The sequence below is a fragment of the Oceanibaculum pacificum genome, from assembly GCF_001618175.1.
In the GTDB taxonomy this organism is placed as follows: Bacteria; Pseudomonadota; Alphaproteobacteria; order Oceanibaculales; family Oceanibaculaceae; genus Oceanibaculum; species Oceanibaculum pacificum.
Genome location: NZ_LPXN01000098.1, coordinates 1 through 47,155, shown reverse-complemented (window position 1 = coordinate 47,155; position 47,155 = coordinate 1). Strand labels below are relative to the sequence as shown.

Below are 47,155 nucleotides of genomic sequence, written 5' to 3'. Positions count from 1 at the left end.
ATCGGGCTGCGGCAAGTCGACCACCGGCCGACTGATCCTGCGGCTGATCGAGCCGACCTCGGGCGGCATCGAGTTCGACGGCGTCGACATCACGACCCTGAAGGGCAATGAGATGCGCGCGATGCGCCGGGAGATGCAGATCATCTTCCAGGATCCCTACGCCTCGCTGAATCCGCGCATGACGGTGGGCGACATCATCGCCGAACCGCTGGAGGTGCACAGGATCGTCAGCGGCAAGGCCAAGCGCGAGCGGGTGGAGGAGCTGCTGAAGGTGGTGGGGCTGTCGCCCTGGCATCTGGTTCGCTACCCGCACGAATTCTCCGGCGGCCAGCGCCAGCGTATCGGCGTCGCCCGCGCATTGGCCGTGAATCCGAAGTTGATCGTCTGCGACGAGCCGGTCTCGGCGCTGGACGTATCGATCCAGGCGCAGGTGGTGAATTTGCTGCAGGATTTGCAGACCCAGTTCGGCCTCGCTTATCTGTTCATCGCGCATGATCTGGCGGTGGTGAAGCATATCGCCGACCGCGTGGCCGTCATGTATCTCGGCAAGATCGTCGAGCTGGCGGACAAGAAGACGCTCTACGACAATCCGCGCCATCCCTACACCCAGGCGCTGCTCTCGGCCATCCCGGTGCCGGACCCGGCGGTGAAGCGCGAGCGCATTATCCTGCAGGGCGACGTGCCCAGCCCGATCAACCCGCCCTCGGGTTGCCGTTTCCATACGCGCTGCCCCTATGCGCGCGAACGGTGCAAGATGGAGGATCCGATGTTCGAGGATACCGGCGACGGGCATCATGTGGCCTGCCATTTCTGGAAGGAAATCGAGGTGCCCGAGGCGGTCTCCGCGATTAAGTCCGGCAAAGCGTCGGAACATTACCTGCCGCGCCTGGAAGCCTACCGCCGGGCGACCGCGCAGAAGGCAGCCTCAGATAAGGCCGCCAACAACGCATAAATCCCCTCCCCCCTTGCGGGGGAGGGACAGGGAGGGGGGAATGGCGCCGGCGGTGCTGTGTGGCTTCACCCCCACCCCAACCCTCCCCCGTCAAGGGGGAGGGGGTACAGGGAAAGGATGGGACAATGGCTGAATTCGATCTGGTGATCCGCGGCGGCACGGTGGTCACCGCCGGCGATACCAGCCGCTGCGATGTCGGCGTGAAGGATGGCGTGATCGTGGCGCTGGGCCGCAATCTGGCCAAGGGCGCCAAGGAGATCGACGCCAGCGGCAAGCTGGTGCTGCCCGGCGGCATCGACAGCCATGTCCATGTCGATCAGCTCTCCTCCAGCGGGGCCTACACCGCCGACACGTTCCTCTCCGGCACCCGCTCGGCGATGTGCGGCGGGACCACCGGCATCATCCCCTTCGCCGCTCAGTTCAAGGGCCAGAGCCTGCGCCAGACGGTCGAGGAGTACCACGCCAAGGCCGAGGGCCAGGCGATGACCGACTATGCCTTCCACCTGATCATCTCCGATCCCACGGAAAGCGTGATCGGGCAGGAGCTGCCGGCCCTCATCAAGGACGGCTATACCTCCTTCAAAATCTACCTGACCTATGACGCGCTGAAGCTGAACGACCGGCAGTTCCTGGAAGTGCTGGCCGCCGCCCGGCGCGAGGGCGCGATGGTCATGGTGCATGCCGAAAATCACGACATGATCGCCTGGCTGTCGGAAAAGCTGATCCAGTACGGCCATACCGCGCCGAAATTCCACCGCGTGGCGCATGCCAACATCGCCGAGGGCGAGGCGACCAACCGCGCCATCGCCCTGTCGGAGCTGGTGGACCAGCCGATCCTGATGGTCCATGTCTCGGCCAAGGAAGCCATCGAGCGCATCCGCGAGGCCAAGGCGCGTGGCGTGAAGATCTTTGCCGAAACCTGCCCGCAATATCTGTTCCTGACCGAGGACGACCTCGACAAGGACGGGTTCGAGGGCGCGAAATGCATGTGCTCCCCGCCGCCACGCGACAAGGAGAATCAGGAATATGTCTGGCAGGGGCTGGCCGACGGCACCTTCGACGTATTCTCCTCCGATCATGCGCCCTATCGCTATGACAGCCCGACCGGCAAGCGGGTCGGCGGTGCCGATACCAGCTTCAAGAAAGTGGCGAACGGCGTGCCCGGCCTGGAAATCCGCATGCCGATGCTGTTCAGCGCCGGCGTGCTGACCGGCCGCATCGATATCAACAAGTTCGTAGCACTCTGCTGCACCAACCCGGCCAAGATGTATGGCCTCTATCCGCGCAAGGGCACCATCGCGGTGGGCGCCGATGCCGACATCGCGATCTGGGACGCGGAGAAGAAGGTCACCATCTCCATCGACATGCTGCATGACGACATGGACTACACGCCTTATGAGGGGCATGAGGTGACCGGCTGGCCCGTCGTCAGCCTGGTGCGCGGCGAGGTGGTGTGGAACGATGGTGAAATCCTCGCCAAGCCGGGCCAGGGCAAGTTCCTGCGCTGCGACGTGCCGGTGACCGCGCGGCCGCGCGGCACCAACGTGCACGGTTTCAACCCGACATCGGGCGATTACATCAAGTTCTGAGCCGGAGGCCGATCATGAAGATTCTGGTCATCAACCCGAACACCACCCAGTCGATGACCGACACGATCGGCCATGCCGCCGCCCGTGCGGCCGCCCCCGGCACCACGACGGTGACCGTGCAGCCGGACAAGGGGCCGGTCTCCATCGAAAGCCAGTATGACAGCGCCTTTTGCGTGCCGGGCATGCTGGAGATCATCAAGGCGGCGGAGGAGGAGGGCGGCTATGCCGGCTATGTCGTCGCTTGCTTTCGCGATCCGGGGCTGGAGGCGGCGCGCGAGATCGCGACCGGCCCGGTGATCGGCATCTGCGAGGCGGCGATGCATGCCGCCAGCATGCTGGGCAAGGGCTTCTCCGTCGTCAGCACGCTGAAGCGCTCGGCCAAGGTGCAGTACGATCTTGCCCGCAAATACGGCTTCATCGATCAGCTGATGAGCGTGCGCGCCGCCGGCGTGCCGGTGCTGGAGCTGGAGGACGCGCATTCCGGCGCTGCCGACAAGGTGAAGGCGGAAACGCTGAAGGCCATTGAGGAAGATGGCGCGGAATGCGTGCTGCTCGGCTGCGCCGGCATGGTCGACCTCGCCCAGCGGCTGACGCAGGAAACCGGCATTCCGGTGATGGATGGCGTCACCGTCGCGGTCAAGATGGTCGAGGCGCTGGCCGGTCTTGGCCTCGGCACCTCGAAGATCGTCTCCTACGCCCCGCCGCGCGAGAAGCCCTATACCGGCGCCTTCGCCGCGAATGCCCCCGGCCCGGTGCACAAGCGGGCGGCGGAGTAGGCCCGACTGGCTCTTCTCCAGCGTCATTGCCGGGCTTGACCCGGCAATCCAGGGCGGCGCTTCGCCACCGATGTCTCGGTTGCTGGATGCCCGGGTCAAGCCCGGGCATGACAAGGATAGGGCTCTCCCTTACTTTGGCCGGTCGAGAGAGAACACCTCGTTCACCACGGCGTATTCCATGTAGCCGAGGCGGGAGATCGGGCGGAAGCGGGTGACGTCGACGAAGCCATCCTCGGTGATGACCGTGTCGTCGATATGGATGCCGATCACCCGGCCGAAGATCACGTAATTGCCGCGACCGGCCTCCCAGCTCGGCATTTCCACGGTCTGCAGATATTTGCATTCCAGATGCACCGGCGATCCCTTCACGCGCGGCGGCTTCACGAAGCTGGAGGGCAGCGTCTCCAGGCCGGAGGTCTCGAACTCGTTCACGCCGGCCTCGACCGGTGCGGAGGACTGGTTCATCTGCAGCCGCAGATCGTAGGTCGCCAGATTCACCACGAATTCGCCGGTCTTCTCGGCATTGCGGTGGCTGTCCTTCAACTCGGGCGATTTCGGGCGCAGACCGGCGGCGAACATCACGCAAGGCGGGTCGGAGGCGACGGCGTTGAAGAAGCTGTAGGGCGCCAGGTTCGGGCGGCCCTGCTCGTCGAGCGTGGAAATCCAGCCGATCGGTCGGGGCACCACCAGCGACTTGAACGGGTCGCGCGGCAGGCCGTGATTTTTCTTGTCGGGTTCGTAGAACATCGATGCTCCTGAGCGGGCTTGGTACGGGTATGGCGGGCAGATTAGCCCGCGGCTGGCCGATTTGTCATGGAGATAGACAGCCAGGGATGGCCCGCCTAAACTCCGCCACAGTGATGGTTCCCGGTAACGGGATGAAAAGGGAACGCGGTGCGGCCCGCGCCAGAAATGGCAAGGGTCCATGCCGCGACTGCCCCCGCAACTGTAGGCGGCGAGCGCCGGTCCTTACATGCCACTGGGAAACCGGGAAGGCAGGGCCGGGGCAACGACCCGCAAGTCAGGAGACCTGCCGTCACGAGTACGTCCCGCGACCGTCGATCGGGTGGATCGAAGGTAAGGCTGTCCGATGCGGTGACGCCAATCCAGAAACGGGTTGTCGCCGGCTGAGGGGGGATGTCATGCGTAAGCGGGGATATCAGGTCCAGGACTCTGTCATGGATGCCGTCGGTCAAAACCAATCCGACGCGTCCCACATCGATGGAGTCCTCAATGAAAATCAAAAAGCTGCTGGTCGCCGGCGGGATCGCCTGCGCGGCCGGCTATAGCGTCGAGGCTGCGGCCCAGAGCGGCGCGCAAGCCGGCCAGACCGCGCAACTGCCCGGCGTGGTCGTTACCGCCACCCGCGTCGAAACCCAGATAGAGCGCGTCCCTGCCCAGGTCACCGTGATCGACCGGGCGGAGATGGAGCTGCGTGGCCACCAGACCGTCGGCGATGCGCTGCGCAGCGTGCCGGGCATCAGCGTCGTGCCGTCCGGCGGCGTCGGCCAGCAAACCTCGGTCTTCGTGCGTGGCTCGAACAGCGACCATGTGCTGGTGCTGGTCGACGGCATCCCGGTGAATGATCCCTCGGGGCCGGGGGCGGCCTATAATTTCGGCGACGATCTGCTGGGCGACCTGGAGCGCATCGAGGTGCTGCGCGGCCCGGCCTCCAGCCTGTATGGCAGCAACGCCATCGGCGGCGTCATCAATCTGATCACCCGCAACAGCGGCAGCAAGCCGGCCGAGTTCTTCGGCCAGGCGGTCGCCGGCACGCAGAGCACCTTCCAGGGGCAGGTCGGCATGCGCGGCAGGATCGATGGCTTCGATTACATGTTCAGCGCCGAGGGCTTCACCACGGATGGGGAGAACAACACCCCGTCGCGCCTGGCCACCAGCATCGGCGAGGATGACGGCGCCACCATGACCACGCTGACCGGCAAGGTGGGCTACGACATCGGCAATATCGGCCGTGTCGACGGGTTGGTGCGCTATCGCAAGAATGAGTTCGACCTCGACAGCGTGCCGATGGACGACCCGAACTATACCGGCGAGAACGAGCATTTCCTCTACAAGGTCGGTGGGGAAATCTACGGTCTGGACGGCGCGCTGACCTCGCGCATCGATATCGGCCAGAGCCGGCACGAGCGCCGTTTCACCAACCGGCCGGATGCCAACAGCGTCGATTTCACCGACGATAGCTACGAATCGGTGCGCAGCTTCGTCGATTTTCAGAATACCTATCGCGCCGGGGCCATTGGCGGCCTCAGCGACACGGTGTTCGTGTTCGGCACGTCTGGCGCGCATGACACGGTGGAGACCAGCACCAGCACGGTGTCCGCCTTCGGTCCCTTCACCCAGTCGCTGGACGATTCCACCACCGATTACGCGCTTTACACCAACATGCAGACGCGCGTGGGCGAGCGCCTCGACCTGACAGCCGGCCTGCGCTACGAGATACCCGGCGATTATGACGAGACGCTGACCTATCGGCTGGGCGCATCCTACGCCGTTCCGGAAATCCTGACCCGCTTCACCGGTTCGTTCGGCGCCGCCTTCAAGGCCCCGACGCTGTTCGACCGGTTCGGCATCGATAATTACGGCTATCGCGGCAATCCCGATTTGCGGCCGGAGGAATCCTTCGGCTGGGAGCTGGGCTTCGAGACCAGCGTGCCGGTCGCCGGCCGCGCCAAGGCGGTCACCTTCGGCATGACCTATTTCGACAATGACATTGAGGATCTGATCACGAACGACTTCGTGAACCAGACCATGATGAATGTCGGCGAGGCCTCGATCCAGGGTGTGGAGAGCTTCATTGCCGTGCGTCCGGCCGATTGGATCGGCGGCCGCCTCAGCCACACCTGGATGCAGGCCCGCAACGAGGCGACCGGCCAGATGCTGGCCCGACGCCCGCGTCACCAGGGCGCGCTGTCGGTCGATTTCTATCCGACCTCGGCGCTGTCCTTCGGGCCGGAGGTAGTCTATGTCGGCCCGCGCAATGACGTGACCTACGACGATTCCGGCAATTTCCTCGGCACCAACGAGGTCGGCTCCTACACGCTGGTGAATTTGTCGGCGAACTACGATATCCGCGAGGATGTCACCCTGTTCGGCAAGGTGCATAATCTGTTCGACCGCACCTACGAACCGGTCAACGGCTTCGCCGCCCGCGGCCTCACCGCCCTGGTCGGCGTGCGTACGCGGTTCTAGGCGTCGGGCGCAATCTCCCTGTTCCGTCGATTCCGATTTCCGTTTGCCCCGGCGGGGCAAAACCGCTAGGTAAGCGGGCGGATTTCGGAATCTTCGGAGGATCTTACGGTGACGGCGCATCCCGCCGGCGAGGCCGGTCAGCGCGCCCTGCTGCCCAATGGCCTGCGCGACGTGCTTCCCCCGGAAGCAGCGCAGGAATCGCTGGCCATCAAGACCCTGCTGGGCTGCTTCGGCGGTTATGGCTACCAGCCGGTGAAACCGCCGCTGGTGGAATTCGAGGCAAGCCTCCTGGAGGGGGCCAGCCCGAAGATGAGCACCCGCATCTTCCGCATCATGGACCCGGTGTCGCAGCGGATGATGGGCGTGCGCGCCGACATGACCATGCAGGTCGCCCGCGTCGCCACCACGCGCCTGGCCAAGGCGCCGCGCCCCTTGCGCCTCAGCTATGCCGGCGAGGTGCTGCGCGTGCTGGGCTCCCAGCTTTCGCCGGAACGGCAATTCGCCCAGGTCGGCGCGGAGCTGATCGGCAGCGCGTCCGCCGCCGCCGATGCCGAAGTGGCCGTGCTGGCGGCCGAGGCGCTGGGCGCGGTCGGCGTAAAGAATCTGTCCCTCGATCTGATGGTGCCGCCGCTGGTGCCGGCCGTGCTGGCTGCCGCGACGCTCGACCCGGCCCTTTTCGGCCCGCTGCGCGCGGCCCTGGATCGCAAGGACGCGGCCGAGGTGACCGCCCTGGATGGTCGTGTGGGCGAGACGCTGGCAAGGCTGCTGGAGGCCAGTGGCCCGGTTGCGCGGGCGTTCGAGCGGCTGTCCGCCATCGATCTGCCGCCGGCCGCGTTGCAGGTGCTGGACCGGCTGCGCCAGGTGGTCGAACTGATCAAGGCGGCGGTGCCGGGGCTGACCATCACCGTCGATCCGGTCGAGAATCGCGGTTTCGAATACCATACCGGCATCAGCTTCAGCCTGTTCGCCCGCGGCATCCGGGGCGAGCTGGGGCGTGGCGGCCGGTACCTGGCCGGTGCGGCGCAGGAGCCGGCGACCGGCTTTACCCTCTATATGGATACGGTGCTGCGCGCCCTGCCCGAGGCGGAGGCGGCCCGCACCCTGTTCCTGCCCTACGGCACCGCCCGCGACGCCGCCGACAGGCTGCGCGCCGAGGGGTGGACCACGCTTGCCGGGCTGGAGCCCGTGGCCGACAGCGCGGCCGAGGCGAAGCGCCTGCACTGCACCCATCGCCTGTCCGGCGACCAGATCGTCGCTCTCTAGAATCCTGTCCTGAAACAGCACGAAGCCAGGAAGAACCATGTCCAATGTAGCGGTCATCGGCGCCCAGTGGGGCGATGAAGGCAAAGGCAAGATCGTCGATTGGCTGTCGGAGCGCGCGGATGTCGTCGTGCGCTTCCAGGGCGGCCATAATGCCGGCCACACCATCGTCTGCGGCGCCCAGACCTATAAGCTGAGCCTGCTGCCCTCTGGCCTGGTGCGCGGCAAGCTGTCGATCATCGGCAATGGCGTGGTGGTCGACCCCTGGGCGCTGCTGCGCGAGATCGAGACGGTGCGCGAGCAGGGGCTGAATATCACGCCGGATAAGCTGATGGTCGCCGACAATGCGGCGCTGATCTTGCCGCTGCATCAGCGCATCGACCAGGCCCGCGAAGAAGCCAAGGGGGCCCGCAAGATCGGCACCACCGGTCGCGGCATCGGCCCGGCCTATGAGGACAAGGTCGGCCGGCGCGCGATCCGAGTATGCGACCTGCTGGAGCCGGAGGTGCTGGCCGAGAAGGTCCAGGATCTGGTCGAGTATCACAACGCCTTCCTGCGCGGCCTGGGCATGGAGGAGCTTGATGCGGCCGAGCTGCTGGCCGCCCTGCGGGAGATAGCACCCAAGCTGCTGCCCTATGCCGGCAATGTCTGGAAGCATTTGGAAGAGGCCCGCAAGCAGGGCAAGCGCGTGCTGTTCGAGGGCGCGCAGGGCACCATGCTCGATATCGACCACGGCACTTACCCCTACGTCACCTCGTCCAATACGGTGGCGGGGCAGGCGGCCAGCGGGTCCGGTGTCGGTCCAGGGTCGGTCGGCTATGTGCTGGGCATCACCAAGGCCTATACCACGCGCGTCGGTTCCGGCCCGTTCCCGACCGAACAGCTGAACGATATCGGCGAGCGGCTGGGCCAGCGCGGTCGCGAGTTCGGTGTGGTCACCGGACGCAAGCGCCGCTGCGGCTGGTTCGACGCCGTCATGGTGCGTCAGGCCGTGAAGGTCGGCGGCATCACCGGCATCGCGCTGACCAAGCTGGACGTGCTGGACGGGTTCGACGAGATCAAGGTCTGCGTCGGTTACCGCCATGACGGCAAGGAGTACGACCACTTTCCCGCCGGCAAGGCGGCGCAGGCGGCGGTGGAGCCGATCTATGAGAGTTTCGTGGGCTGGCAGGACAGCACCCAGGGCGCGCGCAGCTACAAGGATCTGCCGGCCACGGCGATCAAATATATCCGCCGGATCGAGGAGCTGATCGAGGCCCCGGTAGCGCTGCTGTCGACCAGCCCGGATCGCGACGATACGATCTTGATGCGCGATCCCTTCGCGGATTGAAAGCGGTAAGTCGGTAACGGTTTCGGAACATAAGCCAAGCCGAAGTTTGACCACCTGCCGCCGTTGCGTGGTGCTATGATGCCCCGACTCAACCAAAGGCGCTAAAAGGGCGGCCAGATGGCGGAAGCAGGTTCGACGCAGAAGCTGACGCTGAAGGGGCGGTACGAGGTTTTGCTCGACCAGCCGCTGCCGGCGTTCGACTCGCCGCGCGCAAAAGCGTTCCTGGCGGTCGATCCGCGCGGCGAAAAGGTCGTGCCGATCATGGGCTATGTGCTGGATCGCACGCTGCCGCCCCGCTGCGACACGATGGATGCCTTGCGCGGGGTGAATGTCGTCGGCCTCTTGCGCATGATCGATTGGGCCGTCAGCGGCGGGCGGGACGACCGCTACCGCCAGATGTGCGTGATCTATGAGCAGCCGCCGGCGGGGCGCGTGGTCGCCAGCGAGAAGATGCAATTTCCGGCGCTGAGCGAGGAGATGATCGAGCGCGGAGTGCTGCCGCGCATGGTGCCGATCCTGAAGGAGCTGCATTCACGCAACCTGACGCACCGGGCGATCCGACCGTCCAATTTCTTCCATGCCGGCGACGGCAAGACCCTGGTGCTGGGCGAAAGCATCACCGCCCCACCGGGCAGCGACCAGCCGGATTATATCGAACCGCTGGAAAGCGCGATGGCCGATCCCATTGCGCGCGGCGATGGCGGCACCGGCGACGATCTGTTCGCGCTGGGCGCAACGCTACTGACCTTCCTGCTCGGCCGCCGGCCGGAGGCCGACAAATCGCCGGACGAGTTGATGCATCTGCGTCTGGAGCAGGGCTCATTCCTCACCCTGGCCGGGCGGCATACTCTGTCGCTGCCGATGGTGGAATTGCTGCGCGGCCTGATGGTCGACGACCCGCGGGAGCGCTGGACCGTCGGCGATGTCGAGCAATGGGTGAATGGCCGGCGCATGACGCCGAACCGCGCCAAGCTGCCGATGAAGGCGGCGCGCGCCATCACGGTCGGCGGGATGGAGCGGCTGACGGTGCGCTCGCTGGCTTATGCGATTTCCCAGGATTGGGAGAACAGCGCCCAGCTCGTCCGCAGCCAGACGCTGGATAACTGGCTGCGCCGCAGCCTGGCGGACGAGGATGTAGCCAAGGCGCTAACCTCCAATCTCGGCCCCATCGGGCAAGAGCCGGCGGACGCCAAGACCGTGGCCCGCACCAGCATCATCCTGGACCCGCGCGCGCCGATCAGCTATCGCGGCTATGCGGTGAATATCGACGGTATCGGCTATGCCGTCGCGGCCGCTGCCAACCGTCAGGACACGCGCCAGAAGCTGAGCGAGATGATCGCCAACAAGCTGCCCAGTTCCTGGTTCAACACGGCCGGCGCGGTGCGGGGCGATCTCTCCCGGCAGCAGGGCGCCATCGAGCGCATGTCGACCTATATGGCGCAGGCCGCGCCGGGCTTCGGATATGAACGGGTGCTGTATGAGTTGAACCCGTTCATGCATTGCCTCAGCCCGCTGATCGAGACTCGCATGATCATCGAGCCCGACGAGTTGCTGCCGGCCATCGAAGCGGCGGTGCAGGACAAGATACCGGCCAGCGAGCCGATGGACCGGCAGATCGCCGCCTTTATCGCCGCGCGATTCCGGCAGATCACCGATAAATGGCTGCGGCCTTTGGGTAACGATAGCGACAATTTCGCCCGCATCGTCGGCCAGGTGCGCCTGCTGGCCTTCCTGCAGGGCATCGCCAATAACGGCCCGCTGCCCAATCTGTGCCGCTGGCTGGAAATTCACCTGCGGCCCACCTTCAGCCAGTTCCACAATCTGAAGAAGCGCAAGAAGATGCTGGAGGAGCTGGGCAAGGCGGCCCAGAGCGGCATCATCGCCCGCATGATGTCGCTGGTGGAGGACACCCAGGCGCTGGCCAAGGACGAGCAGGGCTATCGCGCCGCCATCGCCGGGCACAACCGGGCGGAGCTGCAGGTGCAGCATCTGCGCAACGAAGTCACCCATATGGATTACATCGCCGCGCAGTTGGGCGAGCAGGTTTCCGCCATCGCGTCGGGCGTGATCGGCGGGCTGACCGCTTTCGGGGTGATCTTCTTCCATGTTTTCTGAGACAATGCCCCCGCGAAGGGGATTGAAACGATGAGCAATAAGGGGCAATCGGCGACGAAAGGGGCTGCGTCTCGCAAGGGCGGACAGCAGGAGCGCCGTCGCAGCGGCTGGAAATTGCTGCTGATCCTCGTGGTGCTGGGCCTCGGCCTTGCCGTGCTGCCGACCATGCTGGTCGTCGCGGTCGGCATGCTGCCCACGCTGGTCGCCTATATCGTCGATGGTCGGCGCGAGAAATACGCTGCTTTCTCCGTCGGCTGCATGAATTTCTGCGGCGTGCTGCCCTTCATGCTGCAGCTCTGGCTGCGCGACCATACTTTCGCCCATGCCTGGAAGATCGTCGGCGACCCTATCGTCTGGATGATCATGTACGGGGCTGCCGCCTGCGGCTGGCTGATCTACTACGCCGCCCCCCATGTCGTCGCGGTCTATCTGCGGTTCCAGCTTGAGCGCCGCATCCAGAAGCTGCGCGGCTACCAGAAGGAGCTGGTGGACGAATGGGGCGACAGCATCACCCGGGGCGTCACGCCGGTCGTCGATACCGGCGGGGACGGCACCGTTGCCCCAACGCCCGAGGAAGAGAAGGCGGCGGGGGGCTGATACGCCGGCCGCCGGGATAAGAAAAACCCTCCCCGGCGGGACCGGGGAGGGCAAGTCGAACAGGGACGCTAAGGAGAGGGTAAAGCTCAGGTGGCCAGGCGCTGCTCGATGGCGGCGTTCTTCATCGCCTTCTGCAGCTTCTCGAAGGCGCGCACCTCAATTTGGCGCACGCGCTCGCGGCTGATGCCGTATTCCTGGCTCAGATCCTCCAGGGTCATCGGGTCCTCGCGCAGGCGGCGCTGCATCAGGATGTGACGCTCGCGATCGTTCAGCGCCTTCATCGACTGGTTCAGCAGCTTGCGGCGGCCCGTCAGCTCCTCGCGCTCGGCGAGCAGCGTTTCCTGGGTTTCGCTGTCATCGACCAGCCAATCCTGCCACTCGCCCTCGCCATCCACGCGCAGCGGCGCGTTCAGCGAATGGTCGGGCGCCGACAGGCGGCGGTTCATGTTGATGACGTCCTGCTCCGGCACTTCAAGGTCGGTCGCGATCTTGGTGACGTTCTCCGGGCTCAGATCGCCTTCGTCGATGGCGTTCAGTTTGCCCTTCAGCTTGCGCAGGTTGAAAAACAGCTTCTTCTGCGCGGCTGTCGTCCCCATCTTCACGAGAGACCAGGAATGCAGGATATATTCCTGTATCGCGGCGCGAATCCACCACATGGCGTACGTCGCCAGGCGGAAGCCGCGCTCCGGGTCGAAGCGCTTGACGGCGTGCATCAGGCCGAGATTGCCTTCCGAGATCAGCTCGCTGACCGGCAGGCCATAGCCGCGATAGCCCATGGCGATCTTGGCGACGAGGCGCAGATGGCTGGTCACCAGCTTGTGGGCCGATTGAACGTCCTGATGCTCCTGCCACGAACGGGCGAGCATGTACTCGTCCTCGACGGTCAGCATCGGGAACTTGCGGATCTCCTGCAGGTACCGGGACAGATTGCCCTCTGGGCTGATAACCGGTATCGGAGGACTCGCAGCGGTCATTTGAAACTCCCTGTAAGCCTTATGGCCTGCCTTAGATAAGGATGGCCGTTTCGCTATTACAGATACTGCACCCTGGCCATGGCATAAATATGACCGACGGAAACAGTTAATTTCCCTTTGGTTCGTTAACCCCCATTACCCTCAAAAGTTCCGCCATGTCGCCAGGCAAATCGCTGTAAAATATCAGTCTTTTCCCTGTATTCGGGTGCTCGAACCCCAGTTCCCTGGCATGGAGAGCTTGCCGGGGAAAGGCGCCCAGGGTCCGTTTCACGATGTCGTTACTTTGCCGTGATGCCCCGCGGCTGCGGCCATAGACAGAATCTCCCACCAGCGGATGGCCTTTCGCCGTCAGATGCACGCGAATCTGGTGCGTGCGGCCGGTCTGGAGCCGGCACTCGATCAGGCTGGCGGTATCGCCGCAGCGCTCTAGCACGCGGTAGCGGGTCAGCGCCGTTTTCCCGCCCGAGGCGACGACGGCCATCTTCTTCCGGTCGCGGTTGGAACGGCCGATATTGCCCTCTATCGCGCCCGCCGGCGGCAGCGGCACGCCCCAGACCACGGCCAGATAGGCGCGGTCGATGGAATGATCGGCGAATTGCGCGGTCAGCCCGGCATGCGCCCGGTCGTTCTTGGCCACCACCAGCAGCCCGCTGGTATCCTTGTCGATGCGATGAACGATGCCGGGGCGTCTTACCCCGCCAATGCCGCTGAGACTGTCGCCGCAATGCGCCAGCAGCGCGTTCACTAGCGTGCTGTCCGGGTTGCCGGGGGCGGGATGGACGACCATGCCGGCCGGCTTGTCCAGCACGATCAGGTCGGCATCCTCATAAACGACCGTCAGCGGAATATTCTGCGCATCCGGCTGGGCTTCCTCCGGCGGCGGCAGGGTGACACGGAAAATCTGGCCGGCGCGCACCTTGGCCGCCGGATCGTCGACCGGCCCGTCGGCATCGCCGACCATGCCCTGCTCGATCAGCGCCTTTATCCGGCTGCGCGACATCCGGCCCAGCCGGCCGGCCAGGAACCGGTCCAGCCGGTGGCCGATCTCGGCCTCGGTCTCGACCGCGACCTCTATGCTGTCGTCATGCGATTTCGATTGCGTCATCTGGGCTGAATGCCTATCCCGGTCGGCGGTGCAAGGCAATGGGCTAGCAGCAGGGGGGAGAAACGCCGATGCGCGCGGTCAAGATCAGCATCGTCATCATGAGCGTCCTGATCGTCGTCGGGCTGGCGGTCATCGCGGTGGAGATGGCCGGCCGCATGTCGGGCAGGAAAGCCGATCCGGCCGTGGCCGCGACGGCCATTGCCGCCGTGCCGCTGTCCAGCTTCGAGGACACCAAGGTGGCCCTGCCGCCGCGCACCACGCTGCGCCAGATCATCCCGGCCGGCGACCGGGCGATCCTGCATCTCGACGGGCCGCTGGGCCAGGATGTGCTGATGGTGCTCGACATGGCGACCGGCCGTGTGCTTGGCTCCTTCACTCTTGAACCCACCCGTTAAGCGATTGATCCGATGAATTTCAGCAGCGACAACGTCACCGGCGCCTCGCCGCAGATCCTGGACGCCCTGATGCGCGCCGCCGAGGGCTCGGTCAGCTCCTACGGCGCCGACCCGATCACCGCGCGGGTGCAGGAAAAGCTGGGCGAAATCTTCGAACGCCCGGTCACCGCCTTCCCGGTCGCCACCGGCACGGCGGCCAACGCCCTGGCGCTGTCGACCCTGACGCCGGCCTGGGGCGCGGTCTATTGCCATCCCAACGCGCATATCGAGGAAGATGAGTGCGGCGCGCCGGAATTCTTCACCGGCGGGGCCAAGCTGGTGCATGTCGACGGGCCGCACGGCAAATTCACCGCCGAGGCGCTGGACGCCAGGCTGGCCGCCGCCGGAATCGGCAATGTGCATCATGTGCAGGCCGCCGCTGTCAGCCTCACCAACGTCACCGAGGCCGGCACCATCTACACCCCGGCCGAAATCGCCGCCATCGCCGAGGTGTGCCGGAAATACAAGCTGAAGCTGCATATGGACGGTGCGCGCTTCGCCAATGCGCTGGTGGCGTTGAACTGCTCGGCCGCCGATCTGACCTGGAAGGCCGGCGTCGACGTGCTGAGCTTCGGCGCCACCAAGAATGGCGCAATGGCCGCCGAGGCCGTTGTGTTCTTCGATGAGGCGGCGGCCGACAGCTTCGCCTTCCGCCGCAAGCGGGCCGGCCATCTATTCTCCAAGATGCGCTTCCTGTCGGCCCAGCTCGACGCCTATCTCACCGACGATCTGTGGCGCAAGAATGCCCGCCACGCCAATGCGATGGCCAGGATCATGGCCGATGGCCTCGCCCGGCTGCCGGGCATTACGCTGGATCATCCGGTGCAGGCCAACGAAATCTTCGCCACCCTGCCAGCGGCGACGATCGATGGGCTGCTGGCCGACGGCTTCGCCTTCTATCGCTGGGGATCGGCGGAGACGCCCAGCATCCGCCTGGTAACCTCCTTCGCCACAAGCGAGGCGGATGCCCGCCGCTTCGTCGAACGCGCCCGCGATCTGGGCGCGAAAACGGCCGCCGAATAAATCGCGGCTCCACTCCCTGCCGAAATCGCTTGAACCCCCGCCCGGCTTTCGCTATCAAGTGCGCCTTGCCTCGCGGTCCCCATCGTCTAGAGGCCTAGGACACCGCCCTCTCACGGCGGCAACCGGGGTTCGAATCCCCGTGGGGACGCCATTTTCCGACCATCCCATTGCCGTCTGCCATGTTTTCCGGCAGTGCTGTCGCGTGCCCGACTGAGGCGGGAGGCGGCCGGTCCAGGGGACCGGCCGCGGCGTCTTTACCAGCGATAGGTCAGGTTGGCGCTGACCCAGCGGCCCGGTCCGTAATAGCAGGAGCCGAAGGCGCAAGTGGTGGTGTATTCCTCGTCCAGCAGGTTGGTGGCGCGCAGCTCCACCGTCATATTGTCGTTGACGGCGTAGCCGACCAACGCATCCACCAGCAGATAGTCGGGATTCTCCGAGGTGTTCAGCGTGTCGTTGTAGACGCTGCCGACATAGCGCACGCCGCCGCCGAAGCGCAGGCCGCGCAATTCCGGCTGCTGCACGCTGTAGACCGCCCAGAGCGAGGCGGTATGCTCCGGCACCAGCACCGGGCTCAAGCCGACATTGCCGTCGTTGCTCTGCGTCACCTCGGCGTCCATGAAGGCGTAGGCGGCGGTCAGGTCCAGCCCCTTGAACAGGCCGGCCTTTGCCTCCAGCTCCAGGCCGCGCACCTCGATCTCGCCAGTTTGCAGCGTATTGTTGATGTCGGACGGATCGCGGGTCTGCACGTTGGTTTTGGTCAGATGAAAGACCGAGGCGGTGAACAGCGCATTGTAGTTCAGCGGCTGGTATTTCACGCCAACCTCGTATTGCGTCGAATCCTCCGGCTCGAAGGGCTTGCCATACAGATCGGTGCCCTGGCGCGGCACGAAGCCCTGGATGAAGCTGGCATAGGGCGCCACGCCATTGTCGAACAGATAGGTCAGGCCGATGCGACCGGTGAAGGCGCTGTCCTGAAAGGACTGGGTGGTGTTGTTCAGCAGATCGTCGGTGTCGAGATCGACCCAGCTATAGCGGCCGCCCAGCGTCAGCAGCCATTTGTCCAGCTTGATCTGGTCCTGCATGTAGACGCCGGTCTGGGTCAGCGTCTGCTCGTTCGACAGATAGGGCGTGGCGGGCAGGGCGGCGCCGGTATAGACCGGATTAATCAGGTCCAGCGGCGCGGCGAGGCCGGAATAATAGCTGAACTCATCCACGCTGCGGCTGTAGTCGAAGCCGAACAGCATGGTGTGCTTCATGCCCTTGAAGTCGAAGCGCGCCTCCAGCTGATTGTCGATGGCGGCCTGGGCCAGCTCGTCCGGTGCGCCGAACGTGGTGCGGTTGAGCGTGCGGTTGTCGGGGGCGAGGACGCCGGGCGACACTGTCTGATAATCCACCTCCACCTCAAAATAGCGGGCGGTCTGGCGGAAGGTGAAGGTGTCGTCGAACCGGTGCGCCAGGGCATAGCCGACCGAGAATTGTTCCTGATGGAACTGGTCGAAACCGGGTTCGCCCGCCACCACGCCGGTTCGGCCGACGGTCTCGTTGGCGAAGGTGTTGAACAGCGGCGAGCGCGAATCCTTCATGTAGTCGGCCAGGAAGGTGATCTCGGTCTTGTCGCCCTTCCAGGTCAGCGCCGGGGCGATGAACAGGCGGTTATTATCCTGCGAGGTGCCGTCGTTATAGTCGAACTCGGTGTTCGACTCGCGGGCCACGCCGGTCAGCCGGAACAGCAGGCTGCCATCCTCATTCGCCTTGCCGCCCAAGTCGAAGGCGCCCTGGAAATGGTCCCAGCTGCCTGCCTCGACCCTGATCTCCTGGCGCATGTCGGCGTTCGGGCGCTTGGTGGTGCGGTCCACGACGCCGCCGGCCTCGGCCTGGCCGTACAGCGCGCCGCTGGGGCCGCGCATGACGTCGATGCGCTCGATGGCGTAGGGCTCCGTCGTATAGGCGGCAAAGGCGTTGCCGTCCATGCGCAGCCCGTCGCGGAAGGAGCCGGTGGTCGAGGAATAGAAACCGCGGATGGTGATGGAATCGTAGCCGCGCGGGTCGACGCCGTAATTATCCACGGTCACGCCGGGGCTGTAGCGAACGGCTTCCGCCATCGTCTTGGCGCCGCGATCCTCTATCTCCTGGCGGCCGATGGTGGAAATCGACTGCGGCGTCTCGATGGCCGGCGTATCGGTCTTGGTCGCCGCGACGGAATAATAGGAGACGTAGCCTTCCGTCGCCTCGTAGGAGGTAATGCTGCGCAGCGCCTCGACCTGTACCGGCGTCAGTTCCAGCGTCTCGCCGTCCTTCTTTTCCTCGGTCGGCTTGGCGTCCTGCGCCAGGCCGAGCCCCGGCGATCCCATGCACACGATGATGGCGGTGCCCCCCAGCAGCGCCGCTCGCAGCGCTCCCCTCAGGCCGGATCGTGCGGTCCGCATCGTCATTTTACCCCTCCTTTTGTTGAAACGCCTGATCGAAAGCCGCCCCTCAGCTTTCGCCAATTAGATGATAGTAAGAATCAATCGCATTTAATAATGATATTAGCCGTTTGATGCAATAAGGGATTGGACGACAAGCCTTTAGAATCGCCCCGCTTCCTGCGCTACAATCGAACCCGTTGGAAGCGGGCTGACCAAGGCGTTGGCGATGGCGCATACGAATAAGGTGGTAAGGTCGATCAATCAGCCGGGCGAGACTATCTGCGTCGATATCTTCGCGCGGCCGGACGGCACCTACGGGTTTGAGGAATTTCGTCGCGACCCTGAGGATAATCGGGGCTGGTTCAGCATCGGGGCGCATGGCGGCGGGAGTTACCGGACGGCCGACGCGGCGCTGGCAGCGGCGCGGGCACGCATCGCCTGGCTTGATGCGGCATTGCCGCGCGATTGAGCTTATGTGTAGGAAATCTTAATCGTTTTTGCGCTAGTATCAGATGCCCTGAGCATGAAAGGCGATGGATTCGACGGATGCGCCAGAGCGTATTGACGCAAACGATCCGACGGCTGGTGGCGCTGCGGCGGCGCGATGCCATGGTCATCGATGCCTTGAAGGCGGAGTTGGCGGCGCAGCGGGCGCTGATCCGGGAGCAGGAGGCCAGCCTCGCCCATAGCCGGAAAATCTTTGACCGGTCGTCGGCGGCCGCGCGCATCGGCGTCTGGGAATGCAATCTCGACGGCGAGCGGCTGACCTGGACCGACATGGTCTACGATATTTTCGACCTGCCGCGCGGCTCGGCGCTGGACCGTGGTGAGACGGTGGCGCTCTACACGCCTGAATCCGCCGCCGAGTTGGAGCGCCGTCGCACCAAGGCGATCGAGGATGGAACCGGTTTTTCGCTGGATGCCGAGATCGTCACGCGCAAGGGCAATCGCCGCTGGATTCGGATCACCGCGACGGTAGAGCGCGAGAATGGCGTGGCGGTGCGCATCTTCGGCATGAAGCAGGATATCACCGAGGAGAAAATCCTGTCCGACCGGACGCGCTATCTGGCGGAATACGACGTGCTGACCGGCCTGGCCAACCGCAGCAGCTTCCAGCCGGCGCTGACGGGCATGATCGGCGGCGAGGGGGCGTTGCTGCTGGTCGATCTGGACGGCTTCAAGAGCATCAACGATACCTACGGCCACGCGGCTGGCGATTACTGCCTGCAGCAGGCGGCCCTGCGCCTGAAGGGAATCGGGGAGGTAGCCGAAATGGTGGCGCGCATCGGCGGCGACGAGTTCGCCATCCTTGTCGGCCCCGGCAGCGGCCATGCGGCGCTGGCGGCGCTGGCGCAGCAGATCATCGAGCGCATCGGCCGGCCGATCGACTATGCCGGCGATCTGCTGGAGATTGGCGCTTCCATCGGCATAGCGCCGTTCGACGGGGCGCTGGAATCCGAATTGCTGATGAAGGCCGACAGCGCGCTCTATGCTGCCAAGGCGGCGGGGCGCAACACTTTCCGGCTGTTCAATGTCGGCATGGATATCTGGGCCAAGGGCCGCCGCCGCGCCGTCGCTTGAGGCTCTTAGCCGAATAGATCCAGCGGATTGTTGCGCCGCAGCTTGCGGGCGGCGAACAGGACCGCGACGGACCCCATGATTATCATCGCCAGGAATACCAAGCCGACAATGTCGAGCGAAAGCGTAAAGCGAAGCTTCGTCGCGTCGCCGACCAGGCTGTAGATCAGCGAGGTGATGCCGAGGGACGGGATGAAGGCGCCGACGCCGATCAGCAGGGCGATTTGCAGCACCAGCGCGATAAAGAACAGGTCGCGATAGCCCATGGCCCGCAGCACGGCATATTCGGAGATGTTCATATCGATGATGCTATAGAGCGCCTGCATCACGAAAACGATGCCGATGAACACCCCGACCGCCAGCCCAAAGCCCAGAATGATGCCGATCGGCGTCTGGAAGATGAAATAATCTCGTTCCCCGGCAACGAACTCCGCATGGGTAAACACCTTGGCCCGGTCCCCCAGCGCCGCCGCGACGGCATCGCGCACGCTCTTCAGGTCCGCCCCCGGCTCAATGGTCAGCAGGCCGAGCGACAGCCGGTCGAGCGGCACCTGGAACAGCCGGTAGTAATTCAGGTCGCTGAAGATGAAGCTGCCATCGATGGTGAAGTCCGGGCCGAGCCCGTACAGGCCGATCACCCGCATCTCCGGCGCCAGCGTGGCGGCGGGGCTTTGCAGGTAGAGGCGCTGTTCCTCTCCGTTTTCCAGGCTTTCGATGATCGGTATGAATTTGCGCCGCGACCGGCTGTCGAGCAAGGCGGTGTCAGGGAGCTTCAGCAGCGGCAGCGCCTGTGTCATTTCCGGCAGGTCCAGCACCGGCCGGTTCGGCTCGAAAGCGATAAACCGAGCCGACATGGCGGTGCCGTCGTCGGGATTGCGGGCCTGGGAAATAATCGCATAGAAGGGCCTGGCATCGGCGACGCCCGGCACGGCGTGCGCTTTGTCCAGCAGGGTGCGCGCGAACCAGGGCGGCGAATAGGCCATGGTCTCGAATTGCGGGCCGGTGATGAACAAATCCGCCTGCAGCGCACGGGGCAGGTTGAGGGCGCTGCCGACCAGGGCGTTCATGAAACCAGCCTGCGCGAACACCAGCACGATAGCGACGCAGATGCCGGAAAAGGTGCCGAACAACCGCAGCCCGATATGCCGCAATTGGCGGATGGCCAACCGGGTGGAGAACGCCGTGGCGATCCGCATCAGGAATCGTTGAGCTCTATGCGCACCGTCATTTCCGCCCCGACCAGCGGGGGTAGCGCCTTTGGCGGCTCCACCCGTATCTCGGCTTCGACGATGCGGGCGTCGCGGCCGGCCAATACGTCGGTGGTCGGCCTTTCACTGCGATAGACCCGGTTGGCGATGCGCACGATCTTCCCCGCCACCGGTTCCGGCAGGACATCGGACGTGATGGTGACCGGATGGCCGACCTGGATTAGGGGCGCGTCCGTCGCATCGATCTCGGCCACGACCATCAACTGATCGATATCGGCCATGCTGAGCACGCCGTCCGCGTCGATAGCCGCGCCAAGCCGTGTCGTTAGGGTCAATATCGTCCCGTCGATGGGCGCGCGGATGATGTCCTGGTCGCGTTCCGCCTTGGCGCGCGCCAGCTCCGCTAGGGCCACCTCGACGGCGGCAACCGCAATCTGCGCGTCGATGGCGCGTACCTCGGTCAAGGATCGCAGGCTGGCTTCAGCCTGGCGCAGATTTTCACGCGCGCGCTGCATCTCCAGGGACCGCAACTCGTTGGTGTCGTCCGAAATGATGTCCCGGGCGACAAGGGAGCGGCCGCGCTCCATCTGGCGTTCCGCGCGCTTCAGCTCTGCCGCGCGCATTGCGACCAGCGCCTTCTGCGCCTCGATATCGGCTTCCTTCGCACCCCAGCGCACCTGCTGTAGTTCCAGCTCGGCCAAAGCAAGGCTCTTTTCCGCGACGATCACGGATGCTGCGCGCGTGTGATAGGTATCGATGATGGCAAGGATATCGCCATTCTGGACCCGCTGGCCTTCCTTGACCCGCAGTTCTGCGATGGTGCCGCCATGGGATGGCCCGCTAATCACATGAAGCCTCTCCAGCGGCTCGATCCGCCCGCGGGCGACAACAACGGTGGGCGCGGCTGGTTGAGCCGCCTTCGCGGCGGGCAGGGGAGAGCCGTCATTCCGACCTGTGAGGAAGAAGATCGAAAGGCCGACCAGAAGGATGACGGCGCCGACCGCGCAGAGGTGCTTGCGTCGTCTGATCATCTCAATGAACCACCTGCAACACGCCGTCTTCGATATGCAGCCGCCGGTCGGCAACGTGGAAAATCCGTTCGTCATGGGTCGAGATCAGCACCGTGCAGCCGAGCTGGCTGGCGACGTTGCGTACTACCTCCATCACCCTGCGACCGGATTCGGCATCCAGCGCGGCGGTCGGCTCGTCGGCGACGATCATGTCCGGCATGCGGACAAGGGCGCGCGCCACGGCGACGCGCTGCTGCTGTCCTCCGGACAGGTTCTCCGGGTAATCCGCGCCGCGGCCGCCCAGGCCGACGGCTTCCAGCATCGCCTCGGCCCGCATGCGGTTCATCTCGGTATCGGTTTCCGGCAGCAGATGCAGGCCAGATTCGACATTCTCGATGACCGGCAAAGACTTCAGCAGATTATGACGCTGGAACACAAAACCGATGCGCTGGCGAATATCCAGCAGCCCCGCTTCGGACATGCCGCCCAGGTCCTGGCCTTGAAAACGCACGCTGCCTTCGCGGAAAGGGCGTAGCGCGCCTATGATCGTCAACAAGGTGGTTTTGCCCGATCCGGAAGGGCCGGTGATAATGATCACCTCACCCTCGGAAACCGAGAACGACACTCCCTTTAAAACCGCCCGCGTTAGCATGCCTGCGCCATACGAATAGAAGAGGCGGTCCACCCGTAACGATTCTGTTGCGTTACTCACGCGCTTGACTACCCAAGTACCGAACTATCTGAGATTCAAATCATTTTCCATATACTATGCGTGTCAATCAATGTGAAATGGCGTTGCGTTGATCGTATCTGCTATGCGTTTCGCAACAGACGGTAGAAAGCCTGGATTTCCGCAGCCAATGCCGCCGGCTGCTCCAGGGCCGCGAAATGGCCGCCCTTCGGCAGAACATTCCACTGCCTTATGTCCGTATAGGTTTTACGGGCGAGGGATTGGGGCGGCCGCAGGATTTCGCGGGGGAACTGGCAATAGCCGGTAGGCACATCCACGGTCTTGCCTTCCGGTACCGGCCAGGGGCCGTGCATCCGGGCGTAATAGGGCCAGAAGGAAGAGCCGATGGCCCTGGTGAACCAATAAAGCGCGATATCGGCCAGCATGCGGTCGCGCGACACGGCATTCTCGATGACGCCGTCGCAATCGGTCCAGGCGTGGAATTTCTCGGCGATCCAGGCGGCGAGGCCAGCCGGCGAATCGGTCAGCGCGAAGGCCAGGGTCTGCGGCCGCGTGCCCTGGATCCATTGATAGCCGGTTTCCTCCTTCAGCCACTTGGTCAGCTCGGCGAAATAGCGGGCTTCTTCCGGCGTCGGGTCGGCTATGGCGTTGGGGTCGCGGCGCAGCGGCATCAGGTTCAAATGGATGCCGATCAGCCGCTGCGGATAGGCATAGGCCAGCCGCGAGGCGACGAAGGAGCCCCAATCGCCGCCCTGCGCGGCAAAGCGCCGATAGCCCAGCACGTCGGTCATCAGGCTGGCCAGGATATCGGCCATCGCCTCGGCCCCCAGCCGACGCTGGCCGGGCGCGAAGGACAGGCCGAAGCCGGGCAGGGACGGCGCGATGACGGTAAGGGCGTCCGCCGGATCGCCACCGAAGCGGGCAGGATCGGTCAGCCGCGGCAGGATATCGAGAAACTCGAAAACCGACCCTGGCCAGCCATGCAGCAATAGCAGCGGCATCGGGGCCGGCCCGCCCGCCGCGCCCTTGCCCTCGACCCGCAGATAATGCACCGGGATGCCGTCGATCTCGACCCGGTATTGCGGGAAGGCATTCAGCGCCGCCTCTTCCGCCCGCCAGTCGAAGCTGTCGCGCCAATAGGCGATCAAATCGCGCATATAGGCCAGATCCGCGCCATGGGCCCAGGAAGCGCCGGCCAGATGCGCCGGCTGATCGGGAAGGCGCGTCAAGGCCAGACGCTGCCGCAGATCGTCGATCGCCGCCTGGTCCACATGCAAGGTGAAGGGGCTGGGCGTGCCGGTCATGCTGCTTCCTCCGCCGTTCTTTTGACCCGCAGTGTAGCGTCGTGGCGGACGGAGGGGTAGGGAGCGGCCGGTTACGGCGCCAGCGTCAGGGCTGGGGCGTCAGGACGGGTTTGCAGCAGCGCCAGCATGGCCTGATCGGACAGCGGTTCGGTAATCTGGTCGCACCAGACGCGGAACAGCTTCATGTCATAACGGCCGAAGGAGGTGATCATCGCCCCGTCGGCGGCGTCGCGGCCGCGCACCATCAGCACCCGGCCGATGCGCGGCGTGTTGTAGCGCGCATCGAAGGTATACCAGCGCCCCTCCAGGAAGGCCTCGAACCAGGCACAGAAATCGCCCGGCCCGGAGGGCGGCACGCCGATATCGCCGAGATAGCCGCTGGCATAGCGCGCCGGGATGTTCATCGCCCGGCACAGCGCGACCGAAAGCTGGGCGAAATCCCGGCACACGCCGGTGCGTTCGCGCATCGCATCGACGGCTGTCTTGGTCGGCCGACCGTAATGGTAGCCGAAGGTCAGGTGATTATGCACCCAGTTGCAGATCGCCTGCACCCGCGCCCAGCCCGGAGGAGTGTCGCCGAACAGCGCCCAGGCTTGGGCCACCAATTCGTCGGTCTCGCAATAGCGGCTGGCGGTCAGGAAGGCGAGGGTTTCGGTCGGCAATTCGGCAATGGGATGCTGGCCGGCATCCCAGTTGAAGACATCCGGCTGGCCGTCATTCTCCACAATGCAGTCCGACCAAAGCTTGAGCCGCCCGACCGGCGCCACGGCCCGCGTGAGGCGGTTGCCGAAACCGTCGGTGAACATTTCCAGCGCGATGGCCGGATCGGCGTGCAGCCGGGCCTCGCCGATCACACGGCCGGGATAGCTGGAATGCGGTAGCAACGCCAGCACCAGCGGCACTTCGACCGGGCATTCGACAATGATCTCAAATCCGACGCGGATAAACATGGCCGCCTTTCTTGCCATGGCATAGAGTGTGCCTGGCACACAGAATCACAATAAACGGTATCGTTCCCGGCGCGGGCATTTCGGCGCTGCGACCGGGGATAGCGCGCGGGCCGACCGACCTCTCCTTGTCGCCCCTGCCGGACCGTTCTGGAGAGCCGTTTGTCCATAGTCATTGTTCGATGAGAACACTGCGTATCAGCCACCGGACCCGATACAGCTACGATCGCTGCGTCAGCTTCGGCCTTCATCGCCTGATGATCCGGCCCCGCGACGCCCACGACATGCGCATACTGGATTCAAGCCTTACCATCACGCCGTCCGCCGATGTTCGCTGGGCGTTCGACACATTCGGAAACTCTGTCGCCCTGCTTTCGTTCCACGAGGCGGCGGATGAGCTGGTGATCGCTAGCGAACTTGTGCTGCGCCGCTACGGCTTCGACGAACCGATGACCAGGATCGAGCGCCATGCCGGCGCCTATCCCTTTCAATACGAAGCAGAGGATAGCATCGACTTGGCGCCGCTCCTACCGCTGCAATGCCCGCAGGACCGGGCGACGGTAGAGCAGTGGGTTTCCCAGGCCCTACCGGACTTGCCGGACGGCAGCCTGCGCCTGCTGGATATGTTGAGCAGTGTTATTCATCGCAGCTTCGTCTATCGCCGGCGCGAGGAGATCGGCGTGCAGTCCCCGGCTCAGACGATCCTGACGGCCAGCGGCACCTGCCGGGACTTCGCCTTGCTGTTCATGGAGGCGGCGCGCGTTCTGGGTTTTGCCGCCCGCTTCGTCACCGGCTATCTCTACGATCCGCTGCACGACCTGAAGGATGACGGCACGCCGGACCCAAGCGCGCAGGAACATTTAAGCGGCACCGGCGCAACCCATGCCTGGGCCGATATCTTCCTGCCGGGGCTGGGCTGGATCGAATTCGACCCGACCAACCGCATCGTCGCCGGCCGCAACCTGGTGCGCGTGGCGGCCACCCGCACCCCCGCGCAGGCCCTGCCGGTCAGTGGCAGCTACAGCCATGACGGAGCCCAGTGCCTGGGGATGGACGTGCAGGTTTCCGTCACCCGCTCGACCTATCACCAGGACTGAGCCTGCTTAGTCCGAAGGCCGATCTTGCTTTAATAATCAGTTGCATCTATCCGATGGTGTCCGATGGTGGTGCCGTCAGGCTGGTCGCGCCACAGATGTCCCCTATGTTGGATTTCCATGACCGATCCCGTCGCCCCGCCCGCTGGTCGCAGACTGCGCCCCCTGATATTGCTCTGTCTGATCGCGCTGGCCGGCGGGTTGGCCTGGTATTTCCTCGTGCGCGCGCCCGCCGCGCCGCCGGCGCGCGTCGCCAGCCCCTGGACCGGGCCGGTGCCGGTGCGCGTGGTCGATGCGCGCCTGGAAAACCTGTCGGTCGAGGTGAAGGCCATCGGCACGGTGACGCCGCTGAACAATGTGGTGGTGCGCAGCCGGGTTGACGGCCAGCTTCAGAGCGTGCTGTTCCAGGAAGGCGAGCGGGTGAAGGCTGGCGAGCTTCTGGCCGAGATCGACCCCGCACCCTATCGCGTCCGCCTGGCCCAGGCGGAAGGCCAGAAGCAGCAGAATCTGGCGCAGTTGAAAAATGCGGAGAATGATCTGGCGGTCTATCGCCGGCTGTTCGAGCAGGATTCCATCGCCCGCCAGCAGCTCGACACACAGGCGGCGCTGGTCAACCAGCTGCGCGGCACGCTGATGTCGGACCAGGCGCAGGTTGACGACGCCAAGCTGCAGCTCGACTATACCCGCATCGTCGCCCCCATTGCCGGCCGGCTTGGCCTGCGCCGGGTGGATGCCGGCAATCTGGTCACCACCGGCGATGCCGAGGGCATTGTCTCGATCACCCAGACGCAGCCCATCGGCGTGCAGTTCACCGTGCCGGAAGTGCAGCTTCCCGCCATCCGCGAGGCTCACGCCGCCGGCCGTCTGCTGCCGGTTGAGGCCTGGGACCGCAACGAGCAGCAGATGCTGGCCGAGGGCGTGCTGACCACACTGGACAATCAGATCGACCTGGCCACCGGCACGCTGCGGCTGAAGGCGCAGTTCGATAATCGCGACGACGCGCTGTTCCCCAACCAGTTCGTGAATGTGCGGCTGCGGGTGCGCACGCTGGAAGATGCCGTGACCATTCCGGTCGATGCGGTGCAATACGGTTCGCAAGGCACCTATGTCTATATGATCGCCGAGGGCAAGGCGGTGCTCCGCCCGATCCGGCTGGGTCCTTCGACGGGCGAGCGCGCGGCGGTGCTGGAGGGGCTTAAGGCTGAGGATCAGGTGGTGCTGGAAGGGCTGGACCGGCTGCGCGAAGGCCGCGCGGTCACCGTCGTCACCACGCCGCCGCCTTCCAGCCCGGTGCTGCAGCCCGGCGGCGGCTGACGACCATGAACCTGTCGCGCCTCTTCATCCTGCGACCGGTCGCCACCTCGCTGCTGATGCTGGCGCTGTTGCTGTCCGGCATCCTGACCTGGCGGATGCTGCCGGTGGCGGCGCTGCCGCAGGTCGATTACCCGATCATCCAGGTATTCACCTTCCATCCCGGGGCCAGCCCGGACGTGACCGCGCGCACCATCACGGCGCCACTGGAGCGCCGGCTGGGCCAGATACCCGGCCTGAAGCAGATGTCCTCCAGCAGTTCCGGCGGGGCCTCGGTCATCACCCTGCAATTCGCGCTGACGGTCGATCTGGGCGTCGCCGAGCAGGAGGTGCAGTCGGCGCTGGCCACCGCCAACAGCCTGCTGCCGGCCGATCTGCCGGTGCCGCCGATCTATCGCAAGGTCAATCCGGCCGATGCGCCGATCCTCACGCTGGCGATCACCTCGCCAACGCTGGCTTTGCCGGCGGTGTACGATCTGGTGGATACCCGCATGGCGCAGAAGCTGGCGCAAGTCTCCGGCGTCGGGCTGGTCAGCCTGGCCGGCGGGCAGCGCCCGGCGATCCGCGTACAGGCCAATCCCGGCGCGCTGGCCGCCGCCGGCCTGACCATGGAGGATGTGCGGACCGTCATCGCCAACGCCAATGCAAACCAGGCCAAGGGCAGTTTCGACGGGCCGTACCGCACGACCATGCTGGACGCCAATGACCAGATCCGCACGGCCGAGGGCTATCGCCGCCTGATCCTGACCTGGAGCGAAGGCGGGGCGCTGCGGCTGGGCGATGTCGCCAAGGTGGTCGACGGGGCGGAGGATCGGTTCCTCGCCGCCTGGTCGGACAAGGTGCCGGCGGTCCTGCTGAACATCCAGCGCCAGCCGGGCGCCAATGTGATCGAGGTTGCCGACCGGGTGCGCGCATTGCTGCCACAGCTTTCGGCCAGCCTGCCGGCCTCGGTCGAGGTGGCGGTGCTGACCGACCGCACGCAGAGCATCCGCGCTTCCGTGCGCGACGTGCAGAAGGAGCTTATCTTCGCCGTGCTGCTGGTGGTGGCGGTGACCTACGCCTTCCTGCGCAATGCGCGGGCAACGATCATTCCCAGCGTGGTGGTGCCGCTGTCGCTGGTCGGCACCTTCGGCGTGATCTATCTGGCCGGCTTCTCGATCAACAATCTGACGCTGATGGCGCTGACCATCGCCACCGGCTTCGTGGTCGACGACGCCATCGTCATGCTGGAGAACATCGCCCGGCACCGGGAGGCCGGGCTGTCGCCGATGCAGGCGGCGCTGAAGGGGGCGGCGGAGATCAGCTTCACCCTGGTGTCGCTGACCGTCTCGCTGGTCGCGGTGCTGATCCCGCTGCTGTTCATGGGCGATGTGGTGGGAAGGCTGTTCCATGAATTCGCCGTCACCCTGGCCATCGCCATCCTGATCTCGCTGGCGGTGTCGCTGACGCTGACGCCGATGATGAGCGCCCGGATGCTGCCTGCCATGGCGCATCAGGCCGACCCGGAGAAGCCCAGCCTGATGGACCGGGTGATAACGCGCTACGGGCGGTGGCTCGATTGGGTGCTGGCGCATCGCGCGCTGGCGATGGCGGCGATGATGGCGACGCTGGCGCTGACCGCCATTCTCTACCTCGCCGTGCCCAAGGGGTTCTTTCCGGTGCAGGATAGCGGCGTGATCCAGGCGGTGACGGAAGCGCCGCAATCGATATCCTTCGCCGCGATGGCGGAACGCCAGCAGGCGCTGGCCGCGCGCATCCTGGAGGATCCGGCCGTCGCGAACCTGTCCTCCTTCATCGGCGTCGATGGCAGCAACGCCACGCTGAACAGCGGCCGCATGCTGATCAATTTGAAGCCGCATGCGGAGCGCGACGCCTCGGCAACGCAGATCATCGCGCGGCTGCGCCAGCGGATCGATGGGCTGTCGGGCATCACCGCCTGGTTCCAGCCGGTGCAGGAGCTGACCATCGAGGACCGGGTCAGCCGCACCCAGTTCCAATTCACCCTGACCCATCCCGATTCCGACGTGCTGGCCGATTGGGTGGCCCCGCTGATGGCCGGGCTGCGCGAGCGGCCGGAGCTGGCGGACGTCGCCAACGATCTGATGGAAGGCGGGCTGGAGGCCTATGTCGATATCGACCGTGACGCGGCCGCCCGGCTGGGTATCGACGTCACCCAGATCGTCAGCGTGCTGCAAAGCGCCTTCGCCCAGCGGCAGATTTCCACCATGTTCACCCAGTCCAACCAGTACCGGGTGATTCTGGAGGTCGATCCCGCCCACGCCACCGGGCTGCCGGCCCTGCAGGATGTGTATCTGCCGACGCCGGATGGCACGCCGGTCCCGCTGCTGTCGGTGGCGCGGGTGTCGCAGCGGCCGGCAAAGCTGCTGATCAATCATCAGGCGCAATTCCCGGCGGTGACCGTGTCGTTCAATTTGGCCGCGGGCGTCTCGCTGGGCGAGGCCGTGGCGGCCATCGAGGCGGTGGAGCGGGAAATCGGCCTGCCGATCGAGGTCGAGCGCCGATTCCAGGGCGCTGCCGAAGCCTTTCGTGCCTCGCTGTCGAACACGCTGTGGCTGATCCTGGCCGCCGTGGTCACGATGTATATCGTCCTGGGCGTGCTGTATGAGAGCACGATCCATCCCGTCACCATCCTGTCCACCCTACCGTCGGCGACGGTCGGCGCGTTGCTGGCGCTGTTGTTGACCGGCCAGCCGCTGGATTTGATCGCGGTGATCGGCATCGTGCTGCTGATCGGGCTGGTGAAGAAGAACGGCATCATGATGGTGGATTTCGCGCTGGAGGCGCAGCGCCATCAGGGGCTTACCCCGCGCGAGGCGATTCACCGCGCGGCCTTGCTGCGGTTCCGGCCGATCCTGATGACCACGCTGGCGGCCCTCTTCGGCGCGCTGCCGCTGATGCTGGCCAGCGGGTCGGGGGCGGAGCTGCGTCAGCCGCTGGGCCTGGTCATGGTCGGCGGGCTGCTGGTCAGCCAGGTGCTGACGCTGTTCACCACGCCGGTGGTCTATCTGTTCTTCGACCGGCTGACCCGCCGGCGGAAGGACGCAACGGTCGCGGTCTCGGGCGACCGGCCGGCATGAATATCGCCCGGCCCTTCATCCGGCGGCCGATCGGCAGCGCGCTGATGGCGCTGGCGCTGGTTCTGGTCGGCCTGACGGCCTGGCGGCTGTTGCCGGTGTCGCCCCTGCCGCAAGTCGATTTTCCCACCATCGTGGTCACCGCCACTCTGCCGGGGGCCAGCCCGGAAAGCATGGCGGCCACTGTCTCCACGCCACTGGAGCGCGCGCTGGGCAGCATCGCCGGCATCTCGGCGCTGACCTCTTCCAGCGCCCAGGGCACGGCCAGCATCATCCTGCAGTTCGAGCTGGGGCGTGATATTCACGACGCCGCGCGCGACGTGCAGGCGGCGATCAACGCGGTGCGCAACCAGTTGCCCAGCGGCATGCCCAATCTGCCGACCTATCGGAAGATCAACCCGTCACAGGCGCCGATCATGGCGCTGGCGATCAGTTCGCCCAATCTGTCGCCAGGGCAGATCTACGATCTTGCCTCCACCGTGCTGGCGCAGAAGATCGCGCAGATCACCGGCGTTGGCGAGGTCAGCCTGGGCGGCGCCTCGCTGCCGGCGGTGCGGGTACAGCTTAATCCCGGCATGCTGGCGCATTACGGTATCGCGCTGGACGAGGTGCGGACCGCCATCGCCCAGGCCAACCCGGTGCGCCCGCTGGGCCAGCTTGAGGGCGGCGAGCGGCGCTGGCAGCTGAACACCAGCGACTCCTTGCGCCGGGCGGCCGAGTACGCGCCCCTGGTGATCCGCTGGCAGGATGGGGCGGCGGTGCGGCTGGGCGACGTGGCGACGGTGACCGATTCGGTGGAGAACCGCTACCGCAGCGGCTTCCATAATAATCAGCCGGCGGTGGTGCTGATGATCAGCCGCCAGACCGGGGCCAATATCGTCGAGACCATCGACGCCATCGATGCGCAATTGCCCGCCCTGCGCGCCCTGCTGCCGGCCGATGCGACGCTGAGCGTGGTGATGGATCGTTCGCCCGGGATTCGGGCGACGCTGAAGGAAGCGCAGATCACCCTGCTGATCTCCGCCCTGCTGGTCGTGCTGGTGGTGTGGATGTTCCTGGGCAGCCTGCGTACCGCGCTGATCCCCACCCTGGCGATCCCGGTGTCGCTGATCGGCACCTATGCGGTGATGTATCTCTATGGTTTCTCACTGAACAACCTGTCGCTGATGGCGCTGATCGTGGCGGCCGGCCTGGTGGTCGACGACGCCATCGTGGTGCTGGAGAATGTGCAGCGCCATATCGAGCGCGGCATGGCCCCGTACCGCGCAGCGCTGCGCGGCGCGGCGGAAGTGAATTTCACCCTGCTGGCGATGAATTTCTCGCTGGTGGCTGTGTTCCTGTCGATCCTGTTCATGGGCGGGCTGATCGAGCGGCTATTCCGCGAATTCTCGATTACGCTCACCGCCGCCATCCTGATCTCGCTGCTGCTGTCGCTGACCCTGACGCCCAGCCTGTGCGCGCATCTGCTGCCCCCCCGTGCGGAGCGGCCGTCAGGCCGGCTGGCGCGGGGCGCCGGCGCCGTGTTCGGCGAGCTGAAAGCACTGTATGCCGATAGCCTGAGCTGGTCGCTACGGCATGGACCGGTGATCCTGCTGCTGCTGGGGGCGGTCATCGGCCTGAACGTCTATCTGTATATCAGCGCGCCGAAAGGGCTGCTGCCGCAGCAGGATACCGGGCAGATCCGCGGCTTCGTGCGCGGTGATGACGGTTTTTCCTTCCAGGTGATGCAGCCGAAGATCGAGGCCTATCGCCGGCTGCTGCTGGCCGACCCGGCGGTGCGGGACGTGGTCGGCACCAGCGGCGATGGCGGCGGCGTCAGCAATGCCCGCCTGACCGTGCGGCTGAAGCCGCTGGCCGAGCGCGGTGTCAGCGCGCAGCAGGTGATCGACCGCATCCGCGCCAAGGTGCCGCCGGTGCCGGGCGGCATCCTGATCCTGAATGTTGACCAGGACATCCAGTTCGGCCTGTCGTTCAACCAGAGTCAGTCGGAGCTGGTGCTGATGGCCGACGATCTGGCGTTGCTGCAACGCTGGTCGCGCCGTGTCTCCGAGGCGATGCAGAACATGCCGGAACTGGTCGATGTCGACGCGGTCGGCGACGAGGGCACGCAGCAGGTGATGCTGGAGATCGACCGCGACGCGGCGCGTCGACTGGGCGTCGATACCCAGACCATCGCGTCGATCCTGGGCAATTCCTTCTCGCAGCGCCAGGTCGCCACGCTGTACGACAACCAGAACCAGTACCGCGTGGTGATGGAGCTGGCGCCCGGCTATACCGCCCAGCCGGCCGTGCTGGAGCAGCTTCAGGCGATCACGGCGGATGGCGCGCGGGTGCCGCTCTCCGCCTTTACCCGCTACAGCTATGGGCTGGGGGACGACCGCATCTATCATGACTCGCAATTCGCGGCGACCGGCATCGGCTATTCCCTGGCCCCCGGCGTGGATACGCAACAGGCGTCCGAGGCGATCGACCGCATGCTGGCGGAGGTGATGCTGCCGACCGAGGTGCAGGCCCGCATGGGCGGCCGCGCGCGCGGCCTGCAACAGAGCATGGACGCGCAGCCCTGGCTGATCGCCGGTGTGCTGCTAACGGTCTATCTGCTGCTGGGGGTGCTGTATGAAAGCACCCTGCACCCGCTGACCATTCTGTCGACGCTGCCCTCGGCCGGGGTTGGCGCGTTGCTGGCGCTGCGGGCCGGCGGCATCGAATTCAGCCTGATCGCCCTGCTGGGATTGTTCCTGCTGATCGGCATCGTCATGAAGAACGCGATCCTGATGGTCGATTTCGCGCTGGAGGCGGAACGCCGCGACGGGCTGACGCCGGCCGAGGCGATCCATCGCGCCGCCCTGCTGCGGCTGCGGCCGATCCTGATGACCACCGGCGCGATGGTGCTGGGCGCGGTGCCGCTGGCCATGGGCATCGGCGAGGGCTCGGAAATGCGCCAGCCGCTCGGGGTGGCGATCATTGGCGGGCTGGCTGTCAGCCAGCTTCTCACGCTCTACACCACGCCTGTCGTCTACCTCTATTTCGAACGGCTCCGGCTTTGGAGCCTACGCCGCGCCGCCCGCTCGGGATATGCCTCATGAGCCTCGCCCGTTTCCGCCGGATCCTGCTTGCCCTGCCGCTCTTCGCCCTTGGCTGCACGATGGGGCCGGATTACAGCCGCCCGGCGGTTCCGCTGCCCGCCGCCTATAAGCATGAGGGCGGCTGGCGCAGCCTGCCTGACGCCGCCCAGCCCCAGCCCAACGCGCCCTGGTGGGCCGTCTATAGCGACCCGCAGCTGGACCGGATGATGCGGCTGGTGGCCGAGTCCAACCAGTCGGTGGCGCAGGCGCAGGCGCGCTATCGCCAGGCGCAGGCGCAGCTTCAGGTCTCGCGGGCCGACGGGCAGGTGCAGGTCGAGGGCTCGTCCGGGGTTCAGCGCAGCGGCGGCAGTGGCGGCGGGGGGGGTGGGCGCAGCGGCGGCTCCAGCATCGACGGCACGCGCTATGAGGTTGGGACGACGGTAAGCTGGATGCCCGATCTGTGGGGCCGCGTGCGCCGCCAGACCGAGGCCGACCGGGCCGCCATCGACAGCAGCGCCGCCGATCTGGCCGCCATCCGCCTCGGCATTCAGGCGACGGCGGCGCAGGCCTATATGCGGATTCGCGCCATCGACCGCTATATGGACCTGCTGAACCAGACGATGGAGGCCTATGCCCGCTCGCTGGCGCTGACGCGCAATCAATATGCCGCCGGTCTGGTCGCCCGCGCCGACGTGATCCAGTCGGAAACCCAGCTGCAATCGCTGCGCACCCAGAAATCCGATCTGCAGCGCCAGCGCCTGCTGGAGGAAAACGCCATCGCCGTGCTGCTGGGCGGCCCGCCCGCCGGCTTCGGCCTGGAACTGACCGCCGAATTGCCGCCGCCGCCGCCGGTGCCGGCGCAATTGCCGGCCTCCCTGCTGGCCCGCCGGCCGGATGTGGTGGCGGCCGAGCGGCAGGTCGCCGCCGCCAATGCCCGCATCGGCGTGGCGGAGACCGCCTGGTATCCGGACATCACGCTTAGCGCCCAGGCGGGCTTGCAGGAAGGGCGCTTCACCGACCTGCTGAACGCGCCGCAATTCTTCTGGTCGCTGGGCCCGGCGCTGGCGCTGACCCTGTTCGATGGCGGCCGGCGCAGCGCCGTTCTGGAACAGACCCGCGCGCAATATGACGAGCAGGTCGCCGCCTATCGCGAAACCTTCCTTACCGGCATGCGGGAGGTCGAGGATGCGCTGGCCTCGTTGCAGACGCTGGCCGAGAAGGCGGTGCAGCAGCAGCGCCTGGTCGAGTTGGCGGAGGAGAATGAGCGCGTGGTCACCAACCGCTATCGCGCCGGGCTGGTGACGTTTCTGGAAGTCTCGGTGGCGCAGAACCTGACCTTTACCAGCCGCCGCACCGCCCTGGAAATCCGCGCCGACCGCCTGGCTGCCTCCATCCAGCTCGTCACCGCCCTGGGCGGCGGCTGGCAGCCTGAGCAATAGCAGCGGACGGGTGGGAGGCGATCAAGGCTACGGGCAATAGCGACAATCTCGTCTCCTCCAGCCTCAGGCTGAAGCGCCGGTGGCCGGCTTTGGTATTTCTGATAGGCGTAAGCATGCTGAAGAATCCCTTCTGTGAGGGGCCGGCCGCCCAAATATCGGCAGGCCGTGTGTCATAGCGACATGTGCTAGAAACCTGTACTAGCAGTCACTCACGGAGTGCTGTAGAGCATTGAATTTAAAAAAGAAAATTAGAGTTGGCTGGGGGACCTGGATTCGAACCAGGGTTGACGGAGTCAGAGTCCGTAGTCCTACCGCTAGACGATCCCCCAACCGGGGGGCAGGAGACCGGCTGGTCCGGCGGTGCGGACAGCCGCGGCAGGTCCCTGCCCACGAGAGGGCGGTTGTCTATCACAAGAATTCGGGCTTGTTAACCCCCAAACGCGCAGTCTTCGGGGGCCGGGAGCGGGACCGGGAGAAGGAACGGCGGGCGCGGCCTCCTGGCGCGGCATTTTAGCCGGGTTCAGGCGGCGGCGGCCCTGGGGGCTGGAGCTTGGGGGCGGGTCCGTATACGATGCATATACCGCATGCTGGAAAATGCGGAGAGCGTATATAAATTATTTAAAATACGTTCTATTATCCGTTGACTATGTACGGCACGCCAAGGATTCCGTCGGACCGCATGAGTATCAGCAAGCCATATGGGGCGAAGGACGAACGGGGAGGGGCTGTGGGCCTCGCCGCGCCGTTGCCGTCGGCTGCTGCCTCTTCTGGTGCACCGGTTCTGGCGGCGCTCGATCTCGGCACCAATAACTGCCGGCTGCTGATCGCCAAGCCGGCGCGGCGCGACCATGCCTGCGAGGGCTTCCGCGTGATCGACGCGTTTTCGCGGATCGTGCGGCTGGGCGAGGGCATCTGCCATTCGGGTCTTTTGTCCCAGGCGGCGATGGACCGCACGGTCGATGCGCTGCGCATCTGCGCCGACAAGATGCGCCGGCGCAATGTCAGCCTGTCGCGCGTGGTGGCGACCGAGGCCTGCCGCCGCGCCACCAATTGCGAAGGCTTCCTGCAGCGGGTAAAGCGCGAAACCGGCCTGGATATCGAGATCATCTCGACCGAGGAGGAGGCGGCCCTGGCCGTCGCCGGCTGCGTGCCGCTGCTCGACCGGCGCACGCCTTACGGGCTGGTGTTCGATATCGGCGGCGGCTCCACCGAGGTGTCGTTCTTCCGGCTGGAGGGCGAGCGCGATTACGAGCTGCGCAAAATCGTCTCCATCCCGCTCGGCGTCGTCACGCTGGCCGAGCAGTTCGGCGGCAAGCATGTCGGCCCGGCGATCTACGAGGCGATGGTGACCGAGGTTTCGCCGCATCTGGAGAAGTTCGAGGCGATCTGCTCCATCGGCAAGCGCATTCAGGCCGGCGAGGTGCAGATGCTTGGCACCTCCGGCACGGTGACGACGCTGGCCGGCATGCATCTGGGGCTGCCACGCTATGACCGCTCCAAGGTCGATGGCACCTTCCTGGGCTTCGATCAGGTGAACGCCATGACCCGCCGGCTGGTCGATCTGGATTACGCCGGCCGGGCGGCGCAGCCCTGTATCGGCCAGGACCGGGCCGATCTGGTGCTGGCCGGCTGCGCCATCCTGGACGCGATCTGCCGGCGCTGGCCGGTGGGCCGGCTGCGCGTCGGCGACCGTGGGGTGCGCGAAGGCATCCTGTTCGGCCTCTTGGCCCGGCACGAAGCCACGCGCCGGCGCGACCACCAGGCCTATCGCCGCATCGCCCTGTAAGCAGACAATGGAGTGTTCGGCATGAGCCGCGGACGAGGATCGTCAGGGCGGGGCGGGGGCAATAGCGGCGGCGGGAGCGGCCAGCGCCAGGTCGCCGTGCGGGTGAAGACCGCGCGCAAGCGCACGCATTCCTCGACCCTGTGGCTGCAGCGCCAGCTCAACGACCCCTATGTGGCGGAGGCCAAGCGCCAGGGCTATCGCTCGCGCGCGGCCTTTAAGATCGTGCAGCTCGACGAGAAGTTCGGTTTCTTCAAGGGCGCCAAGCGCATCGTCGATCTGGGGGCGGCTCCTGGCGGCTGGAGCCAGGTGGCGGCGGAGCGGGTGCCGGGCGCGAAGATCGTGGCGCTCGATATCCTACCGATGGACGAGTTGCCGGGCGTCGAGGTGCTGTTGCAGGATTTCCTGGCCGATGAGGCGCCGGAGCGGCTGAAGGCGGCGCTGGGCGGGCCGGCCGATGTTGTGCTGTCCGACATGGCGCCGCCGACCACCGGCCATACCAAGACCGACCATCTGCGCATCATCGGCATGTGCGAGATGGCGCTGGAATTCGCCATCGAGGTGCTGGCGCCGAACGGCGTGTTCGTCTGCAAGGTGTTCCAGGGCGGCACCGAAGGCACGCTGCTCAGCCGCATGAAGCAGTGCTTCGCCAGCGTGAAGCACGCCAAACCCCCGGCCAGCCGCGCCGATTCGGCGGAGCTGTATGTCGTGGCTGCCGGGTTCAAGGGCCAGACCGCGGCGGAAGGCTGAGCCTCGGCCGCGGCCGCGGCAGGGCTGCCGCGCGCACCCCCCGCATCCGCCTGCCGCATGGCTCCGGCCATTCTGGGACTTCACAGAATGGAAGCCTGGTGTATAGTGCGGCCCCGTTTGCATGGAGGCGCAATGCAGATCCGCGACGCGCTGACTTTCGACGACGTGCTTTTGGAGCCGGCGGAATCGAAAGTCATGCCCACCGAGGTCGATACCCGCACGCGGTTGACCCGGACCATCGAACTTGGCATCCCCCTTATTTCGTCCGCGATGGACACGGTCACCGAAGGCCGTCTGGCGATTGCCATGGCGCAGTCCGGCGGCATCGGCGTCGTGCATCGCAACCTGACCCTCGAACGTCAGGTGGAAGAGGTGCGCCGGGTGAAGAAATTCGAATCCGGCATGGTCGTCAATCCGGTCACCATCGACCCCGACGCCACGCTGGGCGAGGCGCTGGATCTGATGGCCGCGCACCATATCTCCGGCATTCCGGTGGTCGAGGAGAAGACCGGTAAGCTGGCCGGCATCCTCACCAACCGCGACGTCCGCTTCGCCCGCAACAAGGCGGAGCCGGTGCGTCAGTTGATGACCAAGGAGAATCTGATCACGGTCCGCGAGGGCATCGACCGTGAACAGGCCAAGGAATTGCTGCACCGCCACCGTATCGAAAAGCTGCTGGTGGTCGACGACGCCTATCGCTGCATCGGCCTCATCACGGTAAAAGATATCGAGAAGGCGCAGCTTTATCCCACCGCCACCAAGGACGAGAAAGGCCGGCTGCGCGCCGCCGCCGCCGTCGGCACCGGCGACGAGGCCATGGCCCGCGCCGAGGCGCTGTTCGACGCCGAGGTGGATGTGCTGGTGGTTGACACCGCGCACGGCCATTCGCAGAAGGTGATCGACACGGTCGGCCGGGTGCGCAAGCTGTCCAACTATACCCAGGTCATCGCCGGTAATGTGGCCACGGCGGAAGCGGCCAAGGCGCTGATCGGCGCGGGCGCGGATGCGGTGAAGATCGGCATCGGGCCGGGTTCGATCTGCACCACCCGCATCGTCGCCGGCGTCGGTATCCCGCAGCTCACCGCGATCATGGACACCAGCGCTGCCTGCCATGAGGCCGGCGTGCCGGCGATTGCCGATGGCGGCATCAAATTCTCCGGCGATCTGGCCAAGGCCATCGCCGCCGGCGCCGATGTGGCGATGATCGGCTCGCTGTTCGCCGGGACCGATGAAAGCCCGGGCGAGGTGTTCCTGTATAATGGCCGGTCCTACAAGGCCTATCGCGGCATGGGGTCGGTCGGCGCCATGGCGCGCGGTTCGGCGGACCGTTACTTCCAGCAGGAGGTGAAGGACACGCTGAAGCTGGTGCCCGAAGGCATCGAGGGTCAGGTGCCCTATAAGGGCCCGCTGGGCGCGGTGGTGCATCAGCTGGTCGGCGGCCTGAAGGCGGCGATGGGCTATACCGGCAGCCAGACCATCCCCGAGCTGCAGGAACGCGCGCGCTTCGTGCGCATCACCAATGCGGGCCTGCGCGAAAGCCACGTCCATGACGTGACCATCACCCGTGAGGCGCCGAACTACCGACGGGACGCGTGACCGCGGCGGGCGACGACAGCGCGTTCCAGGTTCGTGTCGCGGAATTCGACGATGCGGCCGGCATCGGGCGGGTGCAGATCGCCAGCCTGCGCGGCCTGCCGGTCGATTTCGACGATCCAACGGGGGATGAAGAAGGCCCGGCGCTGGAGGATGACGAGGATGGCTTCGCCGACATCCGCGCCGCCGCCTTCTGGGCCGATGTGATCGAATCGACCGAGAATGTCGTGCTGGTCGCCATCCTGCCCGCTCCGCCGCAGGGCGATGCGGACAAGCGCGAGAAGCAGCGCGACCATGTGGCCGGCTTCATCGCCTTCGGCCCGCCGCGCGACCTGCCCGACCCCGACCCTGATGACGTGCTGGCGGAGGAGATCGGCGAGATACCGCCGATCGACGCCGAAATCTACGCTCTGCATGTGGAGCCGGCCTATCGCGGCCACGGCATGGGCCGGCGGCTGATGGCGTCCGCCTTTCGCGCCATGGCCTCGGTCGACCAGCTCGCCGTGCGCGCCTGGACGGCCAGCAGCAACAGCGAGGCCGGGAGCTTCTATCTGTATTTCGGCGGCACGCCGTCGCTTCAGGCCGTCGCCCGCATCGGCGAGGCCGAAATTCCCGAAACCGCCTATGATTGGGTCGATATCCGCCGGGTCATCCCCCGGCTGGACAAGCCCGGCAATACCCCGTCGCCCCAAAGCTAACCCAGAGCGAGTAGCGAGCAGCCCGCCATGACAGACCGCATCCTGATCCTCGATTTCGGCAGCCAGGTCACGCAGCTCATCGCCCGGCGGGTGCGCGAGGCCGGCGTCTATTGCGAGATATTCCCCTTCAATGTCGATCCCGCCCGCATCCGGGAGTTTGGGCCCAAGGCGATCATCCTGTCCGGCGGGCCGGCCAGCCCGGCGGAGGAGGGCAGCCCCCGCGCGCCGCAGCTGGTGTTCGACATGGGCGTGCCGCTGCTCGGCATCTGCTATGGCCAGATGACCATGGCGGCCCAACTGGGCGGCACGGTGGAGAGCGGCCATCACCGCGAATTCGGCCGCGCGCTGCTGGATGTGAAGGCGCCCTCCGGCCTGTTCGACGGCGTCTGGGCGCCGGGCGAGAAGCACACGGTGTGGATGAGCCATGGCGACCGCATCACCCAGCTTCCCCCCGGCTTCAAGGTGAAGGGCGTGTCGCAGAACGCGCCCTATGCGCTGATCGAGGATGAGGGGCGGCACTATTACGGCCTGATGTTCCACCCGGAGGTGGTGCACACGCCGGACGGCGCGAAGCTGATCCATAATTTCGTGCTGAACGTCGCCGGCTGCAAGGGCGACTGGACCATGGCCGCGTTCCGCCAGCAGGCGGTGGAGGCGATCCGCAAACAGGTCGGCGCTGGCCGGGTGATCTGCGGCCTGTCCGGCGGCGTGGATTCCTCGGTGGCGGCGATCCTGATCCACGAGGCCATCGGCGACCAGCTGACCTGCGTGTTCGTCGATCACGGCCTGATGCGCCTGAACGAGGCGGAAGAGGTCGTGACCATGTTCCGCGACCATTACAACATCCCGCTGGTGCATGTGGATGCCAGCGACACCTTCATCGGCGCGCTGGAAGGCCAGAGCGACCCGGAGGTGAAGCGCAAGACCATCGGCAAGCTGTTCATCGACGTGTTCGAGGCCGAGGCGAAGAAGATCGGCGGCGCCGACTTCCTGGCCCAGGGCACGCTCTACCCGGATGTGATCGAGAGCGTCTCCTTCACCGGCGGCCCCAGCGTGACCATCAAGTCGCACCATAATGTCGGCGGCCTGCCCGCGCGCATGAACATGAAGCTGGTGGAACCGCTGCGCGAGCTGTTCAAGGACGAGGTGCGCGCGCTGGGCCGCGAGCTGGGCCTGCCCGACCGCTTCGTCGGCCGCCACCCCTTCCCGGGGCCGGGCCTCGCCATCCGCTGCCCCGGCGGCGTGACGCGCGAGAAGCTGGACATATTGCGCCAGGCCGATGCGGTCTATCTCGACGAGATCCGCAAGGCCGGCCTGTATGACGCGATCTGGCAGGCCTTCGCCGTGCTGCTGCCGGTGCAGACCGTCGGCGTGATGGGCGACGGTCGGACCTACGAGTTCGTCTGCGCGCTGCGCGCCGTCACCTCGGTCGATGGCATGACCGCCGACTTCTACCATTTCGACATGGAATTCCTGTCGCGCGCCGCCACCCGCATCATCAACGAGGTGAAGGGCGTCAACCGCGTGACCTACGACATCACCTCCAAGCCCCCCGGAACCATCGAGTGGGAGTGAGGGGGGCTTAGGCCGTCCAGGTCGAGGGCGGATAAGGCATACCGGACAGGCTCATCCAACGCTCCCGGTCATTCGAACCTGAAGGGTTCGGCCGGGCGGCGGTCGCGGACCTGTTCGATGCTTTGCTCCAGCGCCTCGATATCGGCGTTGGTGATGCCGATCTTGCGGCTCATCTCTGCCAGCGCTGTGCCGAGCCGTAGTCTGCCCTCGGGGGGCACGGCGGTCTCCAAAATGGTTTTCTTCAAGGGTAGTGAGGGTTTTGTCACCAACTTCTCATCTTGAAGAGTCTGCCACTTTCACCTTCATCGTGGAGCAGTAAAATAATCTCGTCAGACGTGAAAAGAGGATCAGTAGTACTTATTTTCGGCATGTCCGAGTCGATCAGAGTGATGATCGACTGGATGCCGAGTGCAGTATAGCGCCTAATCACGGCGAGGAGATTTTCTTTCTTACGGTCATCAAGCGATTCGAAAACGCCATCATGATAGGCAAAGCGAGGAAATTGGTCTTCCAGATGCGCGCGTAGCACTGCTAGGTCGAAGGCGATGCACAGAAGTTTCTTGTAGGTGTGACCACGATCGGCGCTGGTGGCATTCCCAGCTTCGTCGAGTAGTTCGGCTCCGAATTCTAGATGACCCTGCTGGTTGACGCCGACACTGAGCAGTGCCTTTCTGCCGATCACTTCCTCTACGATTTCGTTGAAGTACAGCCGGATAGACGAGAATAGGCTGTCCTTATCGGCGCTTCGTGCTTCGACATCAGCCTCGATCTCGGACTGGAGGTGAATTTTCTCTTCAGACAACGTGCGGATTTCGGTCCGCAGTTGCTGGAGACGGTGGATGAATTCGCGCTGCCGCTCTAGGGTTTCGATGTCAGCGCGTAGCGTCACTAACTCCCCCGATAGCCGCTTATATTTGGCAAATGAATCAGTTGCACTCAGGAACGACAACATCTCCGAGCGGCGCTTTCCAAGCGCGTTCAACTCGCTGTTGATAGTCTTGAGTTCGGCCTCTATCTCCGAGCGTTCTTCGACTAGATAGCCGTAACGCTCCTCAGTGATAGCCTTGTTGAAGGCGATGAGCTGCTCGAAATCCTTCTTCACCTGGCCAGAAAATAGAACGCCAGCTTCCTCAAACATTGCTCTCGCATCTTCGGGATCGAACAGGATTTGATCTTCTTCGAGTGAGGCGATGACTTTTTTGCGATTTTGCATAAGCGAGTATCGCTGCGCATTGAGTGTGGCGATCCGCTCATCAATCTGATCGACCACTTGCTTGGTGTCGGCCTTGTCCTGCGCACGGAAATCAAATGCGTCGAGCAGTTGCTGCTTCTTGTCTACTTCTTGGCGCTTCAACTGCAAGATACCGTCGATCTTGCTCGCATCCTCGAAGTCTCCTCCCATTTCCTGGCGGACTGTGGCGACCTTGCTCTGTTTATCTTCGAGCGCCTCTGCCTTCTCGTAGTGACTTGCGATGATAGCGGCGTTGAACCCAAGGATATGGGCGAGAAAGGGCTTCCAGTCAGCATGTTTGTTGGCAAATTTTCCTAGCTGAAACACATCGCCGAAATCGCTCTGCGACCGCAGGAAATAGCCAAGCCCTTTGCGGTAATGCCAAGGCTTGAGCGACCGCCAGTCGAGCAGGCTATCGAGCAACTCTTTGGCTCGGTCGAACGGCAGGTCGACATGGTCCCATTCTCTGTCTGGAAGCGACGTATAGTCCCTGTGGCGTGCAGCATGTTTCTTGAAGGCGATCTTGCTTGCCTCTTCGACTCCGCGCCGGACGGTCACATAACTGCCTTGGGCGAGCTCGATTTCTAGGAAGAATACGAAGTTGCGGAAACGATCTAAATGCTTGAAAAGGAAGAATTTAGAATCGCGGCCTGCTAGAAAACAAAAATCGAGCAACCTGCCGAGCGTTGTTTTGCCCAGATTATGCGTATCTCTGTTACGATTCTCTGGCAGGCGAATTTCGGCGAGCACAACATTGAGTTCAGGCGTAAACTCAATGGGCACGAAAATGTCGGGTTTGTTCGAATAGAGTTTAGATGGCTTCATTCTGGCCAACATATTCAAATGCATCGGTCTTGGGGTGGTATTCAACCAACCCCATAAGGTAGAGGAAATTTAGCGACGGCAAGAAAAGCACGTCGCCGCCGACAACAGCCTTGCGCGCATATGTGAAAAGTGAATTATAGTCGCAAAGTCGCTTTGTCCTCAGCTGCATAAGCAACAGTAAGGCGACGTTGATAACGGTGCGGTCAGGGTGTGCGTGTTTACTGGGCCTCAGCATCAGCCACCTTCCCGATGTCGCAGTTCCAGTACATATAGAATACCAGAGCGCGCGTTAGACGTTTATGCTTTGTCTGGCGCAGCACTGGATCACGCTCAAATAGCAGGTCGATCAGATAGTTCATCACCGCGTCAAAATTCTGATATTCTTTGCGTTTGGCAATGATCTTAAATTGGAATTCTTCGACTGCAGCTTCGTACGACTTTAGGATGCCAAGATTTTCCGGTGCGGCCAGGAAGGTACGAATCTGCGCAGTATCTTTCAAGTAGCGCCTACGCTGCTCTTTAGCATATTCCGCCGACATGCTGTTGATCTCATTCTTCTTCTCATAGCTGGTACGTTCACCCGGCGGTGCATCCAGCACCTCGGCGATCTCGGCATCATGACTGGCGAATGCCTGAACCACCAGCGCGAGCTCGTCCGGCGAGACGATCAGCGGTGAATCTACAGGATCAAGCTGGGCGAGCTTGGCCACCTCGGGAAATTCCTTTAGCCATAACTCGAGGCGCTCAACCCCGCACAGATAAATCGACGCCTCTGGAAGACCGCATTCTTTAGCAATGTGCGCCGTGATCACTTGGTCTGCATTGCCGGCGAGCCTGCGATTGGCGAACAAAAGATAATGGTCGATCTGCCCCGCATCGCGAAGCTTCCGAATGCGCGGCACTTCCTCCGCAATAACCGTATGAACCGAACCAGCGCTATAGAAATCGGATTCGCTGAAATGCTTGTTGTAGCCGTTGGTGTGCTTGGCCTGGATGATGGTCGTACCAACCCAGGGGGCGGCCTTGCTTGGGTGGATCTCGGCGGTGCCAACAAATTTTGCATCACGACCACCATCGGGGCCTTTGGCGAAACCCTTGACCGAAGTTCCGAGTAAGTGACGGCATAGAAGGATGATCAGCCTCTCGAACTGTTCATCGCTTAGATCTTCATATCGGTACATCATGGTGGCATTCGTCCGGTTCCGCCTCGCGAACGGAGGCCATCGTGACATGCGGGAGTGAAATGCATGACATTACAACCATTAGGTTAATACTAACCGCTCAGCATGCCATCGTCACCTCTTGTCTTGCTATCTGCAACTCGTTGTATTCCGTGTAAATTGCTAGCAGCAATGCACAATCACTGCCGTTCGCTGTAGGTATAAGGTGTCATCCCCCCTCTCATACCCCCACCTCCTCCACCAACCTTACGAGCTTGTCCGGGTTGCGGGTGATGTAGATGGCGGCGATGCGGCCGTCGCGTATGTCGAAGGCGGTGGTCTGCAGGATGCCGTCGCGTTCGCGGCTGAGATAGCCGGGCAGCCCGTCGATGCGCAGCGGGCGCAGCAGCACGATCTGCTCGGGGCTGTATTTCCGGCTTAAGCCCGCATAGAGGCGCAGGATGCGCGCCAGCCCGATAATCGGGTTGTGGAAGGCGATCACCTTGCCGCCGCCATCGGCGTGCAGCACCGCATCCTCGGCCAGCAGGGCGCTCAGGCTCTGCACATCCCCCTTGGAGGAGGCGTCGAAGAAGGCGCGGACCAGCCGCTCCCCTTGCTCCCGCCCGACCTGGTAGCGCGGTCGGGCTTCGCGCACATGCCTTCGGGCGCGTGACGCCAGCTGGCGCACGGCGGCCGGCTCGCGCTCCAGCGTCGCCGCGACCTCGCCCAGCGGTACGGCGAACACGTCATGCAGCAGGAAGGCGGCGCGCTCCAGCGGCGACAGCCGCTCCAGCGCCAGCATCAGGGTCAGGGTCAGCTCGTCCGCGCGGGGCTCCTCCTCCGGCGGCTCGGCGACCGGCTCCGGCAGCCAGGGGCCGATATAGGTCTCGCGCCGGGCACGGGCGGATTTCAGCGCATCCAGGCACAGCCTTGTCACGATGCGGCTGAGATAGGCCGCCGGCTCCGCGACGGCGCTGCGGTCGGCGGCCTGCCAGCGCAGCCAGGCCTCCTGCACGATATCCTCGGAGTCCGCGCGGGAGCCCAGCATGCGGTAGGCGAGACGCAGCAGCCTTGGCCGCTGCGCCTCGAACGGGCCGGTCAGGGCGGCCTGCGCGGTCAAGCGGCCGCCTTATCCACCGGATGCGCGGCGCGGAAGCCGACCTGCAGCCGGTTCCACACATTGATGGCGCCGATGGCGATGGTCAGGTCCACCTGTTCCTCCTCGCTGAACTCGGCCTTTACCAGGGCGTAATCCTCGTCCGGCGCGCCGGTTTCGGCAAGCAGGGTCAGCGCTTCGGTCCAGGCCAGGGCGGCACGCTCGCGCGGCGTGTAGAGCGAGGATTCGCGCCAGGCGTTCAGCATGTAGAGGCGCATCTCGGTCTCGCCGGAGGCGCGCAGCCAGGTCGAATGCATGTGGATGCAGAAGGCGCAGCCATTGATCTGCGAGGCCCGCAGCTTCACCAGCTCCAGCAGCCCATGGTCGAGGCTGCATTTCGACAGGGCCCCCTCCAGCGCCACCATGGCCTTGATCGGGCCGGTGCCAATTCCGTGCGGATTGTTCAGACGCGGTGTCATTTTCGCTTCCTCTCGTCGGGTTGAACAGGGTCGATGCCTGCCTGACGAGACAGAGGGGCGGAATGTGACACGCGCGACGGAATTTTTCGGCCGGGGCTACAGCCGCTCCAGATGCGCGTCGATCCGGTCCCGCAGCGCGGTCAGCGCGTCCTTCAGGGCGGTCAGCTCTTCCGGCGAGCAGCCGGCGGCGCGGCCGATTTCCGGCGGGATGCCCTGGGCGGCGGCGCGCAGGCCGCGGCCCTCCTCGGTCAGGCGGATCAGCACCTGGCGCTCGTCGGCGGGGTCGCGGGTGCGGGTGATGCGGCCGGCCGCTTCCAGCCGTTTCAGCAGCGGGGTGAGGGTGCCAGAATCGAGGAACAGCTTCTCGCCGATCTCCCGCACCGGCCGGCCATCGCGCTCCCACAGCACCAGCATCACCAGATATTGCGGATAGGTCAGGCCCAGCCGCTCCAGCAGCGGCCGGTACAGCCGGTTGAAGGCATGCGCGGTGGAATAGGCGGCAAAGCAGAGCTGGCTGCCCAGCGCCAGATAATCCGGCTGATTCAGGGGAGTGTTCTGCGTCATGTCTGCCTCTTCCAGTCGCCTGCGCCCTCTACTGATAAGGGATCGGCAGCCTGGGGGGCAAGGATTGTCGGCAAAAAGATTTTATAAAATTATATTTTGCACAATCTAAAATTCAAGCGTATGGTCGCTTACATAAACGGTCCACGCATTCCCTCTCACGCGAAAAGGAGTATCGATCATGAAGGTTCTGTATTCGACGGAAGCCACCGCCACGGGCGGCCGCGACGGCAAGTCGGGCACCAAGGACGGCACGCTCGCCGTGAAGCTCTCCACCCCGAAGGAGCTGGGCGGCGCGGGCGGCGACGGCACCAACCCGGAGCAGCTGTTCGCCACCGGCTATTCGGCCTGCTTCCTGGGGGCGCTGAAATTCGTCGCCGGCAAGGAGAAGGTGAAGGTGCCGGAAGACACCAGCGTCACCGCCACCGTCGGCATCGGCGCGCGCGACGACGGCCAGGGCTTCGGCATCGACGTGGCGTTGAAGATCGCCATTCCGGGCGTCGACAAGAAAATCGCCGAGGATCTGGTGCAGAAGGCCCACATCGTGTGTCCCTACTCGCACGCCACCAAGGGCAACATCGACGTCCGGCTGAGCGTGGCGTAAGGCAGGCTTAGTGTTGCGCCTTGAAGAGGGGCTCGCGGCCAGCGCCGCGGGCCTTTTCTTCGAGCGCTTTCAAGAGCGCGCGTTTGCCTTCGGTGCGGGCGATTCCGGTGTTCTGTCGAATCGGCAAGTCGTTTTTTGTGCCGCCATACCCTTCGAGACGCCCTTTCAGGGCTCCTCAGGGGGAGGGTGCTTTAGGACGTTCCAGTGGTGCGGCCTGGTGCACGCTTCCTCAGGTGAGGGCGCTTTAGGATGTTCCCGGTGCAGCTTGGTGACCCTCATGCTGAG

Annotated in this window: 39 protein-coding genes, 2 tRNA genes and 1 riboswitch; of the genes, 24 read left to right on the top strand and 17 right to left on the bottom strand. The window is 64.8% G+C overall.

Going from position 1 to position 47,155, the window contains the following annotated elements; translation table 11 throughout:
* From AUP43_RS08070 to AUP43_RS08060, 3 genes are all read left to right on the top strand, one after another.
* A partial coding sequence (locus AUP43_RS08070) for an ABC transporter ATP-binding protein (protein WP_067554906.1) occupies positions 1-952 on the top strand: 952 nt, incomplete at its 5' end.
* A gap of 125 nt (positions 953-1,077) precedes the next feature.
* Positions 1,078-2,541: a dihydropyrimidinase gene (hydA, locus tag AUP43_RS08065; protein ID WP_067554904.1), complete on the top strand. Its 1,464-nt coding sequence runs from the start codon at positions 1,078-1,080 to the stop codon at positions 2,539-2,541.
* Between the two features lie 14 nt (positions 2,542-2,555).
* A complete protein-coding gene (locus AUP43_RS08060) occupies positions 2,556-3,317 on the top strand; it encodes an aspartate/glutamate racemase family protein (RefSeq protein ID WP_067554901.1) in 762 nt (253 codons plus the stop codon).
* Positions 3,318-3,446: 129 nt separating this feature from the next.
* On the opposite strand, the gene AUP43_RS08055 is transcribed toward AUP43_RS08060, so the two are convergent.
* Positions 3,447-4,064, bottom strand: coding sequence for a flavin reductase family protein (locus tag AUP43_RS08055; RefSeq protein ID WP_067554898.1), 618 nt, complete (start codon positions 4,062-4,064; stop codon positions 3,447-3,449).
* Between the two features lie 97 nt (positions 4,065-4,161).
* Positions 4,162-4,369: riboswitch (cobalamin riboswitch) on the top strand.
* 181 nt (positions 4,370-4,550) lie between these two features.
* Between AUP43_RS08055 and AUP43_RS08050 the strand changes: the two genes are divergently transcribed.
* The 5 genes from AUP43_RS08050 (at position 4,551) to AUP43_RS08030 (ending at position 11,829) form a co-directional block, all read left to right on the top strand.
* Positions 4,551-6,527: a TonB-dependent receptor plug domain-containing protein gene (locus AUP43_RS08050; RefSeq protein WP_067554895.1), complete on the top strand. Its 1,977-nt coding sequence runs from the start codon at positions 4,551-4,553 to the stop codon at positions 6,525-6,527.
* A 108-nt stretch (positions 6,528-6,635) separates the two neighbouring features.
* Positions 6,636-7,790, top strand: a complete 1,155-nt coding sequence (locus AUP43_RS08045) for an ATP phosphoribosyltransferase regulatory subunit (RefSeq protein ID WP_067554892.1) — start codon at positions 6,636-6,638, stop codon at positions 7,788-7,790.
* A 37-nt stretch (positions 7,791-7,827) separates the two neighbouring features.
* Positions 7,828-9,117 (top strand): adenylosuccinate synthase, encoded by a 1,290-nt coding sequence (locus AUP43_RS08040; protein ID WP_067554889.1) that lies wholly within the window; start codon positions 7,828-7,830, stop codon positions 9,115-9,117.
* Between the two features lie 117 nt (positions 9,118-9,234).
* Complete coding sequence (locus tag AUP43_RS08035; RefSeq protein ID WP_067554886.1) at positions 9,235-11,232, top strand: serine/threonine-protein kinase; 1,998 nt, start codon at positions 9,235-9,237, stop codon at positions 11,230-11,232.
* Between the two features lie 30 nt (positions 11,233-11,262).
* Positions 11,263-11,829, top strand: coding sequence for a hypothetical protein (locus AUP43_RS08030; protein WP_067554882.1), 567 nt, complete (start codon positions 11,263-11,265; stop codon positions 11,827-11,829).
* Positions 11,830-11,915: 86 nt separating this feature from the next.
* Here AUP43_RS08030 and rpoH read toward each other — a convergent pair whose 3' ends face one another.
* Complete coding sequence (rpoH, locus tag AUP43_RS08025; protein WP_067554879.1) at positions 11,916-12,803, bottom strand: RNA polymerase sigma factor RpoH; 888 nt, start codon at positions 12,801-12,803, stop codon at positions 11,916-11,918.
* 106 nt (positions 12,804-12,909) lie between these two features.
* Positions 12,910-13,908 carry an RluA family pseudouridine synthase gene (locus AUP43_RS08020; protein WP_067554877.1) on the bottom strand — a complete coding sequence of 333 codons (999 nt, stop codon included), beginning with the start codon at positions 13,906-13,908 and terminating at the stop codon, positions 12,910-12,912.
* A 68-nt stretch (positions 13,909-13,976) separates the two neighbouring features.
* On the opposite strand from AUP43_RS08020, the gene AUP43_RS08015 reads away from it, so the two are divergent.
* The 3 genes from AUP43_RS08015 (at position 13,977) to AUP43_RS08005 (ending at position 15,516) form a co-directional block, all read left to right on the top strand.
* The gene (locus AUP43_RS08015; protein ID WP_067554874.1) at positions 13,977-14,303 is read left to right on the top strand and encodes a hypothetical protein; all 327 of its coding nucleotides are present in this window, start codon (positions 13,977-13,979) and stop codon (positions 14,301-14,303) included.
* A 12-nt stretch (positions 14,304-14,315) separates the two neighbouring features.
* Complete coding sequence (locus tag AUP43_RS08010) at positions 14,316-15,365, top strand: threonine aldolase family protein (RefSeq protein WP_067554871.1); 1,050 nt, start codon at positions 14,316-14,318, stop codon at positions 15,363-15,365.
* 75 nt (positions 15,366-15,440) lie between these two features.
* Positions 15,441-15,516 (top strand) — tRNA-Glu (locus AUP43_RS08005).
* A 103-nt stretch (positions 15,517-15,619) separates the two neighbouring features.
* Here AUP43_RS08005 and AUP43_RS08000 read toward each other — a convergent pair.
* Complete coding sequence (locus tag AUP43_RS08000) at positions 15,620-17,797, bottom strand: TonB-dependent siderophore receptor (RefSeq protein WP_067554868.1); 2,178 nt, start codon at positions 17,795-17,797, stop codon at positions 15,620-15,622.
* 202 nt (positions 17,798-17,999) lie between these two features.
* Here AUP43_RS08000 and AUP43_RS07995 point away from each other — a divergent pair, with 202 nt between their 5' ends.
* A complete protein-coding gene (locus tag AUP43_RS07995) occupies positions 18,000-18,242 on the top strand; it encodes a hypothetical protein (protein ID WP_067554865.1) in 243 nt (80 codons plus the stop codon).
* A 77-nt stretch (positions 18,243-18,319) separates the two neighbouring features.
* Entirely contained in the window at positions 18,320-19,354 is a 1,035-nt protein-coding gene (locus AUP43_RS07990) for a diguanylate cyclase domain-containing protein (protein ID WP_067554862.1), read from the top strand.
* Positions 19,355-19,359: 5 nt separating this feature from the next.
* On the opposite strand, the gene AUP43_RS07985 is transcribed toward AUP43_RS07990, so the two are convergent.
* The 5 genes from AUP43_RS07985 to AUP43_RS07965 form a co-directional block, all read right to left on the bottom strand.
* Positions 19,360-20,547, bottom strand: a complete 1,188-nt coding sequence (locus tag AUP43_RS07985) for an ABC transporter permease (protein ID WP_067554859.1) — start codon at positions 20,545-20,547, stop codon at positions 19,360-19,362.
* Positions 20,547-21,590 (bottom strand): HlyD family secretion protein, encoded by a 1,044-nt coding sequence (locus AUP43_RS07980; RefSeq protein ID WP_067554857.1) that lies wholly within the window; start codon positions 21,588-21,590, stop codon positions 20,547-20,549. Before AUP43_RS07980 ends, AUP43_RS07985 begins: the two co-directional genes overlap by 1 nt.
* Position 21,591: 1 nt before the next feature.
* Positions 21,592-22,254 (bottom strand): ABC transporter ATP-binding protein, encoded by a 663-nt coding sequence (locus tag AUP43_RS07975; RefSeq protein WP_232314921.1) that lies wholly within the window; start codon positions 22,252-22,254, stop codon positions 21,592-21,594.
* Between the two features lie 128 nt (positions 22,255-22,382).
* Positions 22,383-23,564 (bottom strand): epoxide hydrolase family protein, encoded by a 1,182-nt coding sequence (locus AUP43_RS07970; RefSeq protein WP_067554854.1) that lies wholly within the window; start codon positions 23,562-23,564, stop codon positions 22,383-22,385.
* A 71-nt stretch (positions 23,565-23,635) separates the two neighbouring features.
* Complete coding sequence (locus AUP43_RS07965; RefSeq protein WP_067554852.1) at positions 23,636-24,514, bottom strand: transglutaminase-like domain-containing protein; 879 nt, start codon at positions 24,512-24,514, stop codon at positions 23,636-23,638.
* 179 nt (positions 24,515-24,693) lie between these two features.
* On the opposite strand from AUP43_RS07965, the gene AUP43_RS07960 reads away from it, so the two are divergent.
* From AUP43_RS07960 to AUP43_RS07940, 5 genes are all read left to right on the top strand, one after another.
* Entirely contained in the window at positions 24,694-25,608 is a 915-nt protein-coding gene (locus tag AUP43_RS07960) for a transglutaminase family protein (protein ID WP_067554849.1), read from the top strand.
* A gap of 117 nt (positions 25,609-25,725) precedes the next feature.
* Positions 25,726-26,919: an MdtA/MuxA family multidrug efflux RND transporter periplasmic adaptor subunit gene (locus AUP43_RS07955; protein WP_067554846.1), complete on the top strand. Its 1,194-nt coding sequence runs from the start codon at positions 25,726-25,728 to the stop codon at positions 26,917-26,919.
* A 5-nt stretch (positions 26,920-26,924) separates the two neighbouring features.
* Positions 26,925-30,014: a multidrug efflux RND transporter permease subunit gene (locus AUP43_RS07950; RefSeq protein ID WP_067554844.1), complete on the top strand. Its 3,090-nt coding sequence runs from the start codon at positions 26,925-26,927 to the stop codon at positions 30,012-30,014.
* Positions 30,011-33,097, top strand: coding sequence for an efflux RND transporter permease subunit (locus AUP43_RS07945; protein WP_157089275.1), 3,087 nt, complete (start codon positions 30,011-30,013; stop codon positions 33,095-33,097). Before AUP43_RS07950 ends, AUP43_RS07945 begins: the two co-directional genes overlap by 4 nt.
* A complete protein-coding gene (locus tag AUP43_RS07940) occupies positions 33,094-34,515 on the top strand; it encodes an efflux transporter outer membrane subunit (RefSeq protein WP_067554841.1) in 1,422 nt (473 codons plus the stop codon). Before AUP43_RS07945 ends, AUP43_RS07940 begins: the two co-directional genes overlap by 4 nt.
* Positions 34,516-34,770: 255 nt before the next feature.
* Here AUP43_RS07940 and AUP43_RS07935 read toward each other — a convergent pair.
* Positions 34,771-34,844: transfer RNA gene (locus tag AUP43_RS07935), tRNA-Gln, on the bottom strand.
* Between the two features lie 350 nt (positions 34,845-35,194).
* Between AUP43_RS07935 and AUP43_RS07930 the strand changes: the two genes are divergently transcribed.
* From AUP43_RS07930 to guaA, 5 genes are all read left to right on the top strand, one after another.
* Positions 35,195-36,301 carry a Ppx/GppA phosphatase family protein gene (locus tag AUP43_RS07930; RefSeq protein ID WP_067554838.1) on the top strand — a complete coding sequence of 369 codons (1,107 nt, stop codon included), beginning with the start codon at positions 35,195-35,197 and terminating at the stop codon, positions 36,299-36,301.
* A 21-nt stretch (positions 36,302-36,322) separates the two neighbouring features.
* Complete coding sequence (locus AUP43_RS07925) at positions 36,323-37,048, top strand: RlmE family RNA methyltransferase (protein WP_067554835.1); 726 nt, start codon at positions 36,323-36,325, stop codon at positions 37,046-37,048.
* 132 nt (positions 37,049-37,180) lie between these two features.
* A complete protein-coding gene (gene guaB, locus AUP43_RS07920) occupies positions 37,181-38,644 on the top strand; it encodes an IMP dehydrogenase (RefSeq protein ID WP_067554831.1) in 1,464 nt (487 codons plus the stop codon).
* On the top strand, positions 38,641-39,339 hold the full coding sequence (locus AUP43_RS07915; protein ID WP_067554828.1) for a GNAT family N-acetyltransferase: 699 nt from the start codon (positions 38,641-38,643) through the stop codon (positions 39,337-39,339). Before guaB ends, AUP43_RS07915 begins: the two co-directional genes overlap by 4 nt.
* A gap of 27 nt (positions 39,340-39,366) precedes the next feature.
* Entirely contained in the window at positions 39,367-40,914 is a 1,548-nt protein-coding gene (gene guaA / locus AUP43_RS07910) for a glutamine-hydrolyzing GMP synthase (RefSeq protein ID WP_067554825.1), read from the top strand.
* A gap of 68 nt (positions 40,915-40,982) precedes the next feature.
* On the opposite strand, the gene AUP43_RS07905 is transcribed toward guaA, so the two are convergent.
* The 7 genes from AUP43_RS07905 to AUP43_RS07875 all read right to left on the bottom strand — a co-directional run bounded on the left by AUP43_RS07905 (position 40,983) and on the right by AUP43_RS07875 (position 46,269).
* Positions 40,983-41,159 (bottom strand): hypothetical protein, encoded by a 177-nt coding sequence (locus tag AUP43_RS07905; RefSeq protein ID WP_198154849.1) that lies wholly within the window; start codon positions 41,157-41,159, stop codon positions 40,983-40,985.
* A 17-nt stretch (positions 41,160-41,176) separates the two neighbouring features.
* The gene (locus AUP43_RS07900) at positions 41,177-42,994 is read right to left on the bottom strand and encodes a DUF2326 domain-containing protein (RefSeq protein WP_232314919.1); all 1,818 of its coding nucleotides are present in this window, start codon (positions 42,992-42,994) and stop codon (positions 41,177-41,179) included.
* Positions 42,957-43,139 (bottom strand): ABC-three component system middle component 8, encoded by a 183-nt coding sequence (locus AUP43_RS19645; protein ID WP_322096402.1) that lies wholly within the window; start codon positions 43,137-43,139, stop codon positions 42,957-42,959. Before AUP43_RS19645 ends, AUP43_RS07900 begins: the two co-directional genes overlap by 38 nt.
* A 49-nt stretch (positions 43,140-43,188) precedes the next feature.
* Positions 43,189-44,154 (bottom strand): ABC-three component system protein, encoded by a 966-nt coding sequence (locus AUP43_RS07890; protein ID WP_067554815.1) that lies wholly within the window; start codon positions 44,152-44,154, stop codon positions 43,189-43,191.
* Between the two features lie 217 nt (positions 44,155-44,371).
* Complete coding sequence (locus tag AUP43_RS07885) at positions 44,372-45,250, bottom strand: sigma-70 family RNA polymerase sigma factor (RefSeq protein ID WP_067554812.1); 879 nt, start codon at positions 45,248-45,250, stop codon at positions 44,372-44,374.
* Positions 45,247-45,705: a carboxymuconolactone decarboxylase family protein gene (locus AUP43_RS07880; RefSeq protein WP_008944399.1), complete on the bottom strand. Its 459-nt coding sequence runs from the start codon at positions 45,703-45,705 to the stop codon at positions 45,247-45,249. Before AUP43_RS07880 ends, AUP43_RS07885 begins: the two co-directional genes overlap by 4 nt.
* A 96-nt stretch (positions 45,706-45,801) precedes the next feature.
* Entirely contained in the window at positions 45,802-46,269 is a 468-nt protein-coding gene (locus tag AUP43_RS07875) for a MarR family winged helix-turn-helix transcriptional regulator (RefSeq protein WP_067554809.1), read from the bottom strand.
* 178 nt (positions 46,270-46,447) lie between these two features.
* On the opposite strand from AUP43_RS07875, the gene AUP43_RS07870 reads away from it, so the two are divergent.
* Positions 46,448-46,870: an organic hydroperoxide resistance protein gene (locus AUP43_RS07870; protein WP_067554806.1), complete on the top strand. Its 423-nt coding sequence runs from the start codon at positions 46,448-46,450 to the stop codon at positions 46,868-46,870.
* Positions 46,871-47,155: the final 285 nt, after the last annotated feature.

Coding starts and splice junctions, on each gene's coding strand:
- hydA (WP_067554904.1), top strand. CDS start 1,078: ATGGCTGAATTCGATCTGGTGATCCGCGGCGGCACGGTGGTCACCGCC.
- AUP43_RS08060 (WP_067554901.1), top strand. CDS start 2,556: ATGAAGATTCTGGTCATCAACCCGAACACCACCCAGTCGATGACCGAC.
- AUP43_RS08055 (WP_067554898.1), bottom strand. CDS start 4,064: ATGTTCTACGAACCCGACAAGAAAAATCACGGCCTGCCGCGCGACCCG.
- AUP43_RS08050 (WP_067554895.1), top strand. CDS start 4,551: ATGAAAATCAAAAAGCTGCTGGTCGCCGGCGGGATCGCCTGCGCGGCC.
- AUP43_RS08040 (WP_067554889.1), top strand. CDS start 7,828: ATGTCCAATGTAGCGGTCATCGGCGCCCAGTGGGGCGATGAAGGCAAA.
- AUP43_RS08035 (WP_067554886.1), top strand. CDS start 9,235: ATGGCGGAAGCAGGTTCGACGCAGAAGCTGACGCTGAAGGGGCGGTAC.
- AUP43_RS08030 (WP_067554882.1), top strand. CDS start 11,263: ATGAGCAATAAGGGGCAATCGGCGACGAAAGGGGCTGCGTCTCGCAAG.
- rpoH (WP_067554879.1), bottom strand. CDS start 12,803: ATGACCGCTGCGAGTCCTCCGATACCGGTTATCAGCCCAGAGGGCAAT.
- AUP43_RS08020 (WP_067554877.1), bottom strand. CDS start 13,908: ATGACGCAATCGAAATCGCATGACGACAGCATAGAGGTCGCGGTCGAG.
- AUP43_RS08015 (WP_067554874.1), top strand. CDS start 13,977: ATGCGCGCGGTCAAGATCAGCATCGTCATCATGAGCGTCCTGATCGTC.
- AUP43_RS08010 (WP_067554871.1), top strand. CDS start 14,316: ATGAATTTCAGCAGCGACAACGTCACCGGCGCCTCGCCGCAGATCCTG.
- AUP43_RS08000 (WP_067554868.1), bottom strand. CDS start 17,797: ATGACGATGCGGACCGCACGATCCGGCCTGAGGGGAGCGCTGCGAGCG.
- AUP43_RS07995 (WP_067554865.1), top strand. CDS start 18,000: ATGGCGCATACGAATAAGGTGGTAAGGTCGATCAATCAGCCGGGCGAG.
- AUP43_RS07990 (WP_067554862.1), top strand. CDS start 18,320: ATGCGCCAGAGCGTATTGACGCAAACGATCCGACGGCTGGTGGCGCTG.
- AUP43_RS07985 (WP_067554859.1), bottom strand. CDS start 20,547: ATGCGGATCGCCACGGCGTTCTCCACCCGGTTGGCCATCCGCCAATTG.
- AUP43_RS07980 (WP_067554857.1), bottom strand. CDS start 21,590: ATGATCAGACGACGCAAGCACCTCTGCGCGGTCGGCGCCGTCATCCTT.
- AUP43_RS07970 (WP_067554854.1), bottom strand. CDS start 23,564: ATGACCGGCACGCCCAGCCCCTTCACCTTGCATGTGGACCAGGCGGCG.
- AUP43_RS07965 (WP_067554852.1), bottom strand. CDS start 24,514: ATGTTTATCCGCGTCGGATTTGAGATCATTGTCGAATGCCCGGTCGAA.
- AUP43_RS07960 (WP_067554849.1), top strand. CDS start 24,694: ATGAGAACACTGCGTATCAGCCACCGGACCCGATACAGCTACGATCGC.
- AUP43_RS07955 (WP_067554846.1), top strand. CDS start 25,726: ATGACCGATCCCGTCGCCCCGCCCGCTGGTCGCAGACTGCGCCCCCTG.
- AUP43_RS07950 (WP_067554844.1), top strand. CDS start 26,925: ATGAACCTGTCGCGCCTCTTCATCCTGCGACCGGTCGCCACCTCGCTG.
- AUP43_RS07945 (WP_157089275.1), top strand. CDS start 30,011: ATGAATATCGCCCGGCCCTTCATCCGGCGGCCGATCGGCAGCGCGCTG.
- AUP43_RS07940 (WP_067554841.1), top strand. CDS start 33,094: ATGAGCCTCGCCCGTTTCCGCCGGATCCTGCTTGCCCTGCCGCTCTTC.
- AUP43_RS07930 (WP_067554838.1), top strand. CDS start 35,195: ATGAGTATCAGCAAGCCATATGGGGCGAAGGACGAACGGGGAGGGGCT.
- AUP43_RS07925 (WP_067554835.1), top strand. CDS start 36,323: ATGAGCCGCGGACGAGGATCGTCAGGGCGGGGCGGGGGCAATAGCGGC.
- guaB (WP_067554831.1), top strand. CDS start 37,181: ATGCAGATCCGCGACGCGCTGACTTTCGACGACGTGCTTTTGGAGCCG.
- guaA (WP_067554825.1), top strand. CDS start 39,367: ATGACAGACCGCATCCTGATCCTCGATTTCGGCAGCCAGGTCACGCAG.
- AUP43_RS07900 (WP_232314919.1), bottom strand. CDS start 42,994: ATGCATTTGAATATGTTGGCCAGAATGAAGCCATCTAAACTCTATTCG.
- AUP43_RS19645 (WP_322096402.1), bottom strand. CDS start 43,139: ATGCAGCTGAGGACAAAGCGACTTTGCGACTATAATTCACTTTTCACA.
- AUP43_RS07890 (WP_067554815.1), bottom strand. CDS start 44,154: ATGATGTACCGATATGAAGATCTAAGCGATGAACAGTTCGAGAGGCTG.
- AUP43_RS07880 (WP_008944399.1), bottom strand. CDS start 45,705: ATGACACCGCGTCTGAACAATCCGCACGGAATTGGCACCGGCCCGATC.
- AUP43_RS07875 (WP_067554809.1), bottom strand. CDS start 46,269: ATGACGCAGAACACTCCCCTGAATCAGCCGGATTATCTGGCGCTGGGC.
- AUP43_RS07870 (WP_067554806.1), top strand. CDS start 46,448: ATGAAGGTTCTGTATTCGACGGAAGCCACCGCCACGGGCGGCCGCGAC.